Origin of the sequence: Streptomyces sp. NPDC015171 (genome assembly GCF_043079545.1) — a bacterium.
Classification (GTDB): domain Bacteria; phylum Actinomycetota; class Actinomycetes; order Streptomycetales; family Streptomycetaceae; genus Streptomyces.
This window is the reverse complement of sequence record NZ_JBIBUO010000009.1, coordinates 1-57,671: the sequence shown is the minus strand read 5'-3', so window position 1 is coordinate 57,671 and position 57,671 is coordinate 1. Positions and strand designations below refer to the sequence as shown.

Annotated in this window: 47 protein-coding genes and 1 pseudogene (1 of these 48 running past the window's edge); 26 read left to right on the top strand and 22 right to left on the bottom strand. The window is 72.0% G+C overall.

Annotated elements, in window-relative coordinates; genetic code table 11:
• From ACF073_RS24275 to ACF073_RS24255, 5 genes are all read left to right on the top strand, one after another.
• On the top strand, window positions 1-829 hold the 3' portion of the coding sequence (locus ACF073_RS24275; RefSeq protein ID WP_392073259.1) for an L-serine ammonia-lyase. Its footprint begins 539 nt before the window's first position; only the last 829 of its 1,368 coding nucleotides appear in the window; its start codon lies beyond the left edge, outside the window; it ends in the stop codon at window positions 827-829.
• A gap of 119 nt (window positions 830-948) precedes the next feature.
• Complete coding sequence (locus tag ACF073_RS24270) at window positions 949-1,416, top strand: HD domain-containing protein (RefSeq protein ID WP_392073257.1); 468 nt, start codon at window positions 949-951, stop codon at window positions 1,414-1,416.
• Window positions 1,416-1,892 (top strand): hypothetical protein, encoded by a 477-nt coding sequence (locus tag ACF073_RS24265; RefSeq protein ID WP_392073255.1) that lies wholly within the window; start codon window positions 1,416-1,418, stop codon window positions 1,890-1,892. Before ACF073_RS24270 ends, ACF073_RS24265 begins: the two co-directional genes overlap by 1 nt.
• Window positions 1,880-2,911 (top strand): phosphatidylinositol-specific phospholipase C domain-containing protein, encoded by a 1,032-nt coding sequence (locus tag ACF073_RS24260; RefSeq protein ID WP_392073254.1) that lies wholly within the window; start codon window positions 1,880-1,882, stop codon window positions 2,909-2,911. Before ACF073_RS24265 ends, ACF073_RS24260 begins: the two co-directional genes overlap by 13 nt.
• Window positions 2,912-2,947: 36 nt before the next feature.
• The gene (locus ACF073_RS24255) at window positions 2,948-3,502 is read left to right on the top strand and encodes a glycoside hydrolase family 25 protein (RefSeq protein ID WP_392073253.1); all 555 of its coding nucleotides are present in this window, start codon (window positions 2,948-2,950) and stop codon (window positions 3,500-3,502) included.
• A 16-nt stretch (window positions 3,503-3,518) separates the two neighbouring features.
• On the opposite strand, the gene ACF073_RS24250 is transcribed toward ACF073_RS24255, so the two are convergent.
• Together ACF073_RS24250 and ACF073_RS24245 are read right to left on the bottom strand one after the other, a co-directional pair.
• On the bottom strand, window positions 3,519-4,181 hold the full coding sequence (locus ACF073_RS24250) for an NADPH-dependent F420 reductase (RefSeq protein ID WP_392073251.1): 663 nt from the start codon (window positions 4,179-4,181) through the stop codon (window positions 3,519-3,521).
• A 217-nt stretch (window positions 4,182-4,398) separates the two neighbouring features.
• On the bottom strand, window positions 4,399-4,611 hold the full coding sequence (locus tag ACF073_RS24245) for an EF-hand domain-containing protein (RefSeq protein ID WP_392073712.1): 213 nt from the start codon (window positions 4,609-4,611) through the stop codon (window positions 4,399-4,401).
• Between the two features lie 213 nt (window positions 4,612-4,824).
• Here ACF073_RS24245 and ACF073_RS24240 point away from each other — a divergent pair, with 213 nt between their 5' ends.
• Window positions 4,825-5,514 carry a GNAT family N-acetyltransferase gene (locus ACF073_RS24240; RefSeq protein ID WP_392073249.1) on the top strand — a complete coding sequence of 230 codons (690 nt, stop codon included), beginning with the start codon at window positions 4,825-4,827 and terminating at the stop codon, window positions 5,512-5,514.
• On the opposite strand, the gene ACF073_RS24235 is transcribed toward ACF073_RS24240, so the two are convergent.
• The 6 genes from ACF073_RS24235 to ACF073_RS24210 form a co-directional block, all read right to left on the bottom strand.
• A complete protein-coding gene (locus ACF073_RS24235; protein WP_392073247.1) occupies window positions 5,481-6,668 on the bottom strand; it encodes a beta-propeller fold lactonase family protein in 1,188 nt (395 codons plus the stop codon). The two genes, ACF073_RS24240 and ACF073_RS24235, sit on opposite strands and share 34 nt — an antisense overlap.
• Window positions 6,668-7,462, bottom strand: a complete 795-nt coding sequence (locus tag ACF073_RS24230; RefSeq protein WP_392073245.1) for a polysaccharide deacetylase family protein — start codon at window positions 7,460-7,462, stop codon at window positions 6,668-6,670. The genes ACF073_RS24235 and ACF073_RS24230 overlap by 1 nt, the downstream gene beginning before the upstream one ends.
• A gap of 93 nt (window positions 7,463-7,555) precedes the next feature.
• The gene (locus tag ACF073_RS24225) at window positions 7,556-8,059 is read right to left on the bottom strand and encodes an ATP-binding protein (protein ID WP_392073244.1); all 504 of its coding nucleotides are present in this window, start codon (window positions 8,057-8,059) and stop codon (window positions 7,556-7,558) included.
• Between the two features lie 299 nt (window positions 8,060-8,358).
• Window positions 8,359-9,126: an enoyl-CoA hydratase/isomerase family protein gene (locus ACF073_RS24220; RefSeq protein ID WP_392073242.1), complete on the bottom strand. Its 768-nt coding sequence runs from the start codon at window positions 9,124-9,126 to the stop codon at window positions 8,359-8,361.
• Between the two features lie 79 nt (window positions 9,127-9,205).
• The gene (locus ACF073_RS24215; protein ID WP_392073240.1) at window positions 9,206-10,435 is read right to left on the bottom strand and encodes an Ig-like domain-containing protein; all 1,230 of its coding nucleotides are present in this window, start codon (window positions 10,433-10,435) and stop codon (window positions 9,206-9,208) included.
• A 155-nt stretch (window positions 10,436-10,590) separates the two neighbouring features.
• Window positions 10,591-11,814 carry an Ig-like domain-containing protein gene (locus ACF073_RS24210; RefSeq protein WP_392073238.1) on the bottom strand — a complete coding sequence of 408 codons (1,224 nt, stop codon included), beginning with the start codon at window positions 11,812-11,814 and terminating at the stop codon, window positions 10,591-10,593.
• Between the two features lie 221 nt (window positions 11,815-12,035).
• On the opposite strand from ACF073_RS24210, the gene glgX reads away from it, so the two are divergent.
• From glgX to ACF073_RS24185, 5 genes and pseudogenes are all read left to right on the top strand, one after another.
• Window positions 12,036-14,279 carry a glycogen debranching protein GlgX gene (gene glgX / locus ACF073_RS24205; RefSeq protein WP_392073236.1) on the top strand — a complete coding sequence of 748 codons (2,244 nt, stop codon included), beginning with the start codon at window positions 12,036-12,038 and terminating at the stop codon, window positions 14,277-14,279.
• Between the two features lie 122 nt (window positions 14,280-14,401).
• Window positions 14,402-14,908, top strand: a complete 507-nt coding sequence (locus tag ACF073_RS24200) for a SigE family RNA polymerase sigma factor (RefSeq protein WP_392073234.1) — start codon at window positions 14,402-14,404, stop codon at window positions 14,906-14,908.
• Window positions 14,909-14,918: 10 nt separating this feature from the next.
• Window positions 14,919-15,458 (top strand): hypothetical protein, encoded by a 540-nt coding sequence (locus ACF073_RS24195; RefSeq protein WP_392073233.1) that lies wholly within the window; start codon window positions 14,919-14,921, stop codon window positions 15,456-15,458.
• Window positions 15,459-15,494: 36 nt separating this feature from the next.
• A pseudogene (locus ACF073_RS24190) lies at window positions 15,495-16,319 on the top strand (dolichyl-phosphate beta-glucosyltransferase); the annotation flags it as partial.
• 32 nt (window positions 16,320-16,351) lie between these two features.
• Window positions 16,352-17,590: a hypothetical protein gene (locus ACF073_RS24185; protein WP_392073231.1), complete on the top strand. Its 1,239-nt coding sequence runs from the start codon at window positions 16,352-16,354 to the stop codon at window positions 17,588-17,590.
• A gap of 16 nt (window positions 17,591-17,606) precedes the next feature.
• Here ACF073_RS24185 and ACF073_RS24180 read toward each other — a convergent pair whose 3' ends face one another.
• Together ACF073_RS24180 and ACF073_RS24175 are read right to left on the bottom strand one after the other, a co-directional pair.
• The gene (locus ACF073_RS24180; protein WP_392073229.1) at window positions 17,607-19,466 is read right to left on the bottom strand and encodes an ABC transporter ATP-binding protein; all 1,860 of its coding nucleotides are present in this window, start codon (window positions 19,464-19,466) and stop codon (window positions 17,607-17,609) included.
• Entirely contained in the window at window positions 19,463-21,304 is a 1,842-nt protein-coding gene (locus ACF073_RS24175; RefSeq protein ID WP_392073227.1) for an ABC transporter ATP-binding protein, read from the bottom strand. The genes ACF073_RS24180 and ACF073_RS24175 overlap by 4 nt, the downstream gene beginning before the upstream one ends.
• Before the next feature lie 436 nt (window positions 21,305-21,740).
• Here ACF073_RS24175 and ACF073_RS24170 point away from each other — a divergent pair, with 436 nt between their 5' ends.
• Complete coding sequence (locus tag ACF073_RS24170) at window positions 21,741-22,691, top strand: M28 family metallopeptidase (RefSeq protein ID WP_392073225.1); 951 nt, start codon at window positions 21,741-21,743, stop codon at window positions 22,689-22,691.
• Between the two features lie 74 nt (window positions 22,692-22,765).
• Here the strand turns inward: ACF073_RS24170 and ACF073_RS24165 are convergent, their stop codons facing one another.
• Genes ACF073_RS24165 through ACF073_RS24135 form a run of 7 tightly spaced genes read right to left on the bottom strand, consistent with a single transcriptional unit; the run spans window position 22,766 to window position 33,188 of the window.
• Window positions 22,766-25,105: an amino acid adenylation domain-containing protein gene (locus ACF073_RS24165; protein ID WP_392073223.1), complete on the bottom strand. Its 2,340-nt coding sequence runs from the start codon at window positions 25,103-25,105 to the stop codon at window positions 22,766-22,768.
• A gap of 43 nt (window positions 25,106-25,148) precedes the next feature.
• Complete coding sequence (locus ACF073_RS24160; RefSeq protein ID WP_392073221.1) at window positions 25,149-25,577, bottom strand: nuclear transport factor 2 family protein; 429 nt, start codon at window positions 25,575-25,577, stop codon at window positions 25,149-25,151.
• Between the two features lie 50 nt (window positions 25,578-25,627).
• Window positions 25,628-26,869, bottom strand: coding sequence for a polyketide synthase (locus ACF073_RS24155; protein WP_392073219.1), 1,242 nt, complete (start codon window positions 26,867-26,869; stop codon window positions 25,628-25,630).
• 11 nt (window positions 26,870-26,880) lie between these two features.
• On the bottom strand, window positions 26,881-27,894 hold the full coding sequence (locus ACF073_RS24150) for a zinc-binding dehydrogenase (RefSeq protein WP_392073217.1): 1,014 nt from the start codon (window positions 27,892-27,894) through the stop codon (window positions 26,881-26,883).
• A gap of 25 nt (window positions 27,895-27,919) precedes the next feature.
• A complete protein-coding gene (locus ACF073_RS24145) occupies window positions 27,920-31,933 on the bottom strand; it encodes an amino acid adenylation domain-containing protein (RefSeq protein ID WP_392073215.1) in 4,014 nt (1,337 codons plus the stop codon).
• Window positions 31,930-32,235, bottom strand: a complete 306-nt coding sequence (locus ACF073_RS24140) for an acyl carrier protein (RefSeq protein ID WP_392073213.1) — start codon at window positions 32,233-32,235, stop codon at window positions 31,930-31,932. The genes ACF073_RS24145 and ACF073_RS24140 overlap by 4 nt, the downstream gene beginning before the upstream one ends.
• A gap of 26 nt (window positions 32,236-32,261) precedes the next feature.
• Window positions 32,262-33,188, bottom strand: a complete 927-nt coding sequence (locus ACF073_RS24135) for a ketopantoate reductase family protein (protein WP_392073211.1) — start codon at window positions 33,186-33,188, stop codon at window positions 32,262-32,264.
• Between the two features lie 717 nt (window positions 33,189-33,905).
• On the opposite strand from ACF073_RS24135, the gene ACF073_RS24130 reads away from it, so the two are divergent.
• The 6 genes from ACF073_RS24130 to ACF073_RS24105 all read left to right on the top strand — a co-directional run bounded on the left by ACF073_RS24130 (window position 33,906) and on the right by ACF073_RS24105 (window position 38,779).
• On the top strand, window positions 33,906-34,223 hold the full coding sequence (locus ACF073_RS24130) for an acyl carrier protein (protein WP_392073209.1): 318 nt from the start codon (window positions 33,906-33,908) through the stop codon (window positions 34,221-34,223).
• 80 nt (window positions 34,224-34,303) lie between these two features.
• Window positions 34,304-35,377 carry an SAM-dependent methyltransferase gene (locus ACF073_RS24125; protein ID WP_392073207.1) on the top strand — a complete coding sequence of 358 codons (1,074 nt, stop codon included), beginning with the start codon at window positions 34,304-34,306 and terminating at the stop codon, window positions 35,375-35,377.
• Entirely contained in the window at window positions 35,374-35,763 is a 390-nt protein-coding gene (locus tag ACF073_RS24120) for a cupin domain-containing protein (protein WP_392073205.1), read from the top strand. Before ACF073_RS24125 ends, ACF073_RS24120 begins: the two co-directional genes overlap by 4 nt.
• The gene (locus ACF073_RS24115; protein WP_392073204.1) at window positions 35,760-36,821 is read left to right on the top strand and encodes a pyridoxal phosphate-dependent aminotransferase; all 1,062 of its coding nucleotides are present in this window, start codon (window positions 35,760-35,762) and stop codon (window positions 36,819-36,821) included. The genes ACF073_RS24120 and ACF073_RS24115 overlap by 4 nt, the downstream gene beginning before the upstream one ends.
• 66 nt (window positions 36,822-36,887) lie before the next feature.
• A complete protein-coding gene (locus ACF073_RS24110) occupies window positions 36,888-37,931 on the top strand; it encodes a methyltransferase (RefSeq protein WP_392073201.1) in 1,044 nt (347 codons plus the stop codon).
• Window positions 37,928-38,779 carry a hypothetical protein gene (locus ACF073_RS24105; protein WP_392073199.1) on the top strand — a complete coding sequence of 284 codons (852 nt, stop codon included), beginning with the start codon at window positions 37,928-37,930 and terminating at the stop codon, window positions 38,777-38,779. Before ACF073_RS24110 ends, ACF073_RS24105 begins: the two co-directional genes overlap by 4 nt.
• A gap of 152 nt (window positions 38,780-38,931) precedes the next feature.
• Here the strand turns inward: ACF073_RS24105 and ACF073_RS24100 are convergent, their stop codons facing one another.
• The 4 genes from ACF073_RS24100 to ACF073_RS24085 are packed head-to-tail and all read right to left on the bottom strand — an operon-like array spanning window position 38,932 to window position 42,711.
• Complete coding sequence (locus ACF073_RS24100; RefSeq protein ID WP_392073197.1) at window positions 38,932-39,654, bottom strand: thioesterase II family protein; 723 nt, start codon at window positions 39,652-39,654, stop codon at window positions 38,932-38,934.
• Window positions 39,651-41,051, bottom strand: a complete 1,401-nt coding sequence (locus ACF073_RS24095; protein ID WP_392073196.1) for a class I adenylate-forming enzyme family protein — start codon at window positions 41,049-41,051, stop codon at window positions 39,651-39,653. The genes ACF073_RS24100 and ACF073_RS24095 overlap by 4 nt, the downstream gene beginning before the upstream one ends.
• Window positions 41,048-41,596, bottom strand: a complete 549-nt coding sequence (locus tag ACF073_RS24090; protein WP_392073194.1) for a polyketide synthase — start codon at window positions 41,594-41,596, stop codon at window positions 41,048-41,050. The genes ACF073_RS24095 and ACF073_RS24090 overlap by 4 nt, the downstream gene beginning before the upstream one ends.
• The gene (locus tag ACF073_RS24085) at window positions 41,593-42,711 is read right to left on the bottom strand and encodes a beta-ketoacyl synthase N-terminal-like domain-containing protein (RefSeq protein WP_392073192.1); all 1,119 of its coding nucleotides are present in this window, start codon (window positions 42,709-42,711) and stop codon (window positions 41,593-41,595) included. The genes ACF073_RS24090 and ACF073_RS24085 overlap by 4 nt, the downstream gene beginning before the upstream one ends.
• Before the next feature lie 526 nt (window positions 42,712-43,237).
• Here ACF073_RS24085 and ACF073_RS24080 point away from each other — a divergent pair.
• The 7 genes from ACF073_RS24080 (at window position 43,238) to ACF073_RS24050 (ending at window position 53,958) form a co-directional block, all read left to right on the top strand.
• On the top strand, window positions 43,238-45,283 hold the full coding sequence (locus tag ACF073_RS24080; protein WP_392073190.1) for a M4 family metallopeptidase: 2,046 nt from the start codon (window positions 43,238-43,240) through the stop codon (window positions 45,281-45,283).
• A gap of 249 nt (window positions 45,284-45,532) precedes the next feature.
• Window positions 45,533-47,185, top strand: coding sequence for a M4 family metallopeptidase (locus ACF073_RS24075; protein ID WP_392073188.1), 1,653 nt, complete (start codon window positions 45,533-45,535; stop codon window positions 47,183-47,185).
• Window positions 47,186-47,256: 71 nt separating this feature from the next.
• Window positions 47,257-47,778 carry a DUF1990 domain-containing protein gene (locus ACF073_RS24070; RefSeq protein WP_392073186.1) on the top strand — a complete coding sequence of 174 codons (522 nt, stop codon included), beginning with the start codon at window positions 47,257-47,259 and terminating at the stop codon, window positions 47,776-47,778.
• Window positions 47,779-47,916: 138 nt separating this feature from the next.
• Window positions 47,917-48,354, top strand: a complete 438-nt coding sequence (locus ACF073_RS24065) for an SseB family protein (RefSeq protein ID WP_392073711.1) — start codon at window positions 47,917-47,919, stop codon at window positions 48,352-48,354.
• A complete protein-coding gene (locus ACF073_RS24060; RefSeq protein WP_392073184.1) occupies window positions 48,351-48,947 on the top strand; it encodes a hypothetical protein in 597 nt (198 codons plus the stop codon). Before ACF073_RS24065 ends, ACF073_RS24060 begins: the two co-directional genes overlap by 4 nt.
• Window positions 48,947-53,677, top strand: a complete 4,731-nt coding sequence (locus tag ACF073_RS24055) for a putative T7SS-secreted protein (RefSeq protein ID WP_392073182.1) — start codon at window positions 48,947-48,949, stop codon at window positions 53,675-53,677. The genes ACF073_RS24060 and ACF073_RS24055 overlap by 1 nt, the downstream gene beginning before the upstream one ends.
• Window positions 53,677-53,958 carry a hypothetical protein gene (locus ACF073_RS24050; protein WP_392073180.1) on the top strand — a complete coding sequence of 94 codons (282 nt, stop codon included), beginning with the start codon at window positions 53,677-53,679 and terminating at the stop codon, window positions 53,956-53,958. The genes ACF073_RS24055 and ACF073_RS24050 overlap by 1 nt, the downstream gene beginning before the upstream one ends.
• Window positions 53,959-53,976: 18 nt before the next feature.
• On the opposite strand, the gene glgP is transcribed toward ACF073_RS24050, so the two are convergent.
• Window positions 53,977-56,595: an alpha-glucan family phosphorylase gene (glgP, locus tag ACF073_RS24045; RefSeq protein ID WP_392073710.1), complete on the bottom strand. Its 2,619-nt coding sequence runs from the start codon at window positions 56,593-56,595 to the stop codon at window positions 53,977-53,979.
• 331 nt (window positions 56,596-56,926) lie between these two features.
• Here glgP and ACF073_RS24040 point away from each other — a divergent pair.
• A partial coding sequence (locus tag ACF073_RS24040) for a maltotransferase domain-containing protein (protein WP_392073178.1) occupies window positions 56,927-57,671 on the top strand: 745 nt, incomplete at its 3' end.

Genomic DNA, 57,671 nt, shown 5'->3' with positions numbered 1-57,671 from the left:
GCTGCTCCGGCTCACCAAGGAGACCGGTCTGTCGATCTCCTCCCTGATGCTGGAGAACGAGCGGGCCTGGCGCACCGAGGAGGAGATACGCGAGGGTCTGCTGGAGATCTGGCGCGTGATGCGCGCGTGCGTGCAGCGCGGCATCTCCCGCGAGGGCATCCTCCCCGGCGGCCTGAAGGTCCGCCGCCGCGCGGCCGTCTCGGCCCGCCAGCTGCGCGCCGAGGGCGACCCGCTGGCGCACGCCATGGAGTGGCTCACCCTCTACGCGATGGCGGTGAACGAGGAGAACGCGGCCGGCGGCCGGGTCGTCACCGCCCCGACCAACGGCGCGGCCGGCATCATCCCGGCGGTCCTGCACTACTACATCAACTTCGTCCCCGGCGCCGACGAGGACGGGGTCGTGCGCTTCCTGCTGGCCGCCGGCGCGATCGGCATGCTCTTCAAGGAGAACGCCTCCATCTCCGGCGCCGAGGTCGGCTGCCAGGGCGAGGTCGGCTCCGCCTGCTCGATGGCCGCGGGCGCCCTCGCCGAGGTGCTCGGCGGCTCCCCCGAGCAGGTGGAGAACGCGGCCGAGATCGGCATGGAGCACAACCTGGGCCTGACCTGCGACCCGGTCGGCGGCCTGGTCCAGATCCCGTGCATCGAGCGCAACGGCATGGCCGCGGTGAAGGCGGTCACGGCCGCGAAGATGGCGATGCGCGGCGACGGCTCGCACAAGGTGTCCCTGGACAAGGTCATCAAGACGATGAAGGACACCGGCGCGGACATGAGCGTGAAGTACAAGGAGACGGCCCGGGGCGGGCTCGCGGTGAACATCATCGAGTGCTGACGGCGCCGCCCGCGCCGGGGACCGGGGTTCGCCCGGACGCCTCCCACGGGCCACTCGCCGGACGTGTCCGCCTGTGACGCTCGGCGAAGTCGTCTGTACCGCTGTGCCCCGAGGAGCGCGTGCGCCCGCTGTCCGGCTGCCCGGTCGGCGACCTGCCGGCGATGGGGCTCCGTGACACCTGTCCGTGCGCCGAGTGCCGTGATCCGCGCTCCGGGCAAGAGCTGTTCGCCGGGGCCGGCGGGACCGCGTACCCGGGCGAGCCGGTCTCCATGGCCCAGCACATGCCGCGGGCCGGGGCCCTGGCCGAGGCGGCGGGCGCCGGCCCTCACCTGGTGGCCGCCGCCCTGCTGCACGACGTCGGGCACGTCGAGGGCGACGTGGTCACCGGCCGCGCGCTGATGACCGGCACCGACAACCGGCACAGCCGCACCGGCGCCGACGCGCTGGGCCGCTGGTTCGGCCCCGAGGTCACCGAGCCGGTGCGGCTGCACGTGGCCGCCAAGCACTGTCTGTGCGCGGCGGAGCCGGAGTACCGCGGCCGGCTGTCCGAGGCGTCGAACACACCCTGGAGGTCCAGGGCGGGGTGATGGCCCCGGAGCAGGCCGCGGAGTTCGCCGCCCGGCCGGGTGCCGCCGACGCGGTCGCCGTACGCCGCTGGGACGACGAGGCGAAGCACCCGGACGCCGCCACCCCGCCGTTCGAGCACTTCCTGCCGCTGCTCACCGGGCTGCTGCGCGGCTGGCCGGGCGGGACCGGGCACCCCTGCCCGGTCCCGCCCGGCGCCCGTTCACCCCCTGTGCACGGTGCCCGCGTACCGCTGGGCGAAGCGGTGACGTCGCAGCGCCGCCGCATCCCGGTGAGCGGAAGGAAGAACCGGGTCACCGCGATGACCGGCGGAAGCCTCACCGCCGTCCTGAACCCCGGACAGCTGTGCACAGGAGACCCACTCCCCGGCCGCCCGGAGGCGGATGTTGCCCCCGGGGCCACCGCACGGCAACCACCTCCCCTTAAGCTGCCGCCAACTCATCCGCGACGAAGGGGACTTGACTCATGCGGGGCTTGAGACGGCTGGTGGCACCGGTGGGCGCCGCCGCACTGCTGGCGGTGGTACCGGGCAACGCCCACGCGGCGGCGCCGAAGTTCTCCGAGACGACGGCCATCGGCACGCACAACGCGTACGACAAGGCCAAGTACCCCTATTTCGCGCAGGCGCTGGACTCCGGGGCCTCGCTGCTGGAGCTGGACGTCTACGTCGACAGCATCACCCACCGCTGGCGGGTCAGCCACAGCAACCCGCTGGGCAACGACAACAACTGCGAGGCGGCGAAGACCCCGGGCGAGCTGTACGGCAAGAGCCGCAACCAGGACCTCGGCAGCTGCCTGGACAACATGGCCGCCTGGAACCAGCTCCACCCCGACCACCCGCCGATCGTGGTCAAGGTCGAGCTGAAGGTCGGCTTCAACGACAAGGGGGGCCTCGGCCCCGACGAGTTCGACACGCTCGTCGCACAGAAGCTGGGCAGCAGCGTCTACAAGCCGGCCGATCTGCTCGGCGGGACGTACGGCACGCTGGACGCGGCGGCGAAGGCGAACGCCTGGCCGTCCAGGGACTCCCTCAAGGGCAAGTTCCTCTTCGACCTGATCCCGGGCACGGTGGAGCAGGCCAACCCGTTCGACCACTACTGGACGGACGAGGAGTACGGCGACCATCTGCGCGACCTCGCGGCGGCCGGGAACATCTCATCCGCCCAGGCCTTCCCGGTCGTGCTCGGCGCCGCGAACGGCGACCCGCGCGTCAGCCGCTACGACGCCTCGATCCGCCCCTGGTTCGTCTTCTTCGACGGTGACGCGGCCGCGTACGTCAACAACGGCTACGACACCTCGTTCTACTCCGCGAACCACTACATCCTGATCACGACGGACGCCCACAACGTCTCCCCCGCGATCTCCTCCACCAGTCCGACGGACGCCGAAGTCGCCGCGCGGCTCGCCCTGCTGGCCAAGGACCACGCGAGCCTGATCACCTCGGACTGGTCCGCGAAACCGGCATCGGTGCTGAGTTCGGTGACAACCCGGAGCTGAGGTTCCGTTTACGGCCATAGGGGGCACAACACCCCCATGCTGCATGGCATCGACGTAAGCGCCTACCAGTCCTCCGCCTACGAAACGGACGGCCTCTCCTTCGTCTTCATCAAGGCGACGGAGGGCCGCTCGTACATCAACCCCCGGCTCACCGCGCAGACGAAGACGGCTCGCGACGCCGGACTGGTCGTCGGCTTCTACCACTTCCTGTGGCCCGGCAACCTCAACGCCCAGGCCGACTACTTCCTCAGCCACACACCGGAACGCCCCGGCGACATCCTCGCCGTCGACTGGGAGACCACCGGGGACGGCACCCGCGCGAGCAACGCGGAGAAGGACCGCTTCATCCGCAGACTCAAGGAACTCCGCCCGGACAACCGGGTCGTCCTCTACTGCAACCGCCACTTCTGGCTCGACATCGACACCACGTCCTACGCCGGAGACGGCTTGTGGATCGCCGACTACGTCACCGCGGGCAAGCCGCGCATCAAGGCGGACTGGCGGTTCCACCAGTACACCAGCGAACCCCACGACAAGGACGTGGCCCGCTTCGCGGAGGAGGACGACCTGCGCGACTGGGCCACGCCCTAGGGGCCGGGAGCGGGCGTCAGGCGCGGAAGTCCGCCGGGCGCTGGGGGGAGGCCTCCGCGAGGGCCTTCTCCACCTCCGCCACGCCCGCCCGCAGACCGTAGACCGGGCTGCCGGGCTGCTGGTGCCAGGACTCGCCGATGGTGCCGGCGTCCACCGTGTCGAAGCCGAGTTCGTCGATCAGCTCGCGGACGGTCCGCTTGGCCGCGGCGTCGTCGCCCGCGACCGGGAGGGCGATGCGGTCCGGGTCGCCCGCGGGACGGTGGCGGTCCAGGATGTCCTGGGCATAGGTGCCGTTGAACGCCTTGATCACCGGGTGGCCGAGGTGCTGCTCGGTCCAGCGGCTCTCGGTGAGGCCCTCGTCCTCGATGGCCGCGATCCGGCCGTCCCGCTCGCGCGGGTAGTAGTTGCCGGTGTCGATCACCGCGGCACCCTCGGCCGCGCCGTCCAGCAGGCCGGCCGGGAGGTCCGGGACCGCCTTCAGCGGGACGGTGACGACGACGACCTGGGCGCCCTCGGCCGCCTCCTCGGCCCTTACCGCCCTCGCGCCGGTCTCCTCGGCCAGTTCCCGGAGCGTCTCGGGGCCGCGCGAGTTGGCGACGGAGACGTCGTGGCCGAGGGCGGTGAGGCGCCGGGTGAGGTTGCCGCCGATGTTCCCCGCGCCGATGATGCCGATCTTCATGACAGACCCTCCGTGAGCGCACTTCCATGCACATGCATGGTTCCTGGTACTGACCGTCAACCCGGGCCGGCCGGGGACTATTCCTGCGGTGCGGCGAACGGGTGAGCGCGGGCACGGGCCGCCGCCGCGGCGCCCGCGGGGGCGCCATGGCCGGGTGGCGGCATGACGAAGGGGGTGCCCCCTCCGCACGGGACGGGCACCCCCTGTCGTCACCGGGTCACTTGGACAGGTACGCCCAGAACTCGTCGAACGACAGCACCTTGTCGCCGTTGAGGTCGCGGGTGCGGATGATGGCCTCCGCGACCGTGTCGGTGACGTTCCAGTCACCTGCCTGCGCCAGGGCGGACTTGAACTCCGCCGCGGTGATGAATCCGTCACCGTCCGCGTCGATCCGCTGGAACTGCTTGCGTGCTTCCTCGATGTCCGCCACCGATCCGCCCCTTTTGGTTGTGTTTCTCATGCCGTGCTGGCGTACTGACGCTGGTCAGATTAACGGCCCGCGCGAGCACCGATTGCCGCGACCGCCCACCCGGGGCCCTCGGCGGCCGGCGCGGCGGGCCGGCCGGCGGGGCAAGTACGGTGCCGCCGCCGACCGCGTCTGCGAGTCTGGGCCCTCCAGTGGACCGAGATCCGGGGAGCGGCCTTGGCGACCTTGCGGGACCTTCTCGACGCGGCGGCGGCCGGCGTCTTCCCGCCGGCGGACGGCGGGACGACGGTCGTGGCACAGCCCTCACCGCGGGACGCCGGGGTGCTGTCCTTCACCGCGCACTCGGTGATCGTCACGGACGAGGATCCGGAGTGGGTGCGGGAGACCCTGCGCGGCACGGACTGCGACGCGCTGGCGGCGACGCTGAACCCGCGTTTCCTGACCGCCCTGCTGGACCGGACGGGCCGCCGGGCCGAGACCGTCGACGCGGTGCTGGTGGCGGCCCCGCTGCCGGGCGTGCCGCCGCTCGCGCTGCGGGAGATCGAGGACGCCGCCCACCCCCGGATCGCCTACGCGCGCGGCAGACGGGACGACGTGCGCGCCTGGACCGCCGAGGACGGGGTGCTGGTCCTGGGGCGCGGGGTCGCCGGCCGTCTGGAGGTGTCCGTCGAGGTGGCCGAGGGCGCCCGGCGGCGGGGGCTGGGCCGGCTGCTGGTGACCGCCGCCCGGCAGCTGGCCACGGAGCCGCTGTGGGCGCAGATCGCCCCGGGGAACGCGCGCAGCATGCGGGCGTTCCAGGCGGCCGGCTACCGCCCGGTGGGCGCGGAGGCGCTGCTGCTCCCCCCGCGCGACGGCGCGCGGGGGCGGCCCGGTCAGCGGAAGATGCCGGTGTGCCCCAGCGAGTAGCGGCCGGGCTGGGGGTAGACGGCGAGGCCGTGCGGTCCGCTGCCGACCTTGATGCGGGCCAGCTGGGCGCCGGTGCGGGTGTCGATGGCGTACACCTCGGCGTTGTACCGGCCGGACAGCCACAGGACCTTGCCGTCGGCGGAGACCCCGCCCATGTCGGGGCTGCCGCCGCCGGGCAGGCGCCACTTCTTGGTGAGCCGGTCCCGGGCGAAGTCGAAGACGGAGACGGTGCCCTCGCCGCGGTTGGAGATGTACATCTCGCGGGAGTCGCGGCTGATGTAGAGGCCGTGGGCGCCCTTGCCGGTGGCCAGGAACCGGGGACGGGTGAACTTGTCGCCGTCCAGGATCCACACGCCGTCGGCCATCATGTCGGCGATGTAGAACAGCTTGCCGTCCGGGGAGACCTTGACGTCCTGCGGCATGGCGCCGCGCAGCGGCAGCCGCTCCTGGCGCAGGACCTCCATCCGCGCGGTGTCCACCTTGAGGATCTCCCCGCTGAACTCGCAGGAGACGATGAAGTAGCGGCCGTCGATGGAGAAGTCGGCGTGGTTGACGCCGTAGCAGGTGACCGGGACGGACTTGACGACCTTCATGGTGTGCGCGTCGCGGAAGACCAGCCGGCGGTCCATGGAGGCCATGACGACGGCGTACTTGCCGTCGGGGGTGAAGTAGAGGTTGTACGGGTCGTGCACGTCGACCGGCGGCCCCGCCCGCCCGGTCCGCGGGTCGATCGGGGTGAGCGTGTTGCCGAGGTCGTTGTTGACCCAGAGGGTCTTCAGGTCCCAGGACGGCACGACGTGCTGGGGCTGGCGGCCGACCGGGATGGTCTCGACGACCCGGTAGGTCGCGGGGTCGATCACGGTGACCGTGTTGGAGTTGGTGTTGGGGACGTACACCCGGGAGGGGAAGTCCGCGACCACGGGCGAGAGCCGGTTCGGCCGGTCGGCGGCGTACAGGTCGGCCGGGTCCTCGACCGGCGGCATCCCGGGCAGCACGTCCAGCCGCGGCTGCCGCACCCGCGGCTGGACCGGTGCCTTGCTGACGGGGGTCTCGCGCGGGCGCTCCGGCTCCCCGCCGCCGCAGGCCGAGAGCAGGGCCAGGGCGGTGACGGCGGTGCCGGCGGCGAGCAGCCGGGCGGCTCTGGTGGTTCGCATCAGCTCAGCAGCTCCGTGGTGGTGACCGCGCGCAGTCCGCGGCGGCCGAGTTCGGCGAGGACGTCGGGGAGGGCGGCGACCGTGTCCGGGTATCCGAAGTGCAGGCTCACCACGGATCCGTTGCGTGCGCCGGCGAGGACCGCACGGGTGACGGCGGCGGCGCCGGGGCTGGTGTAGTCGAGCGAGTCGACGTCGTACGACAGCACGTGCGGGTAGCCGGCGGCCCGGGCCAGCCGGACGACGAGCGGGGAGGCGGACTGGGCGCGGGAGGGGCGGAACCAGGTGCCGATGGACCCGGTGAGCCGCTTGAGCCGCTCGGCGCAGTCGGTGATCTCCTTGCGGGCGTCCGCCTCGGCGAGGGTGTTGACGCCGATGTGCCGCTGGGTGTGGTTGCCGAGGTCGTGACCGCCGTCGAGGATGCGGCGGGCGAGGTCGGGGTGCTCGTCCAGCCAGGTGCCGACGGCGAGCACGGTGAGCCGGGCGCCCCGCTGCTCGGCCGTGGCGAGCAGGGTGCGGGCGAGGGCGGGGTCGCCCTGGCCGTGGAAGGTGAGGGCCACCTGGGGGCGGGTGCGCGGACCGTGGGCGATCTGGTCGGGCCGGCCGGGGAAGGCGCGGGGCGCGGGGGCCGCCTTGGCGCGGGCCGAGGGCCGGCGGGGCGCGGCCGTGGTGGCCGGGGGCGGTGCCGTGGCGCCGGGGGGTGCGGCCGGTGCGGCGCCGCACCCGGCGGCGAGCGCACCGCCGGCGACGATCCCGGCACCCGTGCGCAGCGCCTCGCGGCGGTTGGTGGTGGTCACGCGCACCATTTAAGGGCGAATCGTCATGAAAGTAGATCATTGACCCCCGATTGCGGTATGCCTTCGGGTCGTACGGAAGCGTCCCGCGGCGTCTCAGCGGTCGGTGACCCGCATCTCGAACCAGGTCGTCTTGCCGCGCGGCAGCAGGTCGACGCCCCATCGGTCGGAGAGCTTGTCCACGAGGAACAGTCCGCGTCCGCTGACGTCGAGTTCCTGGACCGGCATCAGACAGGGCAGTCCGCGCGAGGGGTCGCGGACCTCCACCCGGATCCAGCCGGGGCGGCGGCGCATCCGCAGGGCGAAGACCCGGGCGCCGGTGTGCCGTACGGCGTTGCCGACGAGTTCCGACACCAGCAGGACGGCGTCCTCGGCCAGTTTGGGGCTGAGCCGCCAGGTGCGCAGGACGACGACCTGGGCGAGCCGGCGGGCGGTGGCCGCCGACTCCGGGCGGGACGGCAGCGGGACCTCCGCCTCCGTCGGGTTGCCGAACAGTTCGAGCGCTTTGAGCGCCTGTTCGTCCTCGACCGCAGGCGACCAGCGCGCCGCGGCAGCACGGCTGTGTCCCCGCGGCTGATCGATGCCCTCCAGCCCCGCCATGCCCCCATGATGGCCGCCGCGGGCCTCCTTGGGGGCCGTTCCGGAGGAATACGCCCCCTGCACGCCCCTGCTCCACGCCTGCCGAGCGGCATATGCCGAGGGCATGCCGATGTCCGGCGCAGCCCGGTTGACCTGCGGCGACGGCTCACTTCCGGGCAAGCGCCGAACTCCCTCGACACAGCAGACTTAAGGTTGCCTTAAGGCTCCCATAAACCGCTCCATCGAGGGAACCGAATGAGACGTCGCGTCAATTGCAAGGACCACGAACGGAGTTGGCGGGACGTTCACACGGCGGACGGTCAGTTGAACTTGGCCTTGCCGGGGCCCTCCTCCACGAAGCTGCGCATGCCCCGCTCGCGGTCCTCGGTGGCGAACAGACCCGCGAACCAGTTCCGCTCCACGGTGAGCCCGGTGTCGATGTCGGCCTCGAGACCGGTGTCGACCGACTCCTTCGCCGCGCGCAGCGCGATCGCCGGCCCCTGCGCGAGCCCCGCGGCCCAGGCGTGCGCCTGCTCGTAGACCTCGGCGGCCGGGACGACCCGGTCCACCAGGCCGATCGCCAGGGCCTCGTCGGCCCGCACCTGACGGCCCGTGAAGATCAGGTCCTTGGCCTTGGAGGGGCCGATCAGCCGGGGCAGCCGCTGGGTGCCGCCCGCGCCCGGGATCAGCCCGAGCAGGATCTCCGGCTGGCCCAGCTTGGCGTTGTCGCCGGCGATGCGGTAGTCGGCGCACAGGGCCAGCTCGCAGCCGCCGCCGAGCGCGTAGCCCGTGACGGCGGCGACGACCGGCTTGGGGATGCGGGCCACGGCGGTGAAGGCGTCCTGCAGGGCGCGGGCACGCAGGACCATCCCGGCGTGGTCCATGTCCTGCATCTCCTTGATGTCCGCGCCCGCCGCGAACACCTTCTCGCCGCCGTAGATCACCACGGCGCGCACGTCGTCGCGGCGCGTGGCCTCCTCGGCGAGTTCCTTCAGCCGGTCCTGCGTGGCGATGTCCAGCGCGTTCATCGGCGGCCGGTCCAGACGCAGGGTGCCGACGCCTTCGGCGACTTCCAGAGTGACGGTCATGCAGGCAGGTTAACGGGCACTAACGACAGCGGGCCCGGTGCCGTTCCTCACAGCACCGGGCCCGTCCGTCAGCGCGGGCTCACTTCTTCCAGTCGGCCCAGGACATGTTCCAGCCGTTGAGGCCGTTGTCCGGGGCCACCGTGGCGTCGTGGGAGTTCTTGACGACCACCACGTCGCCGCTCATCGAGTGGTTGAAGAACCAGGCGGCCGGGACGGAGCTGTCGTAGCCGCCGCGCACGTCGCGCAGGCCGATGCAGCCGTGGCTGGCGTTGTAGTTGCCGAAGGCGCCGCCGCCCCAGTAGTTGCCGTGGACGAAGGTGCCGGAGTCGGTGAGGCGGATGGCGTGCGGGACGTCCTTGATGTCGTACTCGCCGCCGTAGCCGACGGTCTCGCCGTTCATACGGGTCACGACGAGCTTCTCGCGCATGACCATCTGGCCGTTCCAGGTGTCGTAGCCGGGCTTGCCGGTGGTGACCGGGATGGTCTTGACGACCTTGCCGTCCTGGGTGACCTTCATCGTGTGCTTCTTGGCGTCCACGTAGGAGACCTGGTTGCGCCCGATGGTGAACGTCACGGTCTTGCGCTGCTTGCCGTAGACGCCGTCGCGGCCCTCGACGCCGTCGAGGTCGAGTTCGACGGTGACCTTCGTGCCTTCCTTCCAGTACTTCTCGGGGCGGAAGTCCAGGCGGTCGTTGCCGAACCAGTGGCCCTCGACGTCGACGGCCGGCTCGGTCCTGATCCTGATGGCCTTCTCGACGTCCTGCGGGTGGGTGATACCCCGGGTGAAGCGGACGGAGAACGGCATGCCCACCCCGACGGTGGAACCGTCCTCGGGCGTGAAGTTGCCGATGAAGGTGTTCTTCGGGGTCAGCGTGGTGAAGCTGGAGTCCTCCGCGGCCTCGCGGCCCTCGGAGTCCTTGGCGACCGCGTGCACCGTGTACTTGGTGCCGCCGGCCAGATGGGTCGACGGCGTCCACGAGGCGCCGCCCCCGGTGATGGCCCCGTCGACCTTCGCGCCCTTCTCGTCCTTGACGGTGACCTCGGTCAGCTTGCCCTTGGCGACGCCGACCTTGAGCGCGCCGCTGGTGTCGACGCCGGTGGCACCGGACTTGGGCGCGATGCTGACGGCGGCCGCGGACTGGGTGCCCTGGCGGCTGCCCGCTCCCTTGTCCCCCCCGGCCTTGGAGCCGGACTCTCCGCCTCCGCCGCACGCGGTGAGCGACAGCACCAGGGCGCCGGCTATGAGTGCCAGTTCCCTACGGCCTCGCCGCCCCTGTGCCGACGCCCCCGAAAAAGGCCGTATGTTCAAGTTGTTCTCCCCTCGCCGGGCCGGAATCCGGCCCGCTCCCCACCTCTGTGCGCGCATATTAACCGCCGGGATTTGAGCGCGGTGTCAGGCGAATGTCACCGTTCCGTCGCAACTTCCGCCCGCCACCGCCGCCCCGGCGCGCACCCCTCACCTGGTTATTTCACCGCACCGGCCGCCTTCCACTCCTTCCAGGTCATGTTCCATCCGCCCAGTCCGTTGTCCGGCGCGACGATCTTGTCCTTGCTGTTCACGACCTCGATCACGTCACCGACCAGACTGCGGTCGAAGAACCAGCCCGCCGGGGTGTCCGAACCGCCGCCCTTGATGTCCCGGAGCCCGACGCAGCCGTGGCTGACGTTGACCCGGCCGGGGGCGTCCGTGGCCCAGTAGTTGCCGTGCAGGAAGGTGCCGGAGTCGGTGAGCTTCATGGCGTGCGGGACGTCGGGGATGTCGTACTCGCCGCCGAAGCCGACCGTCTGGCTGTTCATGCGGGTGACCTCCAGCATGTCCATCACCACCATCTTCCCGTTGTAGCTCGGGTGCTTGGGTGCGCCCGCGGTGATGGGGACGGTGGCCAGGAGCTGCCCGTCGCGCCGGACGTCCATGGTGTGCTTGGCCGCGTCGACCAGCGAGACCTGGCTGCGGCCCACGGTGAAGGAGAAGGTCTTGTCCTGCAGGCCGTAGCTGCCGCGGGCGCCTTCGACGTCGCGCAGGCCGAGGTCGACGGTGACCTCGGTGCCGGGCTTCCAGTAGTGCTCCGGGCGGAAGTCGAGGCGCCCCTTGCCGAACCAGTGCGGGCGGATCTCGACGGGGGGCCGGGCGGTGACGCGGATGGCCCGTTCGACGGCCGCGCGGTTCTCGATCTCCCGGCTGAAGGAGAGCGAAACGATCATCCCGGTGCCGACGGTCGAGCGGTTCTCGGGGGTGACGTATCCGATGAACCGCTCGTCGGGGACGTAGGTGGTGAAGGTGGTGTGCCGGGCCGAGCGGCGGCCCCGGGAGTCCGTCGCGACCACGTCGACGGTGTACTTGGCGGCGAGCGCCAGCCGGTCCGCCTCCGGCTGCCAGGTCGCTCCGTCCTCGCTGATGTGCCCCGGGACCGGCGCGTCCTGCGCGTCCTGGGACCGCACGACCGTCACCTTCTCCAGCCGGCCGCCGGGCACCCGCACCCGCAGCCGGTCGCCGGGGCGTACGCCCTTGCCCCCGTCGTCGGGGGTCACCCGGATGACGTCCTCGGGGGCCGGTGGATCCCCCGGCCCCCCGCCGAGTCCCAGTGGTCCCGAGCCGTCCGCGGAGCAGCCCGTGAGCAGCCCCGCCCATGTCAGTACGGCGGCCAGCGCGGCCCCCGTGCGCCGTGCGCGTCCTTGTACGTGCCTCACGGGGGGCTCAACGACCGGGCCCGCTCCGGGGAAACGTGAGTGCGAGCCACGCACTGGGCAGAACAGAGGGAAGGACGACACGTTGGGGAGCCGCCACGCCCGGTCGGAGCCGTCGGGCGCAGTCGTACCGGGCCGGCCGGGGCGCTGATCGGAGCGCCCGCGGCTTCTCGGCACGGTCGGCCGCGCCCCTCGGGCGAGCCACTGATGAAGAGGGGCCGACAGTGACGAGCGCAGCCGAGCAGCGGGCACCGGCCGGGGAGCCGGCCGCCGGGAGCGGGCAACCGGCGACGGCCGACGGCGTCCGGCAGGCCCTGCCGGCCGCCCCGGCCGCGTGGCCGGGTGCGCCGACCCCGCTGGGGGCCCGGTTCCGGGCCGGCCCCAACGGGGTCGCCGGCACCAACTTCGCACTGTGGGCGGCCGGGGCCGAGGCGGCGCGGGTCTGCCTGTTCGACGAGCGGGGCCGGGAGACGCAGATCCCGCTGACCGAGCTGACGCACGAGATCTGGCACGGCTTCGTGCCGGGGGTGATGCCCGGGCAGCGCTACGGCTACCGGGTGGAGGGCCGCTGGGATCCGTGGACCGGCGCCCGCTGGAACCCGGCCAAGCTGCTGCTCGACCCGTACGCGCGCGCGGTGGACGGCGAGTTCCGCCTGCCGCCCGAGGTGTACGGGCATGTGCGGGACTGGCCCGAGCAGCAGGTCGCGGACACCGTGCGGGACGAGCGGGACTCGGCGCCGTACGTCCCCAAGGGCGTGGTCGTGCACGATGACGACGACTGGTCCGACGACCGCCGGCCCAAGACCCCCTGGGCGGACTCGGTCATCTACGAGCTGCACGTGCGCGGCTTCACCCGGCTGCACCCGGACATCCCCGAGGAGCTGCGCGGCACCTACGCCGGCCTGGCGCACCCGGCCGCGATCGAGCATCTGACGGGCCTCGGCGTCACGGCCGTCGAGCTGCTGCCCGTCCACCAGTTCGCGCACGAGGACCATCTGCTGCGCCGGGGCCTGAAGAACTACTGGGGCTACAACTCCATCGGCTACTTCGCCCCGCACGCGGCCTACGCGGCCTCCGGTACGACGGGAGGGCAGGTCGGCGAGTTCAAGCGGATGGTGCGCGCGCTGCACGCGGCCGGCATCGAGGTCATCCTCGACGTGGTCTACAACCACACGGCGGAGGCGGGCGAGCTGGGGCCGACGCTGTCCCTGAAGGGCATCGACAACCGCGGCTACTACCGGCTCCAGGACGACGCCCGCCGGTACGCCGACTACACCGGCTGCGGCAACACCCTGCACGTCGTCCAGCCCCAGGTGCTGCGGCTGATCACCGACTCGCTGCGGTACTGGGTGACCGAGATGGGCGTGGACGGCTTCCGCTTCGACCTGGCGGCGGCACTGGCCCGCTCGATGCACGACGTCGACATGCTCTCCCCGTTCCTCGCGGTCATCGCCCAGGACCCGGTGCTGCGCCGGGTGAAGCTGATCGCCGAGCCCTGGGACATCGGCTCGGGCGGCTACCAGGTGGGCGCCTTCCCGCCCCTGTGGACCGAGTGGAACGACCGCTACCGCGACACCGTCCGGGACTTCTGGCGGCACGCCCTGCCCGATGTGCGCGAGATGGGCTACCGCCTCTCCGGCTCCAGCGACCTGTACGCCTGGGGCGGCCGGCGCCCCTACGCCTCGGTCAACTTCGTCACCGCGCACGACGGCTTCACCCTGCGCGACCTGGTGTCGTACGAGTCCAAGCACAACGAGGCCAACGGCGAGAACAACCGGGACGGCACGAACGACAACCGGTCCTGGAACTGCGGGGCGGAGGGCGAGAACGGGGACGAGCGGGTGCGGGCGCTGCGCCGCCGGCAGATCCGCAACCTCCTCGCCACCCTGCTGCTGTCCACCGGCGTGCCCATGCTGGTGGCCGGCGACGAGCTGGGCCGCACCCAGCGCGGCAACAACAACGCCTACTGCCAGGACAACGAGATCAGCTGGCTGGACTGGTCGCTGCTGCGCGAGCCCGGCTGGCGGGCGCTGTACGACCTGACCGCCCGGCTGATCGGGCTGCGCCACCGGCATCCGGTGCTGCGCCGGCGGGCCTTCTTCTCCGGCCGCTCCCAGAGCGCGGACGGGCTGCGCGATCTGGCCTGGTTCACCTCGCGGGGCGCGGAGATGACCGAGGGCGACTGGTACGCGCCCGCGGCCACGCTCGGCATGTATCTGTCCGGGCGGGACATCCCGGGCCGCAACGAGCGGGGCGCCCCGGTGGTGGACGACAGCTTCCTCGCGGTGCTGCACGCGGGCGACCGGCCGACCGGCTTCGTGCTCCCGGGCCCGCCGTGGGCCGAGCGCTACCGGGTCCTGCTCGACACCTCCCTGGAGGAGCAGACGGAGACACCGGGTACGGTCCATCCGGCGGGTGCGGAGATCGCGGTGCCGGCGCGGGCCGTGCTGCTGCTGCGGGTGGAGTGACACCGCGGCACGGGTGCGGCCCCCGCACGTGACACGGATCACGCCCGCGAGGTGCAGCGCGGGACGGGGTCCAGGGCCTTTCCCCTGGTGAGAGACAGCCGGCGAGGACAGGAACCGTGAGGATGGAGCAGGCTCGGGCCGGTGAGTACGACGCGTTCGTGGCGGCCCGCTGGTCGGTGTTGTTCCATCTGGCCCGTCTGCTCACCGGAGGGGATCGGCATCGCGCCGAGGACCTGTTGCAGGAGTCCTTGGTCAAGCTGTGGTTCGTCTGGCCGAAGGTCGCCGACGAGGCCCCGGAGGCTTACGTGCGCAAGGTGCTGGCGCGGGCCGCGGCCCGTTCGGCCCGGCGGCGCTGGTGGGGCGAGCGGCCGGTGGAGCAACTGCCCGAGGTGGCGGCGGCGGGGGACCTGTCGGCGTCCGTGGCGGAGCGCTCGCGGCTGGAGGCGGCGCTCGGCCTGCTGACTTCGCAGCAGCGGGCCGCCGTGGTGCTGCGCTACTACCAGGACCTGCCCGACCGGCAGGTCGCCGAGATTCTGGGCTGCCCGGTGGGCACGGCCCGGTCCCACGCCGCGCGCGGGGTGGCCCGGCTGCGCCGGCTGCTGGCCGACGTCATCGAGCCGGTGGGGTGAGGGAGAACCCATGGATCACTTCGAGCGGCAGCTGACGCAGCTCATGCACCAGGACCGGCAGCCGGCGTCCTTCGAGCCCCGGCACCGGGAGGCGGTGCGCGCGGGGGTGCGGGCGCGGCGCAGGGTGCGCGCGGCCCGCCGGGCCGCCGGGTCCGTCCTGGCGGTGGCCGGGCTCGGCCTCGGCCTGTTCCTGTGGCCGCACGGCCACACCGACGACCGGCCCACCGCGCCGCACCCCCGGCCCATGACCAGCCCGGGGCCCACGCCGGACACCTCGACGTCCCCGTCACCGACCCTGTCGCCGTCCTCGACATCGACGTCGGCGTCGACGACGTCCGCGACGCCGACGGACAGTCCGACGCCGGGTGACGCACCGACCACCTCCGAACCGCCGGGGAGCGGCGGGAGTACGACCACCACCACCGCGTACCCGCCGCCGCCGTCCGCCACGGCCACCGGCCGGGACGACGGCAGACCGCCGACGGCGACGGCGCACGCATCCGCCGACCCGTCCGACCAGCCCTCGTCGACGGTCAGCCCGATCGACTAGTCCGCATGACCGCACGCGCCCGAGCCTGCCCTGGGCATGCCCTCTCTACCGGAACAAACGGGGAACAACGTGACATACATCCGACCGAGCCGGGCCACGGCCGCGGCGCCGGCGGTCCGGCGCACACCGTCGCGCCGGACCCACGAGGAGCCCGTCCTGGACGTGGCGGTGCCGGTGTTCAACGAGGAGAAGGACCTGGAGCCCAACGTCCGGCGGCTGCACACGCATCTGCGGGACACCTTCCCCTACCCGTTCCGGATCACCATCGCCGACAACGCCAGCACCGACCGCACCCCGGCCATCGCCGCGCGGCTGGCGGGCGAACTCCCCGAGGTGTGCTCGCTGCGGCTGCCGCAGAAGGGCCGCGGCCGGGCGCTGCGGGCCGCCTGGTCGGGTTCCCGGGCACCCGTGCTGGCCTACCTCGACGTGGACCTGTCCACCGGGCTCACCGCGCTGCTGCCGCTGGTCGCCCCGCTGATCTCGGGCCACTCCGACCTGGCCATCGGCACCCGGCTGGCACCCGGCGCGCGGGTGGTGCGCGGGACCAAGCGCGAGTTCATATCCCGCTGCTACAACGTCCTGCTGCGCTGCACGCTCGCCGTCGGCTTCTCCGACGCGCAGTGCGGGTTCAAGGCGGTCAGCCGGGAGACAGCCGAACGGCTGCTGCCGCTGGTGCGGGACGGGGAGTGGTTCTTCGACACCGAGCTGCTGGTGCTCGCCGAACGGGCGGGCCTGAGGATCCACGAGGTGCCGGTCGACTGGGTCGACGACCCGGACAGCAGCGTCGACATCCTCGCCACCGCCCTGGCGGACCTGCGCGGGATCGTCCGGATGCGGCGCACCCTGGCCGGCCGCGCACCGGCCCGCCGCCGGCCGCCGAGGCCGGTGGTCCGGTGACCGCCACCCTGCCGCGGCCGCGTACCCCCGCCGCCGGGGCCGAGCCGCACGCCCGGCTGCGCGCCGCCGCCCGCCACCACGGGCCGGTCCTCGCCCTGTTCGGCGCGCTGAAGCTGGCCGGCTTCTGCTCCTTCATGTACCTGCTGTCCTCCGCCGGGGACTACCGCACCAGGCACCCGCGGTTCGGCGGCGGCGCGCACGCCTGGGACGTGCTGGCCACCTGGGACGGCTGGTGGTACCAGCAGATCGCGCTGCACGGCTACGACCCGAAGCTGATCCCCGTGCCGGGCGCCACCGGACTGATCACGCTGGAGGGCAACTCGGCGGCGTTCTTCCCGCTCTACCCGGCCCTGATGCGGCTGACCTCGGCGGTCACCGGCCTCGGCTCCTACGGCGCCGGACTGCTCGTCTCCATCGTCGCCTCCTTCGCCGCCGCCCTCGGTGTCTACGCCGTGGCGGAACGATTCGGCGGCCGGCGGGCCGGGTTCGCGGCGGCCGGGCTGTGGGCGGTGTGGCCGGGCTCGGGCGTGGAGTGGGCGGTCTACTCCGACTCCCTCTACGTGGCCCTGGCCGCCTGGGCCTGCCACGCCGTCCTCACCCGCCGCTGGCTCGCCGCCGGCGTGCTGACCTTCGCGGCCGGCCTCAACCGGCCCACCGCCGCCGCGCTGATCGCCGCGCTCGGCGTGGCCGCGCTGCTCGCCCTGCGCCGCCGCCAGGACGGGGTGCTGCGCCCCGTCCTGGCCATGGCCGTCGCACCGCTCGGACTGCTCGGCTACCTGCTCTGGGTCGGCAACCGCATGGGCGACCTGCGCGGCTACTTCAAGCTCCAGTCGGGTGCCTGGGCGCACAGCTTCGACTACGGCGAACAGACCTGGGACGTGCTGACGTCCGTGCCCGTGGGCAAGTTCGACTACCTCTTCGCCTACCCCTTCGCGGACGTCATCTCGGTCGCCGTCATCCTGCTCGCCTGCGCGCTGCTGCCGCTGCTGCTGCGGCTGCGCCCGCCGGCGATGCTGGTCGTGTACACCGTCCTCACGCTGGCCCTGGTCCTCGGCAGCCAGCAGATCGTCGCCAACATCTCCCGCTATCTGCTGCCCTGCTTCCCGCTGTTCCTGCCGCTCGCGGTGGCCATGCGGCGGCTGAGCCTGCCCGTGCTGTGCACGCTGCTGGGCATCGCGGCCCTGGCCTCCGGCTCGTACGCCGGATACGCGCTCTTCGAGCTGGGGGTGCCGTGACGGCGCCCGGCACCGGCTAGGCCAGGCTCTCCCGCCACGCCTTGTGGAGTCCGGCGAACCGGCCGGTGCCCGCGATGAGCGCGTCCGGGCGGCCGTCCTCGACGATCCGGCCGTGCTCCATCACCAGCACCCGGTCCGCGATCTCCACGGTGGACAGCCGGTGCGCGATGACCACGGCGGTACGGCCCCGCAGCACCGTGGTCATCGCGTGCTGCACCGCCCGCTCCCCCGGGATGTCCAGCGAACTGGTCGCCTCGTCCAGGATCAGCACGGCCGGGTCGGCGAGCAGCGCCCGGGCGAAGGCGACCAGCTGGCGCTGCCCGGCGGAGATACGGCCGCCGCGTCTGCGGACGTCGGTGTCGTAGCCGTCGGGCAGGGCGCTGATGAACTCGTGCGCGCCGATCGCCTTCGCGGCCGCCTCGATCTCCTCCCGGGTGGCGTCGGGCCGGCCGATGGCGATGTTGTCGGCGACCGTGCCGGAGAACAGGAACGCCTCCTGCGTCACCATGACCACCCCGCGCCGCAGTTCGGGCACGGCCAGCTCGCGCAGGTCCACGCCGTCCAGCAGCACGCGCCCGCTGGAGGGGTCGTAGAAGCGGGCGAGCAGCTTGGCCAGGGTCGACTTGCCCGCGCCGGTGGAGCCGACGACGGCGACCGTCTGCCCGGCCGGCAGGGTCAGATCGAAGCGGGGCAGCACCTCGCCGCCGGTGCGGTAGCCGAACCCGACCCCGTCGAAGACCACCTCACGGCCCGGGAACTCGTTCTTCGGCGGCGGGAGCTCGCGCGGCTCGGCGGGCTCCGGCACCGACGGTGTCTGCGCCAGCAGCCCGGCGATCTTCTCCAGGGAGGCGGCGGCCGACTGGTAGGAGTTCAGGAACATGCCGAGGCGGTCTATCGGGTCGTACAGCCGGCGCAGGAACAGCACGGCCGCCGCCAGCACGCCCAGCTCCAGCGAGCCGGTCGCCACCCGGTAGGCGCCCCAGAGCACCATCCCCGCGACCGCGGTGTTCGCCACCAGCCGGGAGCCGACCACATAGCGGGCCATCTCCAGCAGCGCGTCCCCGTTCGTGCCCTCGTGCCGCCCGTTCAGCACGGCGAACTCGGCGTCGTTCGCGGCCTCCCGGCGGAAGGTGCGCACCGGGCGGATGCCGTTCATGGTCTCCACGAACTTCACGATCACCGCCGCGATCGCCGTGGACCGCACCCGGAACACCCGCCCCGCGCGCCGCTGGTAGAGCCGGACGAGCAGATACAGCGGCAGGAAGGAGGCCACCGCGACCGCGCCGATGCCGAGGTCGAGCCAGAGCAGCATCGCCGAGATGTAGACGAAGGACAGGATGACGGTGACCAGCTCCTGGAGCCCCTCGTTGAGGAGCTCGCGCAGCGACTCGACGTCGGTGGTGGAGCGGGAGATCAGCCGGCCCGAGGTGTACCGCTCGTGGAAGTCGACGCTCAGCGCCTGCGCGTGCCGGAAGATCCGCCCCCGCAGGTCCAGCAGCACGTCCTGGTTCACCCGGATGGAGACCTCGATGAACGCGAACTGGAGGGCGCCCGAGGCGAGGGCGCACAGCAGGTAGCCGACGGCGACCGCGATCAGCGGCCCGTGGTCGTGGTCCCGCAGCGCCGGTACGGCGCTGTCGATGGCGTACGCCACCAGCAGCGGGCCCGCCTGCACCGCCGCCTGCTGGAGGAGCAGCGCCAGCGTGGTGAGGGCGACCCGGGCCTTCATGGGGGCGAGCAGCGAGCGCAGCAGGGCGGCCGTGGCGCCGGGCGGGGTGGGCAGGACGTCGCGGTCGAAGGGGTCGCCCGCCCCGTGCGGACCGGCGGGTTCGTCGTCGTCCGCGACGGCGGGGGTGGCGGGGGTCGTGGTGGTCAACGGGAGTGCTCCTGTTCCCCGGACATGAGGTGGGCGTACTCGGCGTTGCGGCGCAGCAGTTCCTGGTGGGTGCCGACGGCGGCGATCCGGCCGCCCGAGAGCAGCGCGACCCGGTCGGCGAGCAGCACGGTGGACGGGCGGTGGGCCACGATCAGCGCGGTGGTGTCGGCGAGGACCCGCCGCAGCGCGGCCTCCACGGCGGCCTCCGTGTGCACGTCCAGGGCCGACAGCGGGTCGTCCAGCACGAGGAACTCGGGCCGGCCGACCACCGCGCGGGCCAGTGCGAGGCGCTGGCGCTGGCCGCCGGAGAGGCTGAGGCCCTGTTCGCCGACGCGGGTGCCGGTGCCCTCCGGGAGGGCGTGCGCGAAGTCGGCCTGGGCGATGGCGAGGGCGCGGCCGAGCGCGGGTTCGCCGGTGCCGGCCGGGGCGCCCATCAGCACGTTCTCCCCGACGCTCGCCGAGAACAGGGTGGGTTCCTCGAAGGCGACGGCGACCCGGGTGCGCAGTTCCTCGCGGGACATCTCCGTGATGTCCGTGCCGTTGAGCAGGATCCGCCCCGAGGTCGTCTCGTACAGGCGCGGGACGAGGGCGGTGAGGGTGGTCTTGCCGCTGCCGGTGGCCCCGACGAGGGCCATGGACTCGCCGGGGCGGACGTGGAGGTCCACGCGGGTGAGCAGGGGCGGTGTGCCGGGCGGAGCGTCGGGGTGGCGGAAGACCACGTTCTCGAAGCGCAGCCCGCCGCCGGTGCCGGCCGGGCGCCGGGTCGCGGGCGCGGGCCCGGGCGGAGCGTCCTTCGCCGGTACGGGCGCGGACCCGGTGCCGCGGACCGCCGCGGTCCCGGGGTCCTCCGGCTCCTCGTCCATCACCTCGAAGTACCGCTCGGTGGCCGTCGCCGCCTCCTGGCTCATCGCGAGCATGAAGCCGATCGAGTCCACCGGCCACCGCAGGGCGAGGGCCGTGCTCAGAAAGGCGACCAGCGTGCCCGCCGACAGGTCGCCGTCGGCCACCCGCAGCGCGCCCAGCACCAGCGCCGCCCCGATCGCCACCTCGGGCAGCGCCACGATGAGCCCCCAGATCGTGGCCATCAGCCGCGCCTTGCGCAGCTCCGTGTCCCGGAGCCGGCCGGCCAGTGCGCCGAAGGCACGCGCCTGGCTGCGGTGGCGGCCGAACCCCTTGACGACACGGATGCCGAGCACGCTCTCCTCGACCAGCGTCGTGAGATCCCCGACCTGGTCCTGGGCCCGCCGCGCCACCTCCGCGTACCGCCGTTCGAAGACCACGCAGATCCACATCACGGGGACGGCGGGGCCGAGGATGACCAGTCCGAGCGCCCAGTCCTGGAACAGCATGATGACCACGCCCACGAGGATGGTCACGCCGTTGACCAGAAGGAACGTCAGCGGGAAGGCGAGGAACAGGCGCACCAGCATCAGATCGGTGGTGCCGCGGGAGAGCAGCTGGCCCGAGGACCAGCGGTCGTGGAAGGCCACGGGCAGGCGCTGCAGCCGGTGGTAGAGGTCTGCCCGCATCCGTGCCTCTATGTGCGACAGCGGGCGCGCGACCAGCCAGCGCCGTATCCCGAACAGGACCGCCTCGGCGATGCCCAGCAGGAGCAGGTACAGCGCGCCGAGCCAGACGCCCCCCGGGTCCCGGTCCGCCACCGGTCCGTCGACCAGCCACTTCAGGACGAGCGGGATCACCAGTCCGGTACAGGAGGCGACGACCGCGACGAAGGCGGCGGTGAAGAGCCGGGCACGCACCGGCCGGACGTACGGCCACAGCCGGAGCAGGGTGCGGACGGCGGAGCGGTCCTCGGTGGTTGCACGTGTCGTGGGCATCAACAGCGAGCCTACGGACGGGCACTGACATCGCCCACCGAGTTTCGGACGGCCCGGTACGGGACGCCGGTCCCGGGACCCCGCCTGCGCGGCCGCGCGGCACGGCGTTCCGCACCCCGTTCCGCACCCCGTTCCGCATGGCGGTCCGCACGCCGTTCCGTACGGCGGTCCCGGCGCGGGAAAGTGAGACCGGGCCGTATGAAACGCGCCATCAATTCGGCGCCCTTTTCCACTATCCGGTAGCCGTCCGTGCGAATTCTGCGCCCGCCGGGGCGGGCATTCGGTTGTTGCCAACTTGGCGCAAAAGGAACGCCCGCTTCCCTCCGCTTGTGAAGGCGGTGGCGTCGACTCGCCGGGTCATGAAATATTCAAGACGATCACGGGGGACCCCTTGATCGGAAAATCCCAACATCCGCACCACGAGGGGAAATTCGCAGTGCCTTTCACTTTGTCCCGCCCGGCCGTCATCGCGGCCTCCACGCTGTCCGCCCTGATGCTGGGCGCGTCCGGCGTTCACGCCGAAACGCCTGCTCAGAAGAGTGCGGCGCCCGACATCTCAATCACCAAGGTGATGCGGCACCTCACCGCTCTCCAGCAGATCTCCGACGCGAACAACGGTAACCGCGCCCATGGCACGCCCGGCTATCAGGCGTCCCTCGACTACGTCAAGGGAAAGCTGGACGCGGCCGGATACAAGACCACGATCCAGGAATTCGAGTTCGGCGGCAAGAAAAGCTGGAACCTGATTGCCGACTGGCCGCACGGCGGGCGTTCCGGAAAGGTGCTCATGGTCGGTGCGCACCTCGACTCGGTGGACACCGGCCCCGGAATCAATGACAACGGCTCCAGTGTCGCGGCCATCCTGGAAACCGCCCTCACGGTTTCCGCGAAGAAGATCTCCCCGTCCGAGCACCTCCGCTTCGGCTTCTGGGGCACGGAGGAGGAGACGTACATCGGCTCCACGCACTACGTGGACACCCTGCCGAAGGCCGAGCTGTCGAAGATCAGCGCCTACCTGAACTTCGACATGATCGGCTCGCCCAACCCGGGGTACTTCGTCTACGACCAGAGCCCCGACGTCGCCAAGCACTTCAACAACTACTTCGCGGCCAAGGGCATCCCCACCGAGCCGGCCACCGCGCTCAACGGCCGCAGCGACCACGAGCCGTTCCTGGCCAAGGGCGTCAAGGTCGGCGGCATCTTCACCGGATCCGCCGAGATCAAGACCCCCGAGCAGGTGGCGAAGTGGGGCGGCACCGCGGGCGAGGCCATGGACAAGTGCTACCACCTGGCCTGTGACACCCCCGCCAACATCAACCAGCGGACGCTGGACATCAACTCCGACGCCGTCGCGGCGATGGTGTGGAAGCTGGGCGTCCAGCAGTAGCGGGACGGGCGGCGCCCCCGGTGGGCGCGGGGCGGGGCGGCGGGCCGAAGGGTCCGCCGCCCCGCCCCTCACCGTCAGCGCGAGCGGCGGACCCGGGGCCGTGCCGCCAGCCGGGCCAGCTGGTCGCGGTCCACCTTGCCGGTGGGGCCGACCGGCAGCGCCGGCAGGACCAGCACATGCTCCGGGAGCATGTAGCTCGGCAGGGCGCCGGCGAGGTGGCGGCGCACGAAGCCGCCGGACAGGTCCGGCTCCGCCGTGCCGGTGGCGACCGCCGCCACGATCTGCGGGCCGTCGTCGCCGCGCAGCGTGGTGACCGCGGCGTCCACCACTCCCGGCACGCGCCGCAGCGCGGCCAGCACCTCGCCCAGCTCGATCCGGTAGCCGCGCACCTTCACCTGGTCGTCCCGGCGGCCCCGGAACTCCAGGTTGCCGTCGGTGCGCCACAGCGCCCGGTCGCCGGTGGAGTACATCCGCTCGTCCGCCAGGCCGCTGACCGTGTCGGCGGTGAACTTCGCCGCCGACAGCTCCGGATCGCCCACGTACCCGTCGGCCACGACCACGCCCGCGATGTAGAGGTCGCCCTCCACCCCGATCGGCAGCGGCTTGCGGTCCTCGTCCAGGACGTAGTAGCGGGCGTTCTGGATCGGCTTGCCGTACGGCACGCTGGTCCACTCCGGGTCGATCGCGCCGACGTCGAAGTGATTGGACCAGATGGTCGCCTCGGTCGCGCCGCCCAGGGCCACCACATGGGCCCTGGGGAAGTGCGCCCTGACCCGGTCGGGAAGGGCCAGCGGCACCCAGTCGCCGCTGAGGAAGACCAGCCGCAGGCCGGGCACCGGGGCGCCCTCGCGCGGCGCGGTCGCGCAGGACATCACCATGCTCAGCGCGGCCGGCGCCGAGTCCCAGAAGGTCACCGGCTCCTGTCGCATGATCTCCAGCAGCCGCTCGCCGTCGGAGAGTTCGACCGTGGGGACGACCCGCAGGCTGGCGCCCGCCGCCAGGATGCCCAGCAGGTCGTACACGGACAGGTCGAAGGTGAGCGCGGTGACCCACAGCAGGCAGTCGTCCGGGCCCACCGCGTAGGTCTCGTTGACCCACTCGATGACGTTCACGGCGCTGCGGTGGCGCACCGAGACGCCCTTGGGCACACCGGTGGAGCCCGAGGTGAAGATGACGTACGCGGTGTCGTCGGCGCCGGGACCGGCCGGGAGCGGCAGGTCGACGGCGGCCTCCACCTCGCTCCAGGTGCTGATCACCGGCGTGTGCGGCACGGCCTGCTCCGCCGGCGCGAGGCGCAGCACGACGTCGTAGCGGTCCCGCAGGACGGGCGGCCAGGTGTCGCCCTCGCGGCGGTGGATCTCGGCCCGCACCGGCAGGCCGAGGGCGCCGGCCAGTTCCCCGAACCACGCGGCGGGCACCCGCAGATGCCCCGGTGCGCCGTCCTCGCCCGGTTCCTCCAGGTCGGCCAGGACCACCGCGCCGCCCGGCGCCAGCGCGCCGAGCGCGTCCCGGAGCACGGACCGCAGGTACTCGAAGCCCGGGAAGAACTGGGCCACGCTGGCCAGCACCACCACATCGGCGCCGGCCGGCTCCAGCACGCCGCCGAGCCCGTCCGCCGCGGCCTGCACGAACCGCGCGCCCTCGCCGTACTCCCGGGCCGCCCGCTCCAGGGCCACGGACGACACGTCGACGCCGGTGTAGCCGGCGACCCGGCCGCGCAGCGCGCAGGCGATCAGACCGGCGCCGCAGCCCACCTCGACCACCCGGGGCCGGTCCGCCGCCGACAGCACGAGGTCACGCACATGCGCGACGTACCCCTCGATCTGCGCGGCGGAGATCCCGTCGGCCGGGTTCTGGTTGAAGCCCGAGGCCCGGGCCTGGTCCTCGTCCTCGGCGACGGAGTCCCACAGCAGGCCCACCGCCTCCGTGTCCAGCGGATCCGGGGCCGCCTCCCGCAGGTCCGTGCAGACCAGCCGGAGGCCGGCGCCCGCGAGGTGGCCGGCCTCCTCCGCGCGGCGGGCCAGGGCCTGGCTGGTGACGATCCAGCCGATGCCCAGGTGCCCCACGGGCGCGGCGATCCGCGCGGCCGGCCAGCGCGCGTCCAGCGGCACATAGGCGGCACCGGAGCGCAGCACGCCCAGCACCGCCCGCACGCTGTCGTACGAGTTCTCGTGCAGGATGCCGACGAACGCGCCCCGGCCCACGCCCTGTGCGCTCAGGAAGCGGGCGAGCAGGCCCGAATCGGCCCACAGCTGCGCGTACGTCCTTTCCTCCCCGTCTCCGAGGCGGACGGCCGGGGCACCCGGGTTCTCCCGGACCCGCCGTTCGATCAGGTCGATCATGCTCACCTGGTCCTCGAACGGCCGTGCCGTGTCGTTCCATTCGGCCGGCGGCAGCTCCCAGTGCTCTGCCATCTGCTCTGCCCTCCTTCGTGAAGCGCGGTCCGGTGGCGGAGCGTCAGATGACGCGGCCGTACTTGGGGTTGTCGCGGTGGATGGTCCGCTCGCGGATGCGCAGCTCGCCGTCCACGCGCACCATGTTGTCCTCGACGCTGGAGGACGAGAAGAAGTGGACCTCGTCCTTGGTGTTGGTCTGGGTCACCAGGGAGTAGTAGGTGACGCGCAGGGCGTCGCCCTCGCCCGCCTCGATCAGGAAGTGGTCGAACCAGTGGCGGGTGACCAGGCCCTCGTACATCGGGAGCATGCTCTTCATCTTGGTGCGCATCGCCTCGCGGCCCTCCACCTTCTCGCCGCGGTGCGGGTGGGCGACCGAGCCGTCCTCGGTGAAGGTGGCGGTGAACTGCTCGATGTCGAGGTCGTCCAGGACCCGCATCTGACGGGCGTAGAAGTTCTTGACCTCGATGTAGAGATCGGCGTTGACGGACATGTGTGCTCCTTGCTTCTTGCTCGGTAGGGCAGGGAAAAGAGGCCGGCCGGTCAGGCGGCCGGGGCTTCCTCCAGGACGAGGAAGGCGTTGGTGCCGCCCACGCCGGCCGACATCAGGCCGGCCGTGCGGGGACGGCCGTTCGTGGTCCAGGGACGGCCCTCGGGGAGGATCTGGAAGCGGGCGCCGCGCCCGGTGAACTCCTCGATGGGGTCCTCGGTGTTGGGGGTCGCGGGCAGGAAGCCGCGGTCCATCGCGAGACACGTCTTGATCAGGGCCGCCATGCCGGCCGCGGTGTCGCAGTGCCCGACGGAGGCCTTCACCGAGCCGACCGCGACCGGCTCGCCCTCCGTGCCGAGCGCCTCGATCAGGGAGGTCGCCTCGATCTGGTCGTTCAGCGGGATGCCGACCCCGTGCGTCTCCACGTAGTCGATGTCGGCCCCGGTCAGGCTCGCCGCCTCCAGGGCCCGGCGCATCGCGCGGACCTTGCCGTCCACGCCCGGGATGACGAAACCGGGCTTGGCGCGGCCGTCGTTGGTGACGGCGCTGCCCCGGATGACCGCGTAGACCGGGTCGCCGTCGCGCAGGGCGTCGTCGAGCCGGCGCAGCAGGACGGCTCCGGAGCCGTCGCCGGGGACCACGCCGTTGTGGCGGCGGTCGAAGGGGCGCACGATGCCCTCGGTGGAGTAGATGCTGCGCGGGCCGCGCACATAGGAGCCGTCGGCGTCCTCCTGGATGGCGACCGCGCCGGCCAGCGCGTAGTCACAGGCGTGCAGGCGCAGGCTCTGGCAGGCCAGATGGACGGCGACGCCCGAGGTGGCGCACGCCGAGTCCAGCATGAGCGACTCGCCCCACACGTCCTGGAGATAGGAGAAGTAGGGCCCGGCGAACGTCGGGTCGACGTGCACCACGTCGTCGAACGCGGCCCGCGGCACATGCTTGATGCGGGCGGCGCCCGCGTACACGGCGGTCCGCTCGGCGATCGAGGACAGCCGCAGCCCGGCGTCCTCGGCCGCCTGCCACAGCGACTCCTGGAGGATGCCGTGCTGCGGGTCGAGGCCCTTGATGCCGACGAGCGCGCTGTCGTAGGCGTCCCGGTGCGGGGCCACCCCCCAGGAGTGGACCCGCAGCCGGTCCTCGCCCAGGTCCTCCACGACCGGCACCGGCTCCCGCTGGAAGCAGTCGCGGCCGGCGACGAGGTTGTCCCAGAACGCCGGGACGTCGGGCGCCTTGGCGAAGCGACCGCCCACGCCGATGACGGCCACCGGGTCGGAGCGCTTGGAGAGTTCTGACATGCGACCCTGCCTCAGTCGAAGGTGAGCGCGACCTTGACGACGCCGTCCCGTCGGGTGTGCGCGAGGTCGAAGGCGTCGGCGATGTTCTTGATGTCGAAGGTGTGGGTGATGTGGTCGTCGACGCGGATCGCGCCGTCCCCGATGAGGTCGAGGGCGGTGCGGAACGAGGCGAGGCCGGGTTCCAGCTGGGCGCCGCCCACCGCGTTGATCAACTGGGCGTTGCGGACGAAGAGATGCGCGTACGGGATGCGCATGTCGTAGTCCTCGGGCATGCCGAAGAAGCCGAGGCGGCCCTGCTGGCCGACCATGCGGAAGGCGTGCTCGCGGGCGCCGTCGGTGCCGGCCGCCTCGACGACCAGGTCGGCGCCCTTGCCGCCGGTCACCTCCATGACGACCTCCTCGGCGCTCTGCCCGGGCACCAGCACGGTCGCGTCCGCGCCGAGCGAGCGCGCCACCTCCAGCCGGCCCGGCTCCAGGTCTACCGCGACGACCTTCTCGAAGCCGCGGTGCCTGAGCATCTGCAGGAACAGCAGGCCCGCCGAGCCGATGCCGACGACGGCGGCCGTGCGGCCCTCCGGCACGGGCTCCGGCCAGAACCGCTTCAGCGCGAAGACGACCGTGCCGAGCTGCTGTGCCATCAGGTGGACGGTCGGGGTGCCGGTGTTCTTCACTGGCAGCAGGAACCGGTCGGCGATGGTCTGGTAGCGGGCGAACGAGGCCATGTAGGCGTGGTTGGGCACGGTCAGCACGAAGTCGCCGGGCTTGAACCGGTCCGACCGGCTCTCCACGACCTCACCGATGCCCTCGTGGCCCGGGTAGCCGGCCGGGCAGGGGTAGGGGTGGTCCCGCATGTCCCGGAAGAAGGGGGACTCGGCGCGCACCCGGTGCACATCGCTGCCGCAGATCGCGGCGAGGGCGTTGTGGACCAGGACCTCGCCCTCGTTCAGCTCCCGGAAGCTGACCTCTTCCACCTCCAGGCGTCCGGGTTCGACGAGAACGGCGGCTTCGCCTCGTACGTGCGACATGCGGACCTTCCTTGTTCAAAGACGTTCACGAGTGGTCGGGGCGGGCGCCGTGCGCCCAGGAAAGGGGGTGGCCCGGCAGGCGCAGCCGGCGCCCCGGCCCGTCCGGGGTCAGCCGCGGCTCCACGCCCTGGCACCACAGCCCCGCGAGGGCGGTGAGCAGGGCCTCGTCGTCGAGGTCGGCGGCCGGCAGTTCCAGCACGGCCACCTCGCCGAGCTGGTCGCGGGCGACCTGGAGCAGCTTGGCGGGGTCGGCCTCGGCGGCCAGGTGCTCCCGCTGCGGTGCGGGTCCGTCGGGCGTGACCGGTCCGAGCGCGGTGCTCCACAGCACGGCGGGCCGGCCGGGCACGGGGACGGCCGCCGACTCGTCGGCGGCGAACCGCCGGCCGTCCTCCGGTCCGAGGGCTCCGCTCACCACGGCCGCCGCGATCCGGCCGGGGCCGGCGCCGAGCACCGCCGCCGGGGTCACGCCGCACCGGGCGAACCGTTCGGCGAGCCGGGTCCGGCGCGTCAGGGCGTCGGAGCCGTCGGGGTCGTCGGTGAAGGCGAACACCACGGCGGGGGCGGTGCCCGGCTCTGTGTGCCCGTGCGCCTGGCCGCTGCCGTCGCGCAGTGCCCGTACCGCCTGTTCCCGGTCGGCCGCGACCAGGGCGAACCGGTGCGCGAACCGCTCACGGCCGCGGTCCAGGGTGTACGCGACGTCCGCGAGCGCCGTCAGCGGATGCGCCTCCAGGTGGGCGGCGAGCCGCTCCCGGGCCGCGGCGAGCGCGTCGGCGGTGGCGGCGGAGAGGGCGAGGACATGGTGGCGCGGTCCGTCGGCGGCGGGCCGCGGCTCGGCCGTCCGGTGCGCCAGCGGTGTCCGGGCCGTGGACCGTCGCGCGGCGGGCGCGGCGGGCGCGGCGGCCGGCGGCCGGTGGGTCGTGGCGATCAGCCGGGCCTGCTCCTGGACCGTGACGTGCCGCATGAGGTCGATGACCGGGACGTCGGCGCCGGTCGCCAGCCTCAGCTGCTCGCGCAGCTTCACCAGCAGCAGCGAATGGCCGCCCGCGTCGAAGAAGTTGCGGCTGTCCCCGAAGCCGTCGTGCTCCAGCACCGCGCGCCAGGCCGCGCGTACGCCGTCCAGTACGACGGGCAGCGCGGGCGCCGGCGCGAGGGCCGGTTCCGGTGCGGGAGCGGATTCCGGTGCGGCAGCGGCTTCCGGTGCCGGTGCGGCGGCGGGCCGCAGGGCGCTGCCCGCACGGTCCACGTCCGGCAGCCGGCGCCGGTCGATCTTGCCGGTCGGGGTGAGCGGCAGCGCGTCGACCAGGACGAGGTGGCTCGGCACCGCGAAGGCGGGCAGCCGCAGCTTGGCGTGCCGGCCGATCTCGTCGGCGTCCGTGCCGGGCGCGGCGACCGCGTAGGCGACGATCTCCTTCTCGCCGCGCGGGTTGACGCGGGTGGTGACGAAGACCGACTCGACGGCCGGATGGGCGTCCAGCACGGCCTCGACCTCGCCGAGTTCGACGCGCTGGCTGCGGATCTTGACCTGGTTGTCCTTGCGGCCGATGAACTCCAGCAGCCCCTCCGGCGTCCACCGCACCCGGTCGCCGGTGCGGTACAGCCGGGTGGTGCCGTCGGTGACGAACCGGTCGGCCGTCATCTCGGGCGCGTTCAGATAGCCGTCGGCCAGTCCGACGCCGCCCAGCAGGAGTTCGCCGGGCACGCCGCGCGGGACGAGACGGGTGCCGCCCTCCTCCACCACCCGCACCTCGGTGCCGGGCACCGGACGGCCGATGGGGACGGTCCGGGCGTTCGCCGCGAGATCGGTGATCGCGAACCAGGTCGAGGTGAAGGAGTTCTCGGTGGGGCCGTAGCTGTGCAGCAGCACACCGGGACGGCTCCAGCGCAGCGCACGGCGCATGTGCTGCACGGAGATCAGCTCGCCGCCGAAGTAGACGCGGCGCAGCGACTGGAGGGTGTCGGGCGCGTCCTCGATGATCCGGTTGAGCAGCGGTGTCGTCACCAGCAGGGTCGTCACCCCGCGGGCGCGGACGACGTCCCGCATCTCGCGGGGGCTGAGCACCAGGTGCTTGTCGAGGACGACGAGTTCGGCGCCGTGCGTGAGCGCGCCCCAGATCTCGTAGCTGGCGCCGTCGAAGTTGAGCGGGCACAGCTGCGCGACCACGTCGGTCTCGTCCATCGGGATGAAGTCGGGCCGCAGGAACAGCCGGGCCAGACCGCGGTGCGGCAGGACGACGCCCTTGGGCCGGCCGGTCGTCCCGGAGGTGTAGAGGACGCACAGGGTCGCGGCGTCGTCGTACGGCACCTCGGGCGCGGCCAGGCCGCGCGCCTGCGCCGGCACCTCGTCCAGCCGTACGGCGGTGTCCTTGGGCACGTCGAGGGTGTGCCCGCACTCCGGGTCGACGACGAGCACCGCGGGGCGGGCGTCGTCCACGATCAGCTGGAGCTGGGCCTCGGGGTAGGCCGGGTCGAGCGGCAGGTAGGCGGCGCCGGCCAGGGCGCTGGCCAGCCAGAACAGCGGGGTGTCGACGCCGGGCGCTAGCAGCAGGGCCACGGTGTCACCGCGCCCCACACCGCGCCGGTGCAGCCAGCCGGCCAGCTCGCGGGCGCGGGCGCCGAGTTCGCCGTAGGTGAGGACGCGTTCGCCGTGGCGTACGGCGACGGCGTCCGGCCGCTCGGCGGCGTGCCGCAGCACCAGCTCGGGGATGCCGGGAGCCGGGGTGCCGACCGGGGCGCCGTGCGCGGCGACGCCGGGCAGGCCCGGGTCGCAGGCGGCGAGCAGTTCGCCGCAGAGGGTGTCCGGGGCGGCCGCCGCGCGGGCCAGCAGCTCGCGCAGTTCCTCGGCGAAGAGTTCGGCGGTGGCGGGGCGGTAGCGGGCGGTGTCGTAGTAGACGCAGAGCCGGGTGCCGGCCGAGCCCTCCAGCACGTTGACCGAGAACTCGTACTTCGTGGTCTCGTCCGGGTGGTCGAAGCGGCGCACGGTCGCCTCGCCCGCCTGCCACTCGTCCTCGTAGGCCGGGGTGTACATGAACGCCGTGCGCTCCACGCCCGGTCCGTCGGACCGCTCGCTGCGGATCTCGCGCAGCCGCCGCATCGGCAGGTGGGCGTGTTCCATCGCGTCGAGCATCTGCTCGCGCAGCCGGGCCGTCACGTCGAGGAAACGGTCCCCCGCGTCCAGCCGGCCGCGCATCGGCAGGAGCCGGCTGAACAGGTCGACGCGCTCGGCGTCGCTGTCCCGGCGGCCGGCGAAGACCATCCCGAGGGTGCCCTCGGTCTCCCCGGCCCAGGCGTGCAGCAGCACGGACCAGGCCGCGAGCACCACCACGGCGGGGGAACTGCGCTCGGCGGCGGCCAGGGCCTGGACGGCCGCGGTCACCTCGTCGGGCAGCGCGATCTCGACCCGGCCGGAGGGACCGGGGAAGCCGTCCTCGGGCACCAGGTCGTGCGGCGGCGCGAGGGAGGCGGGGGCGTCGTGCAGGGCGGCGGACCAGTACGCCTCGGCGGCGGAGTCGGCCATCTCGTCGGCGGCGGTGTCGGTCTCGGGGGCGGGGCGCGGGGCGAGGCCCGGGCCGCCCGTCACCCGGGACCGGTACGCCGCCACCAGGTCCTCGGCGAGGATCCGGCTGGACCAGCCGTCGGAGACGATGTGGTGCATCGAGACGGCGAGCAGCGCGCCGCCGTCCCCGGTCAGCAGGGTCGCCCGCAGCAGCGGGGCCGTGGCGAGGTCGAAGGGGGCGCGGCCGGCGACGACCGCGCGGGCGACGGCCTCGGCCCGGTCGTAGCGGCCGGGCAGCGGGTCGGTGACGAACGCGAGCGGCGGATCGGCCTCGGTGGTGCGCCACAGCTCGCCGCCCTCGGTGGCGAAGGAGCCGCGCAGCGCGGGGTGCGCGCGCAGGACGTCGCCGAGGGCGGCCCGCAGTGCCGGCACGTCGACGCCGGGGGTGAACTCCAGGTCGACGGTGACGTTGTAGCGGTCGGAATCGGGTTCGCGCTGGCAGGCGAGCCAGACGTCCAGGTGCTCGGAGGAGGCGGGTTCCCTCACTTCGGGACCGCCACGTGCTCGCCGGCGTCCGCCCGCAGGGTGCGCACCAGGTCGGCGACCGTGCGGACGGAGCGGAAGTGGACCGGGGTGAACTCGGCGTCCGTGATCTGCACGCCGAAGCGCTGCTCGCATTGGGCGCGCAGTTCCACGAAGCCGAGGGAGTCGAGGCCCAGGACGTCCTGGAGACCGTCGTCGTCCCCGATGCGGTCAGGGGGCACGTCGAGGAAGAGGTCGTCGACGAGGATCTGCTTCAGCGTCGCTTCCAGGGTTTCGGCCTGCTTCTCGCCCGAACCGACGGTCATAACGTTTCTCCATTGCTGTAGGTGGATCACTGCGGTGCGGGAGTGTCCGCCCGGAGTTCCCGCTCCGCGGCCCGGCGGGTCAGCTCGGCGATCGCCGGCAGGGGCAGGGCGCGGTCCCGGGCGCGGCGCAGTACCGGCTCGGTGAGCGCGGCGAGTTCGGTCGGCCGGGCCCCGGCCGTCACGTCCCGGTGCAGGGAGGTGTCGGTCCGGCCGGGCAGCTTGTCGAGGGTGTGCAGCAGGTGAGGGGCGTCCACGGTGACGTCCTCGGTCGCGGCGAGGGCGCAGATCTCGCGTGCGGCGTCGTGCAGCAGCGCCAGCAGCTCGGGCCGGCGGCGGACGATGCCGAGCGGGCCGTCGGCCGCGGTGGTGGCCAGGGCCAGGGGCAGCAGGAGGACCAGCTTGTGCCAGAGGACGCCGGCCGGGTCCGGTGCGGTGGCGCAGCCGATGCCGGCGTCCGCGAGGGCTTCGGCGATCAGGTCGGGCGTGGGGGACCCGGGCCGGGCGGTGAAGCCCTCGTCCGCCGCCAGGACGACCTCGGCGAACAGCGAGTTCCAGGTCACCTGGCCGGGTCCGGTCCGCTCCGCCTCGATGCGGATGGCGCCGACGATCTGGCGGGGGCCGAACCTGGCCCGCAGCGGGCCGGGGTGGTCGAGGCCGTTGAGCAACGGCACCACGGCGCCCGGCAGCAGCGCCGGGTCGGTCCGGGCCAGCGCGGCGTCGAGCGCCGGTGCCTTCACCGTCACCCACAGGACGTCGGGGGACTCGACGAGCCGGTCGACCGCGCGGACCGCCACCCGGTGGTCGCCGCGCAGTTTGCTGCGCACGTCGACCACGCCGGAGTACCGGGCCCGGGTGGACTCCCGCATCACCAGCGTGACGTCGTGGCCGCCGCGGGACAGGGCCGCTCCCAGAGCGAGCCCGACTCCGCCGGCGCCCAGAATCGCATGCCTCAACACGTTCCTTGGTGCGTCTCGTGAGGACGGCCGGTGCGTGGCCGGGCTGTGCCCGCGCGTGGCAGGGCTGCCGGAAGGTGCACCGGATGGAGGAAGGAAGATCAGAAACGCCGCCAACGCCCTGTGGAAAAAGCGCAGTTGCGTGGCAGGCAGCTCGAACTCGCCTTAATTTTCAGTGAAGTTCGATGGCGAGAAGTCCGAGGGCGACTCTGTCGAAGTGCCCGGCTGGCTCACCGGCCAGTTCATGATCCCCCGTAGCGGCGTACATCATTCCCCCTGTCACGCCGGAACCCGCCCCGGTCGAGGGCAGTCCTGAAATACTGTGTTCACAAACTACGCCCCTGACTGTAGGGACGCCAAGTTTCGGCCGTCAACCAACTTTTCAGCCAAGCGGCTGGCCGGTGCTCGTACCCCGCGCTGGGCAGTTGACACGTGACTCGGATATGTTGGTCCAGGCCGACGAGGCCGGGCGTGGCCGATAATCGACCCTTGACTGGCTCGATGGCCGCTGCCTACCCTCCGATATCGGCATTGGCCGCCACAGCGAGCATTCAGCTCGAGGACCGAACCGGTTTGATCCACCGGTTACGCGTCCCTTTCCACGGGGGATCAACGATGCAAAGCTCCTATAGTCATGCCTGGTCGCGCTGCCGTTCCACGGCGGCGCCATCTCGGGTGCGATGAACTGTCAGCCGCAATGACACGGGGGAATCTCTTTTGACCGACGACGGTGTGAAAACACGTCCGGAAGCGCATTTCGCGACGCATTCCGAAGCATCGGCACCCACGCCTGCGCTGACGATGACAGAGCAGGTCAGGGACGCCTGGATCGAGGTCCTCGGCCATGACGACTTCGATGACGACACCCCTTTCCTCGAAGCGGGCGGCCATTCCCTGAAAGCCACGCAGGTGCTCATCCGGCTTCGCCGGCAGCTCGGCATACACCTGCCCACCCGGCTGTTTTTCGACCACCCCACCGTGCGCGAACTGGCGTCCGCCGTGGACCGCATCGCCACCACGTCTCCCCTCGCGTGACCGGTCGGCACCGAGACCGAAAAGTCGTCGGCACCGACCGAGATGTCGTCGGCATCGACTGAACAAGGAAGGCTCTTCTTGTGACTGCTCCCGTTTCCCGCGACGGCATACCCGAGGCAGGCGAATCCGTTTTCCTCCCCGCGGACTGGCGTGGAGACGCGAAGACCCCGCTCGACGCCGACACCGCATTCAATGGATTCATCGCCACCAATCTCGTTTTCGCCCTTGAGCAGCTCGGTCTGTTCACCTGGTTCGACGAGAACGGACGACTCGATGTCCCGGAGTACTGCCAGGTCCGGCAGCTGAACGAAACGGTCTTCCGCCGGCTGCTTTCCGCCGCCGAGGGCTTCGGATATCTCGTCGTCTCCGGTGACCAGGTGACGCCCGCCCCGGCGTGGGACGAACTCCGCCGGAAGATCGGCTTCTTCACCTGGGGCGTCGGCGGATACCACGACGTGTTCGCGAGCGCCGCGTCCATCGCGCGCGAGGAGCGCGTCTTCGGCAAGGACGTCCTGCGCAACGAGGCCATGGTGGCGCTCGGTTCCGCCCAGGCCGACCTGGCCCTGATGCGCCATCTGCTCGACGAGCAGATCGCCGAGCTGGACTTCTCCGTCATCGCCGACCTCGGCAGCGGCATCAGCGAGCGCGTCTGCCGCCTCGTCAAGTCCCGTCAGGGCGCGCGCGGTCTCGGCCTGGACATCAGCGCCTCGGCCACCGAACTGGCCGCCGGCACCGTCGAGCGGCACGGTCTGGCCGACCGCGTCCAGCCGATCTGCGCCGACGTCCTCGACGTCCTCTTCCGGGGCCGCCGCATCGAGGGCGCCGACCAGGTCGACGTCGCGATGAGCTTCATGTTCCTGCACGACCTGCTGGTCGACCCGACCACCCGCCACGACGTCATCCCGGCGCTGCGCAAGGCGTTCCCGAACGCGCACACCTTCCTGCTGGGCGACACCACCGTCCGCCCGCGTGGCGAGAACGACACCCTGCCCGTCTTCTCCAGCGGCTTCGAGATGGCGCACGCGCTGATGGGCGTCCCGATCTACACGCGCGAGCAGTACGAGGACCTCTTCCGAGAGGGCGGCCTGCACCTGCGCCGGACCATCCCGTTCGGTGCCCCGCACACCTACCTCTTCGTCCTGGAGGCGCAGTGACCACCGAACGACGTCCGGGCAACGCCGAGATCATCGAGGACCTGCCCATCCCGCTCGCGGTGGCCGGCCATCACCAGCCCGCGCCGTTCTACCTCACCGCCGACATGTTCGGCGGCCTGCCCGTGCAGCTGGCCGGCGGTGAGCTCAGCGCGCTGATCGGCAAGCCGGTCGCCGCGCCGCACACCCACCCGGTGGACGAGCTGTACCTGCTGGTGTCCCCGAACAAGGGCGGCGCCCGGATCGAGGTCCAGCTGGACGGGGAGCGCCACGAGCTGGTCTCGCCCGCCGTGATGCGCATCCCGGCCGGCAGCGAGCACTGCTTCCTGACCCTGGAGGCCGAGGTCGGCAGCTACTGCTTCGGCGTCCTGCTGGGGAACGATCTGTGACCGGCTCCCCCGCCCCGGCCAAGTCGTTCAACGCGAGCGTCCCCGGCGCCGACGACCTGGTCCGCCTCCACCTCAGCGAGAGCCCCTACGGGGCGAGCAAGGCGGCCCTGCGGGCGGCCGAGCGCGAGCTGGGCCGGGTCAACGTCTACCCGGACCCCGAGCGCCAGGAGCTGATCCGGGCCCTCGCCGAGCACTGGGACGTCAGCCCGGACCACATCGCCGTCGCCAACGGCAGTGACGAGCTGGTCCTGGCCACCGCCCTCACCTTCGGCGACCGTACCCGCCCGGGCCTGGTCACCGACGGCACGTTCCCCGGCTACCGCACCTGCCTCGACCTGATCGGGCGCGGCTGCACCGCCGTACCGCTGAACGGCACGGCCCTCGACGCGGACGCGTTCGCCGCGCGGCTGCCCGAGCACGGGATCGGCTATCTGTGCAATCCGCACAACCCGAGCGGGGCGGCCCACACCCGTGCGGAGCTGACCGCGCTGGTCGACGCGTCGGGGCGCAGCGGGGTGCCGCTGGTGTTCGACGAGGCCTACATGGAGTTCGCGGGCCCGGACGTCCCGCAGGCCCGCGAGCTGCTGGACGGGGACGCGCCGGTCGTCGCGCTGCGCACCTTCTCCAAGGCCTACGGTCTGGCCGCGCTGCGCATCGGCTACGCCGTCGGCCGGCCCGCGCTGATCGCCGCGCTGCGGCAGACGTTGCGCTCCCTGCCGTTCAGTGTGAACCGGCTCGCGCAGGCGGCGGCGCTCAGCGCCCTCGGCGACCGGGACTTCCTCGACGGGGTGCGCCGGACCACCGCCGAGCGGCGCGGCTGGTTCACCGCGGAGCTGGACCGCCGCGGGCGGGCCCATCTGCCCTCGGTGACCAACTTCGTCGCGGTCGCGGCCCGGGACGCCGGCCTCGCGCAGGACCGTCTCGCCGCCGATTTCGGCATTCTCGTTCGCAATGCCGGGCTGTTCGGATTCCCCGGATACCTCCGCACGTCGCTCGGCACCCAGGAGGAACTCGTCCGGTTCCTGGACGCCCTCGACGAGATCGAGAAAAACCCCTGATATGCCTTCTGGATTCCTCCGGGAGCCCGGCGAAGAAGCTGAACGAGAACGACAAGGAGCTATGACGTGTTCCGTCAAGACCCCCTGAACACGATCCTCGCGCTGGGCTCCGGGTTCACACCCACCGCCGTGCGCGTGACCGCGACCCTCCGCCTGCCCGACCTGGTGGAGCAGGGGCACCGGACGGCGGCCGCGCTGGCCGCCGAGACCCGCACCGACGAGCAGTCGCTCGGCCGGGTGCTGCACTACGTCAGCCTCCTCGGCCTCTTCGCCGAGACCGAGACCCCGGAGGACGGGGGCAAGGCCTACGAGCTGACCGACGTGGGCCGGGTGCTGCTCAGCGAGCACCCCAGCAATCTGCGCAAGTGGCTGGATTACGAGGACCCGAGCCGGGCGATGGAGGCCCGCTTCGAACCGGCCATCGGCCGGCTCATGGACTCCGTGCGCACCGGTCTTCCGGTGTACGAGCAGGCTCACGGCCGGCCCTTCTGGGCGGACCTGGAGGCCCACCCGGACATCGAGAAGTCCTTCAACACGGGCATCGCCCGCATCGCCGGCCGGCTCGTCCCCGAGCTGGCCCGCATCTACGACTGGGCGTCCGTCAAGCACGTCGTCGACGTCGGCGGCGGCAACGGCTCGCTGCTGCTGAAGCTGCTCACCGAGCACCCGGCGCTGCGCGGCACGCTGCTGGAGCTGGACAGCGTCATCGAGGAGGCCAAGGGGACCGTCACCCCGGTCGCCGACCGGTGCGCGCTGGTGGCGGGCAGCTTCTTCGAGCCGATGCCGACCGGCGGCGACGTCTATCTGATCGCCAACACGCTCCACAACTGGAGCGACCGCGACGCCGTCCGCATCCTCGGCCGCTGTGCCGAGGCCCTCGAACCCGGCGGCCGGGTGGTCGTCGTGGAGCGGCTGCTGGACAGCGGCAAGGACCCGGTCATGGCGAGCTACGCCGACCTGCTGATGCTGGTCCTGCTCGGCGGCCGGGAGCGCAGCCGGGAGGATCTGCGCATGCTCGGCGGCGAGGTGGGGCTCACCCTCACGGACGCGAAGAAGTTCGAACTGCCCGGCCACTGGCTGATCGAGTTCACCAAGGGAGAGACGCGGTGAAGCGCTCGCTGAACCCGGACGAGCCCAATGCCCTGCTGTCGTACGACTTCGACCGGGGCAGCAACTACGAGAACGTCCTGCACCTCACCGACGCGCTCGGCGCGCTGGTCCCGGAGAGCGAGACCGACCACCCCGACCAGCGGTTCTTCCAGGTGACGCATCTCATCACCGAGTACGCCTGGGTGCAGATCCACTATGAGCTGCGCCGGGCCCTCACCCATCTGGACCACGACCGGTACCAGCAGGCGGTGCGCCTGTTCGACCGGGCCACCGGGCTGAGCGAGGTCACCGTGCAGGCGGTGCGGCTGCTCACCGACCATCTGCCCCAGCACGGCCTGCTGATGATGCGCAACGCGCTGCCCGAGGACGCCACCGGCCTGGACTCCCCCGGCTACCGCAATCTGCGGCGGGTGGCCCGGCCGGTGTGGAAGGCGTACGAGCAGGCGGTGGAGCGTGCCGGGCTGTCCCTGCAGGACGTGATCGCCCAGCAGGACGACGGTTACACCGGGCCCGGCTCGCCGCAGGCGCAGTCGCTGGCCCTGGTCCGGGAGGCGATGCTGCGCCTTGACTCCAGTGTCCTCGGCTGGAAGCAGAACCACCTGATCATGGTCTGGTCGCAGCTGGGCGGACAGCCCGGTCTGCGCAAGGAGAACACCGAGGGTGACGAGTCCGAGCTGCCGCAGAGCCTGGGCGGCCGGTCGCTGTCCACGCTGGAGGCCCGCTCGCAGCTCGCGCTGTTCCCGGAGCTGTGGCGGGCGGCGGAAGAGGCCTACTGGCTGCTGGGCACCCGGCACGACACCGACGCCCCGGTGCGCGGCGGCGGGAACGGCTGCCCCGTGCAGCACTGATCGACCCGTCGCCCCGCCGACGCAGGTGAGCGGGCCGTCGACCTCGTGTCGACGGCCCGCTCACCGCTGTTCGGAGCCAGGCCCGGCGCCCTGCTCATCGCGGCCCGGCGCCCGGCCACCGGGCGCGCTCGGGCGCCGCTCGGGCCCGGACGTCAGCGGGCCGCGTGCCGGTCCGCGAGGGCCAGGAGGCGTGCCGCGACCTCCGGGAAGCGCTCGTGGGGGAAGAAGTGGCCGCCCTCGAACGCCTCGACGCGGTGCTCGCCGCGGGTGTACGGCCGCCAGTCGGCCATCACCTCGGGCGGGGTGTCCGCGTCGCCGGTGCCGTACCAGCTGATCAGGTCGCTCGGGAGCGGGTCGGGCCGGGGGTCGGGGCGGTGGCCCGCGACCAGGGCGAGGTCGCCCCGGATGACCGGCACGAACTGGTGCCGCATCGGTGAGGTGCGCAGCTCCGGCGGGATCCGGCCATGGTCGGCGAGCGCGTCGAGGAGCGCGTCGTCGTCGTCCAGGCCGAGCAGCGGGCCGTAGGGCGACGCACCGAGGAGGTGCGGCGGGCGGGTCGCGGCGACCAGGACGAACTCGGGAGCGGGCCGGCCCAGCGCGTGCAGGGCGCGGGCGGCCTCGTAGGCCAGCAGGCCGCCCATGCTGTGGCCGAGCAGCGCGTACCGGCCCGGCGGGTCGATCCGGTGGGCGAGGTCGGCGGCCGCCTCGCGCAGGGTCGCCTGCCGGGGCTCGCGGGACCGCACGCCCTTGCCCGCGATCTCCAGCGGCACCGCCCGCAGCGGCGACGGCAGTTCGCGCCGCCAGCGCACGAAGCTGCGGGCGGAGCCGCCCGCGTGCGGCACGCAGTACAGGGTGAGCGGGTCCGGGGCCGTCACTTGTGGTGCTCGCCGGCGCGCAGGGGCTGGATGCGGACCGTCAGCGGCAGCTCGTTGCGGGTCAGCAGCGAGCGCAGGTGCCGCCGCATCTCCGCCTCCGAGGGGGGTACGGCGTCGTCCACGAAGACGTCGAGTTCGAGGACGGCCGAGTCGTCGTCGACGCCGGCGATCCTGGTCGCGGCGCGGACCACGCCGGGCAGCGACTCGGCGGCCCGGCGGACGGTCGCCGTGGACACCTTCTCGCCGCGCACCATGGCGAAGTCCGAGGAGCGGCCGTGGATGTACACGTACCCGTCGTCGTCCACGTGGCCCATGTCGCCGGTGGCCAGCAGGCCCGGCTCGATCAGGTCGCCGCGCTTGGACGGGGCGGGCTCGCCGACCCGGCGCCGGTAGACGGTGTCGGAGCGCACCAGCAGCTCCCGCTCCCCGGTGTCGGCGGGGCGGGTGAGGACCTCCACCCCGGCCAGGGGCAGGCCGACGGAACCGTGCCGGTGCGGGGGTTCGCGGTGGGCGGCGAGGGTGGACACGCGCGGCCCGGCCTCGGTGAGCCCGTAGGTGACGTAGAGGCCGAGCTCCGGATTGAGCTTCAGCAGCCGGGACACGTACGACGGGTCGAGGGCCTGGCCGCCGACGGAGAGCGCGCGCAGCGGCGGGGGCAGTTCACCGCCTGCGGTGACGACCGACTTGACCAGGCTCGGGGTGAGCGAGGAGAGGGTGACGCCCCGGCCGGTGACCGTCTCCAGGTAGTTGGCCACCGAGAACGGCGGTCCCGCCATGACCAGGCGGGAACCGCTGACGAGGCCGCCGAGCACCTGGGCGACGAGGGCGAAGGAGTAGTAGACGGGCAGGCTGACGAGCGCGGTGTCGCCCTGCCCCTGGCCGATGGAGCCGCTGTGGCGGCGGGCGTTGCGCAGCAGGGCGTCCAGGCGGTGCAGGCAGCCGGTGGCCATGCCCGAGGTGCCCGAACTCATCAGGATCACATGTCCCGGCCCGTGCTGCTGGTGCGGCCAGTCGGTGAAGACGCCCAGGTCGGCGCCGCCGATGCGGGTGACGCCGTGCACGCCCTCGGCCCTGATGGCCGCCCGCACCAGCGCGCAGGCGCCCAGCTCCCGGGCCACCTCGCGGACCCGGGTGACCGGGGTCGAGGGCGACAGCAGGACGGGGGTGTGTCCGGCGAGGGAGACGGCGAAGAAGAAGCGCAGGGCGCGGATGCCGTTCGGCAGGGCGATGACGACGACCGCGCCGGGCGGGGCGGGCAGCGCCGCGAACCGGTCCACCAGCGCGGACAGCTCCGGTGAGTCGGTGTCCTGGGCCGGTGACACCTCCTCGATACGGGCGAGGAAGTCGGCGACCAGGGTGGGGTCGAGGTGCTGCTCCGTCATGTTCTGCGGGGTCATGTTCTCCGGGGCCTCCGCGTGGGCGTCGGCCCACTGACGACCAGGCAGTGCGCCTGGTGCTTGCCTTCGTCGGTCGTGGCGTGGGTGACGACCAGGACGTGTGCGGCGCCGGGCGGGTCGCCGTACAGCCAGTCGCCGCACAGGGCTCTGGCCAGCGGCGCGGCCGGCGCGAGGGGCATGGGCAGCATCGACACCGGCCCGTGGAGGCCGAAGACCGAGCAGACCACGCCGACCAGGGAGCCCGGTCCGGCGCCGGCGAACCGCATGGGCGAGAGCCGGCCGTGCGGTACGGCGTCGGCGAGCGCCCGCAGGGTGTGCCGGGTGGCGTGTTCGCTCACCCCGATCACCCCGACCTCCTCGGGCCGGTCCGGCGCGGCCTCGCCGCAGTCGTGCAGCGCGGACGCCACCGCCTCGGCCATCAGCCAGGCCACCGGGTCGGCGTACACCCCGGAGAGGCGGCGCCTGACCGTGCCCGGGTCGTCGACCTCGACGGTGGCTGCGCCGGTGATCACGGCGCCCTCGGGGCACCACCGGGACTCGTTCACGCGGTTCCCCCGTCCGTGGCCGCCAGCAGGAGGCAGGTGTTGAAGCCGCCGAAGCCGAGGGTGAGGCTGATGCCGAGCGAGCCGGTGATCTCGCGGGCCTCGCCGGTCGCCAGCGGCAGGGTGAGTTCCGGCATGACGGTGCCCGTCCGGCCGAGCGGGGGCACGGTGCCGTGCCGCAGCGCGAGGAGCAGGGCGATGGCCTCCAGGGCGCCGGTGGCGCCCAGGGTGTGGCCGAAGGCGGGCTTGGTGGCGAAGACGACCGGGGTGCGCTCGCCGCGGAAGACGGTGGCGTAACAGGCCGCCTCCGCGGCGTCGTTGGCGAGGGTGCCGGTCCCGTGGGCGTTGATCACCGCGATGTCGTCGGCGTCGGCGCCGGCCCTGGCCAGCGCCCGGCGTACGGCGAGGACCGCCCCGGCGCCGGTGTCGTCGGGTGCGGTCGGACCCGTGCCGTCGTTCGAGGCGCCCCAGCCGGCCAGTTCGCCCAGGACGCGGGCGCCGCGGGCGGTGGCCGCCGCCCGGGTCTCCAGCAGCAGGAAGCCGGCGCCCTCGCCGAAGAGGGTGCCGTCGCGGCCGGTGTCGAAGGGGCGGACGGCCCCGGAGGCGGAGAGGGTGCCGAGCGCCTGGTGGCCGAGGAGCTTGCCGGCGGTCAGCAGGTCGATGCCGCCGCACAGGCAGCGCTCGGCCTCGCCGCCGGTGAGCAGGGCGGCGCCGGCCAGCACCGCGTCGGCCCCGGAGGAGCAGGCGGTGCTCACCGAGGCGGACCGGGCCACGCCCAGCTGCTCGGCGACGGCGGCGGTCAGGGCGTGCGGCGGGATCTCGGCGGCGTCGTCCAGGTGCGGGCCGAGGCTGCTGCCGAGGACGAGCGCGTCGACGTCGGCGGCCGGGCAGCCGGCGTCGCCCAGGGCGGCGGTCGCGGTGGTCACGGCGAGCCGGATCTGGCGCTCGGACGGGGGCGACGCCGGGACGCCGTCCGTGAGGAGGGCGGCGGCGGGCGCGGGCAGCGGGCCGCCGGCCGGCAGGGGCGCGACACCGCTGCGGCCGTCCATCAACTGGTGCCACACCTCGTCGAGACCGTCACCGAGCGCTGTCGTCCAGCCGATTCCGGTGATACACACGGCCCGTTCGCGGTCGGCGACTTCAGACGCCCCCAATTAATCCCCCAAGTGCTCCGAGAAATGCCCCGAGCGAAGCTCTGTGCGACCGCGATTTACCGATCGTGATTTATTTGCAATGCGCAATCGTATTTTAAACGACGGGTTCTGGGGTGGCAAGGACCGCCGGACGCCACAACCTGACGATCCGTCAGGAATAGGCAGGCATCCAGATCCGCCCGGACGGCCCGGGCCCCGCGGCTCCCCGGCGGGACGGCGTCCCTCCCAACAGTCCGCATACCGAACATGAACAACCGGTCAACGAACCATTTCCGGCCAAGTTCGTGACGCGGTCCTGACAGATGTCCGGATCTCCTGCCACTCTTCCCAGGCCGACTCACAACAACCCCACAGCTTCTTGCACGCGCGAGTGAGCCGGCTCCGCACCTGCACGTGGTTCCGCGTAACGCCCTGCTCTGCCCGGACGTCCCAACCCACCGTCCGGTCTCCCCTGGCCGCGCGAGCCGCGGTCACGCAGAAGGAGTCAGTGTTGAGAAGCAATTCCTCTCGCGGACGCACCTCCCACACCTCGCACCGCGCGCACCGCACCGCCACCGTCGCCCTGGCCGGCGTCGCCGCGCTGATCGCCGCGGCCGTCCAGTCCGGCGCCGCCAGCGCAGCACCGGCGAAGCCGCAGCCCGGCAAGGCGAACCCGGCCCATGTGGCCCTCAAACTCACGCCCTCGCAGCGCGCCGAGCTGATCCGCCACGCGGACGCGGACAAGACCGCCACCGCCCGGCAGATCGGCCTGGGCGGCAAGGAGCAGCTGGTCGTCAAGGACGTCGTCAAGGACGCCGACGGAACGCTGCACACGCGCTACGAGCGGACGTACGGCGGCCTGCCGGTCCTCGGCGGCGACCTGGTGGTGGCCACCTCGAAGACCGGCAAGACCATGGACGTGGTCCGGGCCACCGGCGCCACGCTGAAGGTCGCCGGCCTCACCCCGGCGGTGGCGAAGAGCGCGGCGGAGAAGCAGGCCGTGCAGCGGGCGAAGGCACTCGGCGGCACCAAGTCGGCCGCGGACAGCGTCCGTACGGTGATCTGGGCCGCGACCGGCAAGCCCGTGCTCGCGTACGAGACGGTCGTCGGCGGCCTCCAGGACGACGGCACCCCCAACCAGCTGCACGTCATCACCGACGCGTCCACGGGCAAGAAGCTCTACGAGTTCCAGGGCGTCAAGAACGGCATCGGCAACACCCAGTACAGCGGCCAGGTCACGCTGACCACCACCCAGTCGGGCTCGAACTACACGCTCACCGACGGGGCGCGCGGCGGCCACAAGACGTACAACCTGAACCACGGCACCTCCGGCACCGGCACCCTGTACTCCCAGACCAACGACACCTGGGGCAACGGGACCAACTCCAACGCCGCGACCGCCGGCGCGGACGCCCACTACGGGGCCGCGGTCACCTGGGACTTCTACAAGAACACCTTCGGCCGCAGCGGCATCAAGAACAACGGCGTCGGCGCCTACTCGCGCGTCCACTACGGCAACTCGTACGTGAACGCGTTCTGGGACGACAGCTGCTTCTGCATGACCTACGGCGACGGCTCCGGCAACGCCAAGCCGCTGACCGCGATCGACGTCGCGGGCCACGAGATGAGCCACGGTGTCACCTCCAACACCGCGGGCCTCAACTACAGCGGCGAGTCCGGCGGCCTGAACGAGGCCACCTCGGACATCTTCGGCACGGGTGTCGAGTTCTACGCCAACAACTCCTCCGATGTCGGCGACTACCTCATCGGCGAGAAGATCGACATCAACGGCAACGGGACCCCGCTGCGCTACATGGACAAGCCCAGCAAGGACGGCGCGTCCAAGGACAGCTGGTACTCGGGCATCGGCGGGATCGACGTGCACTACTCGTCCGGCCCGGCGAACCACTTCTTCTACCTGCTCAGCGAGGGCAGCGGCACCAAGGTCATCAACGGCGTCACGTACAACTCGCCGACGGCCGACGGCCTTCCGGTCACCGGCATCGGCCGGGACAAGGCGCTCCAGATCTGGTACCGGGCGCTGACCACCAAGTGGACGTCCACCACCAACTACTCGGGCGCCCGCACCGGCACCCTCGCGGCGGCCGGCGAGCTGTACGGCACCACCAGCGCCGAGTACAAGGCCGTGCAGGACGCCTGGGCGGGCATCGGGGTCGGCTCGCGCTCCGGCGGCGGGGGCGGCGGCGGCACGTCGTACGAGAGCACCACGCCGGTCTCGGTGCCGGACAACGGCCCCGCCGTCACCTCGGACATCGCCGTCTCCGGCCGGACCGGGAACGCGCCGGGCAACCTCCAGGTGAGCGTCGACATCACCCACACCTGGCGCGGCGACCTGGTGATCGACCTGGTCGGCCCGTCGGGCACCGCCTACCGGCTGAAGAACTTCAGCTCCTCGGACTCGGCGGACGACGTGAACGAGACCTACACCGTCAACGCGGCGGCCGAATCCGCGAACGGGACCTGGAAGTTGCGGGTACAGGATCAGGCCACGTACGACACGGGAACGATCAACGGCTGGAAGCTGACCTTCCCGTAAACCGCACCCCACGGGCCCGGGAACACGGCGCTGTCCGGGGGTCGAGCACCCCCGGGCAGTACCCGTTCACACAGCGGAAACGTTTATCGGACAGTCGAATTTCCGCCAACATCATTACAGGGTCCTGACATGTACGCGCCCTTGATGTCACTCTCTCCCCACCCGCCGCAGCAGCACAGCAACTTCACAACCCCACACAGCCGGCCAGTAACCCCACGCTGACCGGACTCCCCACGAGAAGGAGCTTGCGTGAGCCCCCTCTACACGCGTCACAAGCGCACCACTCTGGCCATCGCCACCGCTGTCGCCGCCGGAGCCCTGCTCGCCACCGGAGTGAGCACCAGCGCCACGGCACAGACCCCGGCCGGCTCCGCCGCCAAGACGCCGGCCGCCGCGCCGGCCACGCTGTCCGCCGCTGCCCGCACCACCCTGATCCAGCAGGCCCAGTCCGGCGCCGCCACCACCGCGCGGGCGATAGGCCTGGGCGCCAAGGAGAAGCTGGTCGTCAAGGACGTCGTCAAGGACGTCGACGGCACCGTCCACACCCGCTACGAGCGCACCTACGCCGGCCTGCCGGTGCTCGGCGGCGACCTGATCGTCCACACGGCGAAGTCCGGCAAGACCGAGGGCGTCACCAGAGCGACCACGTCGGCCGTCAAGGTGGCCTCGCTCAAGCCGCAGATCACCGCCGCCAAGGCGGAGAAGCAGGCGGTCTCCGCGGCCAGGACCCTGGGCTCGGCCAAGGCCTCGTCGGACGGCGCCCGCAAGGTGATCTGGGCCGGCTCCGGCAAGCCCGTCCTCGCCTTCGAGACGGTCGTCGGCGGCCTCCAGGACGACGGCACCCCCAACCAGCTGCACGTCATCACCGACGCCGCCACCGGCAAGAAGCTCTACGAGTACCAGGGCATCGAGACCGGCACCGGCAAGAGCCTGTACTCGGGCACCGTCACGCTGAACACCACCAAGTCGGGCTCGACGTACCAGCTGACCGACGGTACGCGCGGCGGCCACAAGACGTACAACCTGGCCCGCAAGACCTCCGGCACCGGCACGCTGTTCACCGACGCCGACGACGTGTGGGGCACCGGCTCCGCGTCCAGCTCCTCCACCGACCAGACCGCCGCCGTCGACGCCGCCTACGGCGCCCAGGCGACCTGGGACTTCTACAAGAACACCTTCGGCCGCAGCGGCATCAAGAACGACGGCAAGGCCGCCTACTCCCGGGTGCACTACGGCAACGCGTACGTGAACGCGTTCTGGGACGACAGCTGCTTCTGCATGACGTACGGCGACGGCGAGGGCAACACCAACCCCCTCACCTCCCTGGACGTCGCGGGCCACGAGATGAGCCACGGTGTCACCTCCAACACCGCGGGCCTCAACTACAGCGGCGAGTCCGGCGGCCTGAACGAGGCCACCTCGGACATCTTCGGCACGGGTGTCGAGTTCGCGGCCAACAACCCGAACGACGTCGGTGACTACCTCATCGGCGAGGAGATCGACATCAACGGCGACGGCACGCCGCTGCGCTACATGGACAAGCCCAGCAAGGACGGCGGCTCGGCGGACTACTGGTCCTCCACCGTCGGCAACAAGGACGTGCACTACTCGTCCGGTGTCGCGAACCACTTCTTCTACCTGCTGTCCGAGGGCAGCGGCGCGAAGACGATCAACGGCGTGTCCTACAACTCGCCGACCTACAACGGCTCCGCCGTCTCCGGCATCGGCCGCGCCAAGGCGCTGCAGATCTGGTACAAGGCGCTGACGACGTACATGACGTCGACGACCAACTACAAGGCCGCCCGCACGGCGACCCTGAACGCGGCGTCCGCGCTGTACGGCTCCTCCAGCGCCGAGTACACGGCCGTCGCGGCCGCGTGGAAGGCCGTCAACGTCAGCTGACCCCTGACAGGTCGAGCCAGGGCGGTACCCGGGAGGAAGGCCTCCCGGGTACCGCCCTACGCTTGTGACCCATGTCCTCGGCGCCCTTCACCTACGAGCCGGTCGGCGCGACCCGCGACGACCTGGCCGTCTGCCCGCCCGGCTTCCACCCCATGCTCGTCCGTACCCGCCTCGGCGAGGGACACGACCTGTTCCAGCAGGCCGCCGAGGCGGTCCTGACCTGGGAGATGCACCGCGCGCTCGGCGTGGGCATAGCCGCCGGCGCCGACCGCGCGGCCCCCGGCGTCGACGTCACGGTCACCCTGGCCGGCATGATCAAGGCCCCCTGCCGCATCATCTGGACGGCCGAGGAGCCCCGCCGGGCCGGCTGGGCCTACGGCACCCTCGAAGGCCACCCCGAATGCGGCGAGGAGGCCTTCGTGGTCGACCGCACCGGCGACGGCACCGTCTGGCTCACCGTCGCCGCCTTCAGCAGGGCGGCGAAGTGGTACGCCCGAGCGGGCGGCCCGGCCACCCGGAGCCTCCAGCACGCCTATGCCCGGCGCTGCGGAGTGGTCCTGAGGAGACTGTGCACGGGCCTGTCGGAAGTATGACCGAACCGCCACCCCCTGACCCGCTTCGCGTTGCGGTCCAAAACGCGCTGATGTGATGATCCGGCCGTGAATGAGCACTGGGGTGCCACCGGGCCGGCGGCACGAACACCGCGGTCACGGTTGTACGACTACGTGGACATGGCCGGCGCCGGCGAAGCGGGGATCTCCGGTGCCGCCGCCGGGCCCGAGGACCTGCGGCGGTCCTTCGCCACCGTGTTGGGCGAGTTCCGTCGTACTGCGGTCCTGGTGCCGTTGGGCGGGGACGGGGACGGCGACGTCGGGTGCGGGCTGCTGACCGCTGATCGGGGTGGTGTCCGTTTCATCCTGGCGTTCTCCGATGAGCAGGCGCTGGCCCGTTACGCGTTCGCGCGGGGTGGGGCCGTGCGGGAGTGGCGGTACCGGACGGTGCTGGGGGCGCGTCTGCTGGATGCGGCCGTACCGGCGGTGGGGGTGCCGTGCGGGGTGGCGCTGGACTGCGCGGACGGTGCGGGCGGGGTGGTCTTTCCTCCGGTGCGCGGGGTGGTGCCGGACGCGGTGGCGGTGGACGTCGAGGGCGGGACGGGGGACGAACGGTGACCGACGGCGGCAAGGATCTGAAGACGCAGGGTCTTGACCTGATCGCGAAGGGTCTGACGGATGCGCTGGGTGAGCTGAAGGAGTTGGGGATGGTGGGTGAGGCGGGGGCCGGGCGTGGTTTCTCCGATCTCGCGCTGTCCGGGCTCGAGTTGGGTCATGAGGGTCTGACGGGTGAGTTCGGCTCGTTCTGCGAGCGCTGGGAGTGGGGTGTGCGGTCGCTGATCAACGAGGGCAACGGGTTCGCGGAGAAGACGGGGCTGGCGGCGGGCACGTACTACGAGACCGACCAGTACGTCGAGGGCACCTTCAAGATCGCCACGAATGCGGCGATCGGTAATCCGTACGCGTCCGAGGAGGACGTGGAGAAGAGGGGCTGGGGCGAGATCGCGGAGTCCGGTGCGTTCGGCGGGGACGTGGACTACAGCGCGGAGTCCTTCGACCAGGCATGGGCCAACAGCAAGGAGGGCTGGAAGGCCGCGGCCGACGATGTGATGACCTCGCACACGATCGGTCCGGTGCCGGGCCTGGGTCTGGTTGATGTGCGCGAGGCGGCCGGTGACGGGGACGGGCGCCGGCAGGGCGGTGCGGGCTGATGGGGCTCGGGGACCTCACCAACTCCGTTCTGGGCGGGGGCGAGAAGCTCCTGGACGGGGGGAAGAAGCTTCTCGGCGAGGGCGTCGACTACACCACGGACAAGATCGGTGACGGTCTGGACTACGTCGGTGCGCACAAGTGGGCCGATGTGGTGGAGGACTGGGGCGACGGGGTCGCCTCCGACCTGGGTGCGACGCCGGGCGAGCAGCAGCTCGGTGACACGCAGGAGGCGAACGAGCTCGTCCACGGCAGTGCGTCGAAGATCCGTGGGAGCGCGAAGCACCTGCGGGACTTCCACGGCGCGTTCGACAAGGTCGGCCAGGGTTTGAAGAAGGTCGACTCCTCGGGGTGGAAGGGCGAGGGCGGCGACGCCTTCCGCAAGAAGTTCGGTGTGCATCCGGCCAGGTGGGCCCATGCGGCCGAGGCGTGCAAGACGGCCGCCGCGGCGCTTGAGTCCTACGCCGACACCGTGAAGTGGGCGCAGGGGCAGGCCGAGGAGGCCGTGGAGCTCTACAAGAAGGGTGTGAAGGCGTCCAAGGCGGCGTTCGAGGCGCACAGGGAGAAAGTCGAGTCGTACAAGGCGAAGACGGAGGCGGGCGAGGACCCCGGACCCGAGCCCGGCACGTTCCAGGACCCCGGCAAGGCCGATGTCCAGGCCGCGCACCACAAGCTGGCCGAGGCCCGCAAGCAGCGCAACACCGCCGCCTGTGAAGCCCAGGGCAAGGTCAAGGAAGCCCTGGCCCACGCCCCCGCCGAGCCGCCGCCGCTGGACCGGATCGGCAGCGACCTCTCCGACGGTTTCCAGGCCACCGGCACCGAACTGACCCACTTCGCGGGCGGAGCGGTCAAAGGCACGGCCGGCCTGGTCAACTTCGTCCGCGGCCTGAACCCCACCGACCCCTACAACCTCACCCACCCGGCCGCCTACATGCAGAACGTCAGCATGACGCTCTCCGGCCTCACCTCCACCGCGGCCCACCCCGAACGCGCCGCCCGGGCCGCCGTCGACGGCTTCAAGAAAGACCCCTCCGAGTTCCTCGGCCGCCTCCTGCCCGAGATGGCCGGCACGAAAGGCGCGGGCCTGGCCCGCGGCGGACTACGCCTCGGCCTGAAAGAAGGCGCGGAAGGACTCGCGGAGCAAGGGGCTCGCAGGACCGCCCGCAGGACGGTCGACCACGACCCGGCGCAGCACTCACGGGAGTCAGAGGCGGTATACAGCGGGGGCACCGATCCGATCGACCTTGCCACCGGCAAGATGTACCTGCCGCAGACGGACGTCACCCTCCCCGGCGCACTCCCCCTGGTCTTCGCACGTCGCGTCGAGTCCGGGTACCGCGTCGGCCGCTGGTTCGGCCCGTCCTGGTCCTCCACCCTGGACCAGCGCCTCGAGATCGACGCGGAGGGAGTCGTCCAGGTCACGGAGGACGGCCTGCTCCTGTCCTACCCGCACCCGGCACCGGGCGTCTCCACCTCGCCCGGCCACGGCCCCCGCCTCCTCCTGGACCGGCTGGACGGCGGCTACACGATCACGGACCCCCGGACCCGGCACACCTGGCACTTCGCCGACCAAGGCCCCGGACTGGCGGTCCTGGAACAGATCGACGACCGCAACGGCAACTGGATCACCTTCGAGCACGACGAGGCCGGAGTTCCCTCGGCCATCGTCCACAGCGGTGGCTACCGCCTGCGGGTCGAGAGTGCCGACGGGCGGGTCACCGGCCTGCACCTGGCCGGAGGAGGCAAGGACGGTTCCGATCTCCAGCTGATCCGGTACGGGTACACGGAGGGCAACCTCACCGAGGTCACAAACTCCTGCGGCATGCCGCTCCGCTTCACATACGACGAGGCGGGCCGGGTCACGTCCTGGACGGACACCAATGGGCATGCGTACACGTACGCCTACGACGACCGGGACCGGTGCATCGCGCAGGGCGGTACGGAAGGGCACATGAGCCTCCGCCTGTCCTACGAGGAGAGGGACCCGGAGACCGGGCTGCGGATCACGGAGGCGGTGGACGGCGGGGGCGCCGCACGCCGGTACCTCGTCAACGACCTGCATCAGATCGTGGCCATGGTGGACCCGGCAGGACACACCCGTCGCTTCACCCGCGACCGGTTCCACCGCCTGCTGTCCGAGACCGACGCCGTCGGGCGTACGGTTTCCCGTCGGTACAACCACACGGGGAACCTGACGGAGGTCCTCCGCCCGGACGGCCGGCGGACGGCGTTCTCCTACGACGCCCGCGGACTGATCACCCGCGTCGTGCGCCCGGACGGAAGCTCCCTACGCCAGGAGTTCGACGACCGCGGGAACCGGACGTCGGTCACCGATTCGGCGAGCGGCAGGACGTCCTTCACCTACGACGAGCGCGGGCATCTGTCCGCGGTGCGCGATCCGTACGGCCGGGTGACCGGCATACGCTGCGACTCCGCCGGTCTGCCCGTCGAGGTACGTGATCACGCGGGCAACGTCATGCGCTACCGGCGGGACGCCTTCGGTCGCATCGTGGCCATCACGGACCCGTTCGGTGCGACCGGCGAGATGGAATGGTCCGTCGAGGGTCATGTCACGCGTCGCCGCAATCCGGACGGGACCGAGGAGGCGTGGACGTACGACGGTGAGGGGAACTGCCTCACCCACACGAACACGCTGGGCGGCGTCACCCGCTTCGAGTACGCCCAGTTCGACCTGCTGACCGCGCGCGTCGAGCCCGACGGCTCGCGTCACGAGTTCACGTACGACGACGAACTGCGCCTGACCCGGGTGACCAATCCCCAGGGCCGGACGTGGAACTACACGTACGACGCGGTCGGACGGCTGAGCAGCGAGACGGATTTCGGCGGGCGCATCGTCCGGTACTCGTACAACGCGGCCGGAGAGCTGGTCTCCCGCACGAACGCTCTCGGCCAGGTCGTCTCGTTCGAGCACGATGAACTGGGGCAGATCGTCCGCAAGAGCGTCGACGGGGAGGTGTCGACGTACACCTACGACTTCACCGACCAGATCGCCTCTGTCGGCAACGGCCATGCGGAACTCACCCTCCTGCGTGACCGGCACGGACGCCTGGTGTCCGAGGGGATCAATGGCCGCGAAGTCACCTACCGGTACGACGAGTTCGGGAAGCGGACCGGACGCACGACCCCGTCGGGCGCCGTCAGCGCCTGGGAGTACGGCCCCGAGGGGAACCTCCACCGGTTCACGGCCGACGGTCGCGGCATCGCGCTGGAGTACGACCGGATCGGCCGCGAGGTCGGCCGTCGGTTCGGGGAGTCCCTGAGCATCTCCCGGTCGTTCGACGAGATGAACCGGCTGATCTCCCAGGCGGCGGACCACTCCGGTCGGCGTATCCAGGCGAGGACCTACGAGTACCGCGCGGACGGCAGCCTGACCAAGGTCGACGACCTGCTGGACGGCGTGCGGCACTACGACCTCGATCCGGTGGGCAGGACCACCCGGGTGAGCGGGGCCGAGTGGACGGAGTCCTACGCCTACGACCAGCTCGGTAACCAGACGGCAGCCCACTGGCCCGTGCGGCAGTTCGGCGACGAGGGGTGCGGCGACCGCGCCTACCAGGGCACCGATCTCGTGCGCGCCGGCCGGATTCGCTACGAACACGACGCCGCAGGGCGTGTGGTGCTGCGCCAGAGGACCCGGCTCTCCCGCAAGCCGGAGACATGGCGCTACACCTGGGACGCGGAGGACCGGCTCACCCAGGTCGTCACTCCGGACGGCACGGTGTGGCGGTATCAGTACGACGCTCTGGGCAGGCGCGTCGGCAAGCAGCGCATCGCCGAGAACGGCGTCGACGTACTGGAGCGGGTGGACTTCGCCTGGGACGGCACCTCCCTGTGCGAACAGACCACCACTTGGGGGGATTCGAGTGACTCGGTCACCCTGACATGGCACCTCAACGGCGCCGAAGCGGTCGCCCAGAGCGAGCGCAGGACCATGGCGACGGCCTCACAGGAAGAGATCGACACCCGCTTCTTCGCGATCGTGTCCGACCTCTCCGGATCTCCCTGCGAACTGATCGACGAGTCCGGAGAGATCGCCTGGCGGGCCCGGGCCACGAACTGGGGAAAGCTGTCCTGGTCGGTCCGCAGCCACGCCTACACCCCGCTGCGTTTCCCCGGACAGTACTTCGACGCTGAGACGGGCCTCAACTACAACTACCTCAGGTATTACGACCCCGAAGTCGGCCGGTACGTGAGCCTGGACCCCCTCGGCTTGGCCCCGGCAGCCAATCCCGTCGGTTATGTGGACCGGCCCTCTGTTTCCTGCGACCCTCTCGGACTCGCTCCACAGAAGTCACCGATCCCACCCAAGCCGTACGAGACGCCGCATTATCCCGATCTGGCGAAGCAGTTCAATCCTGAAGGTGGGAACATGAACTGCACATACGTCGTCGAGGCATACGAGCGATATATGCGCGGAGAGGGCATACATCCCGCGCCAGGACATGTTGGAGGAGCACAGTCCCTCGAAAGGCTGGAGAGCGTCTACGGAGGAAATTTCCACGACACGAGCTTCTGGGGCATGGTCGACCACATGCGGAACTCGGGCCATGGGGCCCGCGGTATAGTCGCGGGCGAGTCTCCCATCCAGGGACTTCCCGGCCATGTGTTCAACGTCGTGAACCATCAAAATCGAGTACTTTTCATCGACGTCCAGACTGGTTTCGTCGATCCCATGTACTTCAAGGATTTCAAGCTGATGAGGACGCACTGATGTACTCGATGGAGCAAGCGGAACGCATTGCAGCGGATTACATTCGGCAACTGACCGCCGACTGGGACAACGAAGTCGCCATGTTCCCAGAAGAGGAGTGCAAGGCGCAGAAGGGTGAATTCTTTTACTTCGCCTTCCAGTCTGCGAAATACATCGACACAAGGGACCGCAAGTATTTCCTTTATGGTCCCTGTCAGGTCTCGGTGCACGGCACGACCGGCGAGTGCCGCCTGCTCAGCATCCACGAGTCGTACGCGATCGATCCCTTCGACGCCCGCTAGCGGCCCCGCCGGTCCACTTCACCTCAGCAGCACCCCGGCCCCCGTCACCGCGTCCTGCGGCGGGACCGCCACCAGGCCCAGTTCCGCCGGCGAGGCGAGGAGGCGGTGGGCGGGCAGGATGCGGACCGTGTAGCCGTAGGGGCCGGTGCGGTCCAGGGACAGCGGGCCCTCGTAGAGGCGGTGGCCGTCCAGGTCGGGGGCGCCCGTCGGCTTCAGCGGGACGACCGTGGCGTCGGTGATGCGGTCCTCCGCGTCCACCCGGCCGGACACCGCCTGCACCTCCACGTCGTCGGGGCCGAGATCGCCGAGGCCCACCCGGACCCGCAGCCCCACGGTGGTGCCCAGCTCCGCCGTGGCCGTCGTCGCGCTCGTCTCGACGTGGTCCACGCTCACCCCCGGCCAGGCGGCCCGCACCCGGGCCTTCCACTCGGCCAGGTCCCGGGCGGTGTCCGGGGTCAGCGCGCGGTGCGCCTGGGCGGCCGGGACGTAGAGCCGGTCGACGTACTCCCGGACCATGCGGCCGGCCAGCACCTTCGGGCCGAGCAGCGAGAGGGTCTGGCGGACCATCTGGATCCAGCGGTCGGGCAGCCCGGCCCGGCCCCGCTCGTAGAAGCGGGGCGCGACCCGCTGCTCCAGGAGGTCGTACAGGGCCGCCGCCTCGATGTCGTCCCGGCGGTCGGGGTCGGTGCCGGCGCCGTCGGCGGTCGGGACGGCCCAGCCGAAGTCGGGCTGGAACCACTCGTCCCACCAGCCGTCCAGTACCGAGAGGTTGAGGCAGCCGTTGAGCGCCGCCTTCATCCCGCTGGTGCCGCACGCCTCCAGGGGCCGCAGCGGGTTGTTCAGCCAGACGTCACAGCCCGGGTAGAGGTTCTGCGCCATCGCCATGCCGTAGTCGGGCAGGAACACGATCCGGTGCCGCACCCGCGGGTCGTCCGCGAAGCGCACCAGCTCCTGCACCAGCCGCTTGCCGCTGTCGTCCGCCGGGTGCGCCTTGCCCGCGACGACCACCTGCACCGGCCGCTCCGGGTGCAGCAGCAGCTCCATCAGCCGGTCGCGGTCGCGCAGCATCAGCGTCAGGCGCTTGTACGACGGCACCCGGCGCGCGAACCCGATCGTCAGCACGTCCGGGTCGAGGACCCCGTCGATCCAGCCCAGTTCGGCGTCGCCGGCGCCGCGCTGCCGCCAGGACGCGCGCAGCCGGTCCCGCACCTCCAGCACCAGCCGCTCGCGCAGGAGGCGGCGCAGCTCCCAGACCTCCTGGTCCGGGACGCCCGCGACCGAGTCCCAGCGCTCGGAACCGCCGACGGACAGCGCGTCCTCGGCCCGCTGGGCCCCGATCTGCCGGGCACCGATCCGCAGCACCTCCGGCGCCACCCAGGTCGGCGCGTGCACCCCGTTGGTCACGGAGGTGATCGGTACCTCATCGGCGTCGAATCCCGGCCAGAGTCCCGCGAACATGCCCCGGCTGACCTTGCCGTGCAGCAGCGACACCCCGTTGGCCCGCTGGGCCAGCCGGAGCCCCATCACGGCCATGTTGAACAGGTTGGGCTCGCCGCCCGGGTAGGTCTCCATACCGAGGGCCAGGATCCGCTGCACATCGATGCCGGGCAGTTCGGCGTCCTGGCCGAAGTGCCGGCCGATCAGCTCCCGGTCGAAGCGGTCGATACCGGCCGGGACCGGGGTGTGCGTGGTGAACACCGTCCCGCCGCGCACGGCCTCCAGCGCCGCGTCGAAACCGAGTCCGTCCGCGCACAGTTCGGCGATCCGCTCCAGGCCGAGGAAGCCGGCGTGGCCCTCGTTGGTGTGGAACACCTCCGGCTCCGGGTGCCCGGTGAGCCGGCAGTACGTCCGGACGGCCCGCACACCTCCTATACCGAGCAGCATCTCCTGGAGCAGCCGGTGCTCGCTGCCGCCGCCGTAGAGCCGGTCGGTCACCCCGCGTTCGCCGAGGTCGTTCTCCTCCACGTCCGAGTCCAGCAGCAGCAGCGGCACCCGGCCCACCCGCGCCAGCCAGATCCGGGCGCGCAGCGCCCTGCCGCCCGGCAGGGCGAGGGAGAGCGCTGCCGGGGTGCCGTCGGCCTCCTTCAGCTGGGCGAGCGGCAGTTCGTTCGGGTCGAGCACCGGATAGTGCTCCTGCTGCCAGCCGTCCCGGGAGAGGGTCTGGCGGAAGTAGCCGTGCCGGTACAGCAGGCCCACGCCGATCAGCGGCACGCCGAGGTCGCTGGCCGCCTTCAGGTGGTCGCCGGCGAGGATGCCGAGGCCGCCGGAGTACTGCGGGAGCGCGGCCGTGATGCCGAACTCCGGGGAGAAGTAGGCCACGGCGGCGGGCAGGCCGTCCGACTGGTTCTGGTACCAGCGGTCGCCGGTCAGATAGTCGTCGAGGTCGTCGGCGGCCGCGGTGAGGCGGCGCAGGAAGCGCCGGTCCCCGGCCAGCTCGGTCAGCCGGGCCGGCCGCACACCGCCCAGCAGCCGCACCGGGTCGCCGCCGCAGGCGGCCCAGGCCACGGGATCGACGGACTGGAACAGATCACGGGTCTCCGCATGCCAGGACCAGCGTAGATTCCGCGCCAGATCGCTCAGCGGCCGGAGGGGGTCGGGGAGAACGGGACGGACGGTGAACCGACGGATCGCCTTCACTTCCACCTCGGACGCGTCGCGGGGTGAGACGCACGGCCAGGTGCGTCTCGTCGTCACCTTCGACGGTAGTGGTTACCGCGCGGTCGGTGGGGACATACCCGCCGGTGGTGTCGAGGGGGCGTCAGAACCCGGTCACCGGGCACCCGGAGAAAAGGACCGGTCTTGTGTGTAGACATACGCGTGAGTAGTTAACAAAGTGCCGGATTGCCCACCCGAACCGGGTGGGAAGGCTCCTCGGTACACACCCCACAGGCGCACCACAGCACATCCGCAGGACCCACCTCCCCATATTCCTCCGCCCACACCCACGTTGAAGCGGACAGGAGCGGTCATGCCCGCCACGCACCACTCGTCAGGACCCCCGACAAGCAGCAAGGCCAAGGCAGGAGAGAAGCGGAGTACGGGCAGGAAAGGCGTGACGCCGGCCGGCTCCGCCGGTCCGTCCGCCGCCGGGGAGCGCTCCTCCCCGGACGCGGCCACCACCGTGGGCCGCATCCCCGTCCTCGACATACGCCCCGTGGTCCAGCACGGCCGCCGGCCCGCCAAGGCCGTGACCGGGGAGTCGTTCGAGGTGTCGGCCACCGTGTTCCGGGAGGGCCACGACGCCGTCGCGGCGAACGTGGTCCTGCGGGACCCGGCGGGCCGGGCCGGCCCCTGGACCCCGATGCGGGAACTCGCGCCCGGCACCGACCGCTGGGGCGCCACCGTCACCGCGGGCGAACCCGGCCGCTGGACCTACACGGTGGAGGCCTGGTCGGACCCGCTCACCACCTGGCGGCACCACGCCGGGATCAAGATCCCGGCCGGCCTCGACACCGAGCTGGTCCTGGCGGAGGGCGCGCTGCTGTACGAGCGGGCCGCCGCCGGTGTCCCGAAGGCGCGGCGGCGGCCGGTGCTGGACGCGGTGGCGGCCCTGCGGGACGAGGACCGCCCGGCCGCCTGGCGGCTCGCGGCGGCGCTGGCCCCCGAGGTGACGGAGCCGCTGGCCCGGTATCCGTTGCGGGAGCTGGTCACGGTCTCGGACGCGATGCCGCTGCTGGTGGAGCGGGAGCGCGCCCTGTACGGCTCCTGGTACG

Excerpts from the sequence above, each read along its gene's own strand:
- ACF073_RS24055 (WP_392073182.1), top strand. The coding sequence starts at position 48,947 with ATGGGGCTCGGGGACCTCACCAACTCCGTTCTGGGCGGGGGCGAGAAG.
- ACF073_RS24160 (WP_392073221.1), bottom strand. The coding sequence starts at position 25,577 with ATGTCCGTCAACGCCGATCTCTACATCGAGGTCAAGAACTTCTACGCC.
- ACF073_RS24255 (WP_392073253.1), top strand. The coding sequence starts at position 2,948 with ATGCTGCATGGCATCGACGTAAGCGCCTACCAGTCCTCCGCCTACGAA.
- ACF073_RS24220 (WP_392073242.1), bottom strand. The coding sequence starts at position 9,126 with ATGACCGTCACTCTGGAAGTCGCCGAAGGCGTCGGCACCCTGCGTCTG.
- ACF073_RS24175 (WP_392073227.1), bottom strand. The coding sequence starts at position 21,304 with ATGCCCACGACACGTGCAACCACCGAGGACCGCTCCGCCGTCCGCACC.
- ACF073_RS24155 (WP_392073219.1), bottom strand. The coding sequence starts at position 26,869 with ATGTCAGAACTCTCCAAGCGCTCCGACCCGGTGGCCGTCATCGGCGTG.
- ACF073_RS24260 (WP_392073254.1), top strand. The coding sequence starts at position 1,880 with ATGCGGGGCTTGAGACGGCTGGTGGCACCGGTGGGCGCCGCCGCACTG.
- ACF073_RS24070 (WP_392073186.1), top strand. The coding sequence starts at position 47,257 with ATGTCCTCGGCGCCCTTCACCTACGAGCCGGTCGGCGCGACCCGCGAC.
- ACF073_RS24200 (WP_392073234.1), top strand. The coding sequence starts at position 14,402 with ATGGAGCAGGCTCGGGCCGGTGAGTACGACGCGTTCGTGGCGGCCCGC.
- ACF073_RS24140 (WP_392073213.1), bottom strand. The coding sequence starts at position 32,235 with ATGACCGTCGGTTCGGGCGAGAAGCAGGCCGAAACCCTGGAAGCGACG.
- ACF073_RS24225 (WP_392073244.1), bottom strand. The coding sequence starts at position 8,059 with ATGGCGGGGCTGGAGGGCATCGATCAGCCGCGGGGACACAGCCGTGCT.
- ACF073_RS24165 (WP_392073223.1), bottom strand. The coding sequence starts at position 25,105 with ATGGCAGAGCACTGGGAGCTGCCGCCGGCCGAATGGAACGACACGGCA.
- ACF073_RS24095 (WP_392073196.1), bottom strand. The coding sequence starts at position 41,051 with ATGACCCCGCAGAACATGACGGAGCAGCACCTCGACCCCACCCTGGTC.
- ACF073_RS24150 (WP_392073217.1), bottom strand. The coding sequence starts at position 27,894 with ATGTCGCACGTACGAGGCGAAGCCGCCGTTCTCGTCGAACCCGGACGC.
- ACF073_RS24065 (WP_392073711.1), top strand. The coding sequence starts at position 47,917 with ATGGCCGGCGCCGGCGAAGCGGGGATCTCCGGTGCCGCCGCCGGGCCC.
- ACF073_RS24235 (WP_392073247.1), bottom strand. The coding sequence starts at position 6,668 with ATGCGAACCACCAGAGCCGCCCGGCTGCTCGCCGCCGGCACCGCCGTC.
- ACF073_RS24250 (WP_392073251.1), bottom strand. The coding sequence starts at position 4,181 with ATGAAGATCGGCATCATCGGCGCGGGGAACATCGGCGGCAACCTCACC.
- ACF073_RS24265 (WP_392073255.1), top strand. The coding sequence starts at position 1,416 with ATGGCCCCGGAGCAGGCCGCGGAGTTCGCCGCCCGGCCGGGTGCCGCC.
- ACF073_RS24050 (WP_392073180.1), top strand. The coding sequence starts at position 53,677 with ATGTACTCGATGGAGCAAGCGGAACGCATTGCAGCGGATTACATTCGG.
- ACF073_RS24195 (WP_392073233.1), top strand. The coding sequence starts at position 14,919 with ATGGATCACTTCGAGCGGCAGCTGACGCAGCTCATGCACCAGGACCGG.